Below are 42,435 nucleotides of genomic sequence, written 5' to 3' on the forward strand. Positions count from 1 at the left end.
TATGGGCCGGAAGCGCAGCAGGCAGGCCTGGAAGATGGCCTCCCGGGGCGCCAGGCCCTGGTTGCGTTCGGCGTCCAGGGCGAAGTCGATCATCATGATGGCGTTCTTCTTGACGATGCCGATCAGCAGCACGATGCCGATGATGCCGACGATGCCCAGCTCGGTACGCGCCAGCAGCAGGGCCAGCAGCGCCCCCACCCCAGCGGACGGCAGGGTGGACAGGATGGTCACCGGGTGGATGTAGCTCTCGTAGAGCACGCCCAGCACGATGTACATGGTCACCACCGCCGCCAGGATCAGCAGCAGGGTGTTGGTCAGGGAAGCCTGGAAGGCCAGGGCCGCGCCGCGGAAGCGGGTCTCGATGCTGGCCGGCAGGCCCAGGTCGGCCTCCACGGCATGGATCGCCTCCACCGCGTCGCCCAGGGCCACGCCCGCGGCGAGGTTGAAGGACACCGTGACCGCCGGAAACTGGCCGATGTGATTGACCGCCAGCATGGCCGGCCGCTCCACCACCCGGGCCACCGCCGACAGGGGCACCTGCACCCCGCCGGTGCCCGGCACATACAGATTGGCCATGGCCGCCGGACCGCTGCGGAACTGGGGCTGCACCTCCAGCACCACCCGGTACTGGGTGGCCTGGGTGAAGATGGTGGAGATCAGGCGCTGGCCATAGGCGTTGTAGAGGGCGTTGTCGATGGCCGCGACGCTCACCCCCAGGCGGCTGGCGGTATTGCGGTCGATCTCCACCCAGGCCTGCAGGCCCTTGTCCTGCAGGTCGCTGGCCACGTCGGCCAGTTCCGGGCGGGCCTGGAGGCGCTCCACCAGGCGCGGCACCCATTCGGCCAGGGCCTCGCCATCGGGCGACTGCAGGGAGAACTGGTACTGGGTGCGGGCCACCCGGTCTTCGATGGACAGGTCCTGCACCGGCTGCATGTAGAGGGTGATGCCGGCCACCTTCTGCAGCTCGGGGCCAAGGCGGCGGATCACCTCGCTGGCGCTGGCGTCGCGCTCGGCCAGGGGCTTCAGGCTGATCATCATGCGCCCGCTGTTGAGGGTGGCGTTGGTGCCATCCACGCCGATGAAGGACGACAGGCTGGCCACCGCCGGGTCTTTCAGCACCACCTCGGCCACCGCCTGCTGGCGCTCGGACATGGCCGGGAAGGAGATGGACTGGCCGGCCTCGGTCACCCCCTGGATGGCGCCCGTGTCCTGCACCGGGAAGAAGCCCTTGGGCACCAGGATGTAGAGCAACACGGTAAGGGCCAGGGTGCCCGCCGCCACCAGCAGGGTCAGGCCCTGGCGCTGCAGCACCCACTCCAGCATCACCCCGTAGCGGGCGATGACCCGGTCGAAGAAGTCGCCGGTCACCCGGTAGAAGCGGCTCTGCTCGGCCTCGGGTACGTGCTTGAGCAGGCGCGCGCACATCATCGGGGTCAGGGTCAGGGACACAAAGGCCGAGATCAGGATGGCGATGGCCAGGGTGATGGCGAACTCGCGGAACAGCCGCCCCACCACGTCACCCATGAACAGCAGCGGGATCAGCACCGCGATCAGGGACACGGTGAGGGAGATGATGGTGAAGCCGATCTGCTTCGCCCCCTTCAGCGCCGCCTGCATGGGCGATTCGCCCTCCTCCACGTAGCGGGCGATGTTCTCGATCATCACGATGGCGTCGTCCACCACGAAGCCGGTGGAGATGGTGAGGGCCATCAGGGTGAGGTTGTTGAGGCTGAAGCCCGCCAGATACATGATCCCGAAGGTGCCCACCAGGGATAGGGGCACCGCCACGCTGGGGATCAGGGTGGCCGGCACGCTGCGCAGGAACAGGAAAATCACCATCACCACCAGGGCCACGGCTAGCATCAGCTCCACCTGCACGTCGTGCACCGAGGCGCGGATGGTGGTGGTGCGATCCGAGAGCACCCGGACGTCCACCGAGGCCGGCAGGCTGGCGGTCATCTGGGGCAGCAGGGCCGTCACCCGGTCGGCCACCTCGATCACGTTGGCGCCGGGCTGACGCTGCACGTTGATGATCACCGCCGCCTCCCGGTCGGCCCAGGCGGCGAGCCGGATGTTCTCGGCGTCATCCACCAGGGTGGCCAGGTCGGACAGGCGCACCGGGCTGCCGTTGCGATAGGCCACGATGAGGCCGCGGTATTCGTCGGCGGAACGCAGCTGGTCGTTGGCGTCGAGGGTGGAGGCGCGCTGGGGGCCGTCGAAGCTGCCCTTCGCCTGGGTCACGTTGGCATTGGCGATGGCCGTGCGCAGGTCTTCCAGGCCCAGCCCGTAGGCGGCCGCGGCGGTGGGGTTGACCTGCACCCGCACCGCCGGGCGGCGCCCGCCGGCAATGCTCACCAGCCCCACCCCCGCCACCTGGGAGATCTTCATGGCCAGGCGGCTCTCCACCAGGTCGTGGATGCGGGTGATGGGGAGGCTGGGGGACGAGATGGCCAGGGTCAGGATGGGCGCATCGGCCGGATTCACCTTGCTGTAAGTGGGTGGTGCCGGCAGATCGGACGGGAGCAGGCTGGAGGCGGCATTGATGGCCGCCTGGACCTGCTGCTCGGCCACGTCCAGCCCCATCGCCAGGCTGAAGCGCAGGGTGACCACCGACGCCCCGCCAGAGCTGGTGGACGACATCTCGTCCAGCCCCGGCATCTGCCCGAACTGGCGCTCCAGCGGCGCGGTGACGGCCGAGGTCATCACGTCCGGGCTGGCGCCGGGGTAGAGGGTTTTAACCTGGATGGTGGGGTAATCCACCTCGGGCAGGGCTGAGATGGGCAGCAGGCGGTAGGCCACGAAGCCCACCAGCAGGATGGCCACCATCAGCAGCGAGGTGGCCACCGGTCGCAGGATGAACAGGCGGGACGGGTTCATGCCGCCTCCCCGATGGCATGCCGATGCCCGCGGGCACTTTCAGCGAAGGCTGCGGCCACGGTCAGCGCCCCGGCCGGCCGGAGCCATTGCGCCGGCTCTCCCGGCCGGGGGCATCCACGGCCTTCGGGTCGATGGCCTCCACCTTAGCCCCGTCCTTGAGCTTGTCGAGCCCGTCCACCACAACCCGGTCGCCCGCTGCCAGGCCCTCCTCCACCGCCGCCTTGCCGGCGTCGGCGGGGCCCAGGCGCACCGGCACAGCGGCCACCTTGCCGTCGGCCGCCAGACGGTAGACGAACGCCCCCTTGCTGCCCTGCTGCACCGCCGCCGTGGGCACGGTGACCACGCCGCTGAGGGTGTCCAGCAGCAGGCGCACATTGACGAACTGGTTGGGAAACAGGCTGCCGTCCTTGTTGGCAAAGTCGGCCTTGAGCTTCACCGTGCCGGTGGTCGAATCGATCTGGGCATCCACCGCCAGCAGGCTGCCTTCGGCCAGGCGGGTCTTCATCTCCCGGTCCCAGGCCTCCACCTTCAGCCCGCGCCCTTCACGCACCCGCTTCATGATCGCCGGCAGGCGCTCCTCGGGCACCGGGAAGACGGCGGTGATCGGGCTCACCTGGGCAATCGTCACCAGCCCGGCCGCATCGGAGGCCTTGACGATGTTGCCCGGGTCCACCGCCCGCAGGCCGACCCGGCCACTGATCGGCGCCTTGATAGTGGTGTAGGAGAGCTGCAGCTCGGCGCTGCGCAGGTTGCCTTCGTCGGTCTGCACGGTGCCCTGGTACTGGCGCACCAGTGCCTCCTGGGTGTCCACCTGCTGCTTCGCGATGGAATCCTGGGCCAGCAGGCCGCGGTAGCGCTCCAGGTCGATGCGGGCGTTTTTGAGCAGGGCCTGGTCGCGGGCGAGCTGACCACGGGCCTGCTCCAGGGCCGCGCGGAAGGGCTCGGGGTCAATCAGCGCCAGCACTTCGCCGGCCTTCACCGGCTGGCCCTCGACAAACTTCACCGCCAGCAGCGGGCCGTCCACCCGGCTGCGCACCGTGACCAGGTTGCGCGGCACCACGCTGCCCAGGGCCGGCACGGTGACGCGGATGTCCCCGGTGACGATGGTGGCGACGGTAACCGGCACCGGGCGCTCGCCCCGCGGGCCGCCGCCCCGTGGGCCGGCAGTCGCAGTGCTGCTTCCCTCCGTCGGCGCCCCGCCCCGGTAGGCATACCAGGTGCCGCCGCCCGCCAGCACGGCAAGGCCGACAATCCAGGGCAGATAGGAACGTTTGGGGCGTTGCGATGGCGCAGCGGAAGACGGGCTGGACATGAATGGACTTTCAGGGAGGCACCGGCACCCTGGCCGGATCAGAAGGACTGGAATGCTACACGATGGACCGAAGCGACTGCCCATTGACCCGCAGGCCCGAAAAACGATCCCCGCCCACAAAAAATGCTGCCCAGACAAAATTCCACCGACAAACGCCAAAGAAACACTTTTTAAAGTTCTTCAGCACCCACAATATGTGTGAGTTGAATCATAGTCAGCGAGTGCCGCAGTGCACTTATAACGGAGACATTCCCATGACATTCCCCCCGGGCGCCGCCCTGCCGAGCGCCGAGGATCTGCTGTCCATAATCCGCGTACAGACGGAGATCGCCCGCCTGGGGCTGGATCTGGACGCAGTGATGGGACTGGCGGCCACAGCCTGCATGGAGCTCACCGCCGCCGACGGGGCTGCCGTAGAGATCATCGAGGGCCCACTGATGGTGTATCGGGCGGCCGCCGGCACCGCGCTGCCGCAGATCGGCCTGGGCATCGACGCCGAGCGCAGCCTGTCGGGGCTATGCGTACGCAGTGGAACCACCCTCTCCTGCGACGCAGAGACTGACCCCCGGGTGGACCTGGAAGCCTGCCGCAAGGTCGGCCTGCGCGCCATGGCGGTGGTGCCCCTGTGCCACGACAAGGAGATCGTGGGCGTGCTGAAGGTCATGTCCCGGCAAGCTGCGGCCTTCGGCAACCGCCAGATCGAGATCCTCAAACTGATGGCCGATCTCCTCGCCGCAAGCATGTATTTTGCTGCACGCTGTGGCAACGACGCCCTCTTCCACCGGGCCACCCACGACATGTTGACCGGCCTGGCCAATCGCGCCCTGTTCCTGGACCGCCTGCGCAATGCCCTGCTGCAGGCCGACCGGGAGAAGAACCAGACCGGCGTGCTGATGGTGGACATGGATGAGCTGAAGCGCATCAACGATAAGCACGGCCACCGTATCGGCGACATCGCCATCCGGGAGTTCGCCCTGCGCCTGGCCAGCGGCGCACGCCGCTCGGACACCGTGGCGCGCCTGGGGGGTGACGAGTTCGGCGTGGTGCTGAGCCCGACCGCCAGCACCGACGGCCTGCACGCCAGCACCTCCCGGCTGGTGCAGCAGGTTCGCGGCCCGCTAATGGTGGACGGCTGCCAGATCGACCTCGGCGCCAGCTTCGGCGCCGCCCTTTACCCCGACGACGGATCCGATATCGAAACCCTGCTCGATAAAGCCGATCAGGCCATGTACGCCGTCAAACGCGAGCGCAAGGGCGCAAACGGCCACGGTGGCGATTGGCAGGCAGCCAGCGGAATCTGAAGCAGAGCCCCGCGGGGGTCGGATTCATCCTGCTTTTCTCAGCTTGACGCGTCGTCTGACGGTCGATTCGGCCTCTCCTTTATGGGCGACTTGCAGGGGCGACTTGTAGGAGCGACTTCAGTCGCCCATCCTCGGTTAATTCATCGGCATGCCTTCGATCAAAGTCCGCGGGCGACTGAAGTCGCCCCCACGGAAGCGCGCCCTCGCGGCCAGCGTCAGGCGGCGGACTGGCTGGCGCGGGTGATTGTCTTGTCGCGGGCGCTGCGCTTGTGCCGCCAGCGCAGCCAGCCGGTCAGCAGCAGTACGGTCGGCAACAGGCCGCCGATGCAGGCCAGGATGCGGCCGGTTAGGCCGAAGGCTTCGCCGTTGTGGAGGGGATGCATCCAGTCCATGAAGCTGTCGCCACCGCTGTTGCGGCGCGTATCCCGCACGGCGAGGACGGCACCGGTGCCCGGATCGATCCACACCTGGTTGCGGGCAAATCGCCGGCCGGGTTCGCCGGGCCGGTAGAAGCGCACGGAGACGGGCAGGCCCGCCTGGCCCGGGGTTTCGATCCAGCGCAACTCGGCCCCCGGGAACTGCGTCCGGGCCGTGGCCACGGCGTCGGCCAGGGACAGGCCGGGTGCGCCTTCCTCGAGCAGGCCGGCGGGGCCACGAAAGGCCGGCGATAGCGGAGACAGGCGCTCCACCACGCCACGTGCCGTATCCGGCAGCGCCAGCACGGTGCCGGTAAGGGCCAGGGTCGCCAGCACCACCAGGCCATACGCGCCGGACAGCACATGCAGGTCATACACCTTGCGGACCACGCCACCCCGCAGCACCGGCCGCAGGGCTGCGGCCAGGCGTGCCCGGCTCGGCCACCACAGGGTCAGGCCGCTGACCAGGGAGGCCAGCAGGAGCAGGCCGGTGTAGCCCACGATGTCCTTGCCGGTCTGCCCCAGCAGCAGGGTGTAGTGCAGGTCGTACAGCCAGGTGGTGAGGTACTCGCCCCAGTAGCGATGGCTGGTTTCCGCCAGGGTGTGAGGGTCGAGGCTGAGCATCAACGGGGCAAAGCCACGCCCGGCCGTCTCCGGTGGGTTGTAGTAGCGCGCCAGCACCGGCCGGTCGGGGGCGAGGGGCATCTCGATGCGCCAGGGCCCCGTACGGTCCGGGTGCAGGGCCTGGATGCGCTGCAGGACCGCGTCCGGTGACGGTGCTGCAGCTGGCGCCTCGACGCGGATCGGCGGATTGAGCAAGCCATCCACCTCCAGGTAGAAGACCAGCACGCTGCCGGTCAAGCCCAGCAGCGCAAACAGCCCCCCCAGCCCGAGGCCAAGGTAGAGGTGAACACTCAGCCAGAGGCGGCGGGTGGCGGCACGCATCAACGATTCTTACTCACCCGCGCTCAGAACTTCACGGCCACGCTGCCATACACGCTGCGAGGGGTGCCCGGCGCATGCAGGGACTGGGCGCCGTCCCACCACACATACTCGCTGTAGCGGTCGAACAGGTTGCGCACCTGCAACTCCACGCTCACCGCCGGCGTCACCCGGTAGGCGGCGGACAGGTTGGCGTGGGCATAGCCGCCGAACTTGCCGGTGGCGTTGGTGCGCTCCAGGTAGTAGCTGGTCTGCCCGTTGATCCAGGCGGACAGGCGCAGGGCGTCGCTGGCCTGGTAGTCGGCACCGGCGTTGTACAGCAGGTGCGGCACGTGGTCGATCTCCTTGCCCATGCTGGCTGCCGACGAGGCATCGGCCTGCAGGATCTTCGAGCGCTGGATGGCGGTGGACATCCACAGCCCGAGCTGGCGGGTGGGCCGGGCGTTGAGCTGCAGGTCGATGCCCTGGCGGCGGGTCTGGCCGATGTTCTCGGCGTCGTTGGCCGGGTCGTTGAGCTTGCGGCGGGCCTCGTTGGAGGCCGTCTGACGCCAGGCCGAGAGGCGTCCGTCGAGCCAGCTCAGGGGGCGGAACTTGACGCCCGCCTCCCAGCCCTCATTGATGGAGGGAGACAGGTCGGCCGTCTGGTTCACCTTGTAGGAGGCCGTGCCCACGCCCACCTGGAAGCTGCGCCCCCAGTTGCCATACACCGAAAGCGCCTCCGACACCGCATACACGGCCGAGAACTTGGGCTGCTTGATGGTGCCGTAGTCGTTCACGTCATAGACGCGGCCGTTGAGCTGGTTGGTGTAGCTGCCGGTCACCCGATCGGCACGGAAGGCCGGGGTCAGGGTCAGGCCGGCAAGGGGCTTGATGACGGCCTGCACGAAGGCGCCGGTGGTGTCGAAATCGAACTGCTGGTTGCGGGTCTGAGCCTGGCGCACCTGGGAAAGGGTGTTGAAACGCTGGCTGCGGTTGTCCTGGCGCTCCATGTCCACCCCGCCCATCACTGACACATCGCCGATCACGGTCTTGCCGGCCCGCCAGGTCAGGGTGGTGGCGGCGCCGGTGTGGGTCTCGGCCACCAGGCGCTCCTGCTGGGAGGCGCCGGCCGAGAACTTCACGAAGCGCCGGTCATCCAGGTTGTTGAGGTACACCTGCCCGGTCCAGAACAGGCGCTCGCTCAGCTCGGATTCGCCCTGCAGGGCAAACTGGCTGACCTGGCGGCGGTCCTCGTCGGTGGCGTTATGGGCCGGAGACTGATCCGGGTTGGCGCGGGCCTGGGCGCGGGTCAGGTAGCCCGCCTCATCTGCCGTGGCCGTGTGATGACGGGCGATCAGGCCGAAACGGCTGGTGCCGCCGGCGGGCGTGAAGAACCACTTGCCGGAGAAGCTGCCGCTCTCGGCGTTGGCGTGGTCCCGGTAGCCGTCGGTGCGGTTGAGGGAGACGGCGTAGTTCTGGGCCAGGCCGTCCTTCTCAAAGCCCGCAGCGGCCTGAAGTTCGCGGGTGGCGAAGCTGCCGACGGTGGCCCGCCCAAGCAGGTAGTTGCCACCGCTCTTGGTGCTGATGTTGGCATTGCCGGCGATGTTGTGCAGGCCGTAGCGCGGATCGTTGGTGCCCCGCACCACTTCGATGGATTCGATGTCCAGGCGCGGTGCCAGATCAATGTAGGGCATGTTGCCGTCGTTGCTGTTGGACGGCACGCCGTCGATCAGCAGCTTGACCGCATTGATCTCGCCTTCGCCGTTGAAGGCGCGCATGGAGAACTTGCCGGAGGTGGTGCCTTGTCCGAACTGAGTCAGCATGACCCCGGGCACCTGGCCGAAGAGCTCCCAGTTGTTGTTCACCACCTGGCTCTCGATGCGCTCGGTGGGCAGGATGTCCACCGAGGTCAGCACCCGGCGCGCCTCCAGCGGCCCGCCGGCGCTACCGCTGACGACGACCTGGCCAAGGGTCAGGGCGGTATCGGTGGCCGACACCGCCAACTGAGCGTGGGCGTGACCACAAAAGGCCGCAAGAACGGCGGCAAAGACGGGACGGGGAGCAAAGCGGAGGGGAGACATGGCAATCCTTGCAGGTCGGCGATGGGGCCGAACTTTAGCAAGGGAACACGCCCGAAATACTTGATCCATGCTGGCTGGCAGCCTGGTGCGACACCATGTCGCAGGCCCGGGGTTTGTTCCGGTGACGGACACGCCATGGCGCTCCAGGTTGACGGCCGGACTGAAACTGTTCTAACAGTCAAGGCTCTGAATTCCCTGTCGCTACAGCATGTCCCTACTCTCCGAAGCCTTCCTCAAAGCCGGCCACACACTGGCGAATGTCCGACGCGACTTCCCTGAATGGCACCTCGGGCGGCCGGACTATGCCCTGTGGGCCCTGGACGTGGACACGCAGGCAGTCAGCCAGGCAGTGGCTTTCGCCGCCCATCACCTGGACGGCCTCCTGCTCGACGGCTACCGCCGGCAACCCCACATCACCCTGGCCCTGGGTGGCTTTCCGACCGCTACGCCGACCCACGCCGACGACTACGGCCCGGCAGCCTTCGACGCTCACCTGCGGGCACTGCGGAGCCTCGGGCTTGCTCCTTTCGAGATCGACATCGGCGGCCTGGCGAGCTTCACGTCCGCTCCCTTCCTGAGTGTCGGCGACCCCGATGGCGGCATTCAGCGCCTGCATCAGGCCCTGGGCGGTGAGCGCCCCGAAGGCCGCTACATTCCCCACGTCACCGTCGGCCTCTTTTCAGGTGCATGGCCCACTGCCGAGGTACTGCCACGCCTCGAAGCGCTGGCGGACCTGCCTCCAATTCGCTGCCGCATTGAACGCGTAAGCCTCATGCGCTACGCAGCCACCGAGATTGGTGGTCCCCTTGCACGCCTTGCCGACCACGACCTGAGCAGCGGCCGCCTGGTGTGGCGGGAGACGCCACCTTTCCCCTCCGCAGCAGGTTCAGACATTCCCCCGCCGGGCAGAAAGGAATTCATCCGCCCCTTGTAAGAAAGAGGCGTCCCGGCCCGACAAAGGAGCAGATACCCCTGCAGCACGCAAGCCTGCAGTCCCTGCCACCCACCCGGAGCCTCCCATGAAAACCCTGACCCGCCTGCTCGCCACCGCCACCCTGACCCTTGCCGCCAGCGCCGCCAGCGCCCTCGACATCCAGCCCTACACCCCGCAGGCCCTGGCCGCTGCCCAGCAAGCCGGCAAACCGGTGGCCCTGCACTTCCATGCCGACTGGTGCCCCACCTGCCGCGCCCAGGAGAAGGTTTTCAACAGCTTCAAGGCCGAACCCGGCCTCGACCTGCCCTTGCTGGTGGTGGACTACGACAAGGAACGGGCCCTCAAGCAAAGCCTCAAGGTGCGCACCCAGTCCACGGTGATCATCTACCGGGGCACCCGGGAAACCGCCCGGGTCGCTGGCGAGACGGACGAAGCCCGCCTGCGCGCCGCCCTCAAAAGCGCCCTTTGAGCGCCGCCACCATGGGTGATCCTCTGACGACGTCCCTGTCTCTCTCCCACCTGGGCCTCAGCCTGCTGGCCGGCAGCCTCACCACCCTGTCGCCCTGCGTGTTTCCCATCCTGCCCCTGGTGGTCGGTGGCGCAGTGCAGACCAACCGCCTGGCGCCCGTGGCAATGGGTGTCGGCATGGCCGCCTCCTTCGCCCTGATCGGCCTGCTGCTCGGGGCCGCCGGCCCGGCCCTGGGTATCGACGGCGACAGCGTGCGCACCTTCGGCGGCATCATGCTGGTGGCCTTTGCGGCGGTAATGCTGATTCCGGCCCTGAGCCGGCGCTTCACCGAGCTGATGCTGCCCATCGCGTCGTCCGCCAACAACGCCTCCAGCCGCCTGGACAGCGGCTCACTGACCGGCGCGTTCCTGCTGGGTGGCCTGCTCGGCCTGGTCTGGAGCCCCTGCTCCGGCCCCCTGCTGGCCTCGGCCCTGACCCTGGTGGCCAGCGACGGCGGTGCTGGCCGCGGCGCCCTGATTCTCGGCCTGTTCGGCACTGGCGCCGCGATCCCGCTGGTGGCCGTCGCCTACGCCTCGCGCAGCGGCTTCAACAAGGCCCGCGGCTGGGTGATGGCGCGGGTCGAAACGGTGAAGAAGGCCTTCGGCATCCTTATCGGCCTCACGGGCATCGCCATCCTCAGCGGCGCCGACAAGTGGCTGGAGGCGCGGGTGGTCAGCGTGCTGCCCGACAGCTGGGTCAATTTGACGACGCTGTTCTGAACCCTCAGCCCGCCACCGGCCTGACCTTCCCTGCAGCCCGCTTGGCCCGGCTGCGGGCCTCGTCCACATCCGCCCCATTGGCCACTGCCACGCCCATGCGGCGCTTGGCAAAAGCTTCCGGTTTGCCGAAGAGTCGGAGGTCGGTGCCCGGCACCGCCAGGGCCTCGGCCACACCTTCGAAGGCGATGCCGGCGGCTTCCATGCCCCCGTAGATCACCGCAGAAGCGCCCGGCTCGCGCAGGCTCACGTCCACCGGCAGGCCGAGGATGGCGCGGGCGTGCAGTTCAAACTCGGAGAAGCGCTGGGAGCACAGGGTGACCAGACCGGTATCGTGGGGCCGCGGGCTGACCTCCGAGAACCACACCCTGTCGCCCTTCACGAACAGCTCCACGCCGAACAGCCCGCGCCCACCCAGGTTGGCAGTGACGGCGCCGGCGATCTCCCGCGAGCGCGCCAGGGCCGCCGGGCTCATGGCCTGGGGCTGCCAGGATTCCACGTAGTCGCCCGACACCTGCACATGGCCGATGGGGTCGCAGAAATAGGTCTGCACCGTGCCGCCGGCATCGCAGGCGCGCACGGTGAGCTGGGTGATCTCGTAGTCGAAATCGATGAAGCCCTCGACGATCACCCGACCCTGGTTCACCCGCCCGCCGGCGGCGGCATAGTCCCAGGCGGTCTGCACGTCGTCCGGCCCCTTGAGCAAAGACTGGCCCTTGCCCGACGAGGACATCACCGGCTTGACGATGCACGGGTAACCAATGGCCGGCTGGCCGTCGCTGCCGTCGATGGCAGCCTGCAGCTCGGCCAGGGAATCGGCAAAGCGGTAAGGCGAGGTGGGCAGGCCCAGCTCCTCGGCGGCCAGGCGGCGGATGCCCTCCCGGTTCATGGTGAGCTGGGCGGCCCGGGCGGTGGGGATCACCTCGGCCAGGCCCTCGGCCTCGATCTGCACCAGCATGTCGGTGGCGATGGCCTCGATCTCCGGCACGATGAGGTGGGGCTTCTCCTGCTCGACCAGGGCGCGCAGGGCAGCGCCGTCGGTCATCGGGATCACGTGGGCCCGGTGGGCCACCTGGTGGCCGGGGGCGTTGGGGTAGCGATCCACGGCAATCGTCTCGACACCCAGGCGCTGCAGCGCGATCAGGACTTCCTTGCCCAGCTCGCCGGAGCCAAGAAGCATCACGCGCAGGGCGCTGGGTGAAAGGGGGGTACCGAATTTCATGGGATCGCTCCGGGAGGGGGTGGGAACGGGATTATACGGACCCTGCAGGGCCCGGTTATGCGTCGCCCCATGTGAGGTCGGATTCAATCGCCCCCCCAGTACGCCGCGCAGTCATGCACCCCGTCAAGTCGCGACCTCAGGCTTCACGGACGCGCCGGATGCACTGCCCGGCGTCCCTCCGGCATTACAATGCGCCCCCTGCCGACCGGGAACGCCGCCATGCCCATCCACCTGCTGCCCGACCACCTGATCAACCAGATCGCCGCTGGCGAGGTGGTGGAGCGCCCTGCCTCGGTGCTCAAGGAAGTGCTGGAAAACGCCATGGACGCGGGCTCCACCGCGGTCGAAGTGCAGCTGGAGCAAGGCGGCGTGAGGCGCATCCGGGTGGCCGACGACGGCTGCGGCATCCCCAAGGATGAGCTGCCCCTGGCCCTGGAGCGCCACGCCACCAGCAAGATCGCCAGCCTCGACGACCTGGAACGGGTCGGCACCATGGGCTTCCGCGGCGAGGCCCTGGCCGCCATCGCCGCCGTCTCGCGCATGAGCATCACCAGCCGCGCCGACGGTGCCCCCCACGCCTGGCGCATCGATGCCGACCCGCGGGAGCTGGCCCCCGCCGCCCTCAACCACGGCAGCGTGGTGGACGTGGCCGACCTGTATTTCAACACCCCGGCCCGGCGCAAATTTCTGAAGAGCGAGGGCACCGAGTTTGCCCATTGCGATGATGTCTTCCGGCGCGTGGCCCTGGCCCGCCCGGACGTGGCCCTGCAGCTCAGCCACAACGGGCGCGTCAGCCATCGCCTGCCCTCGGGCACCCGCGAAGCCCGCGTGCGCGCCCTGCTCGGTGACGACTTCCTGGCCTCGGCCCGTTCGGTGGAAGCCGAGTCCGGCCTGCTCCGGGTGCATGGTTTCGCCTCCCTGCCGGCCTACTCGCGCAGCAACCGGGATGCCCAGTTCTTCTATGTGAACGGCCGCTTTGTGCGCGACAAGCTGGTCACCCACGCCATCCGCGAGGCCTACGCCGACATCCTCCACGGCAGCCGTCACCCGGCCTACGTGCTGTTCCTGGAGCTCGACCCTTTTGGCGTGGATGTGAATGTGCACCCGGCCAAGATCGAGGTGCGCTTCCGGGACTCCCGCGCGGTGCATCAGTTCGTCTATCACGCCCTGCAGCGCACCCTCGCCGCCTCCGGGGCCGGCGCCGGTGTTGCCGCCGGGGGGCCATCGCCTGGTGGCACCGACGACGCGGCCCCGGCGCCCGCCACCAGCGCCTCGCCCTACCCCCACGCGCCCCAGCCCTACCAGTCGCGGCTGGCCATGGAGCCGGTCACCCGGGCCTATTATGATTTCGCCGCCTCGGCCCGCCCCGAGCCCGTCGCCGGCGAGTCCATGCCGGGGCGCAGCGATGGTTTTGTGCCAACCGCCTTCGCACCCCGCCCTGCCCCGCCCGGCCCGCAGCCCGGCAACGCCCCGGCCATGCCCGCGGGGGATCTGGCGCCGCCCCTGGGCTATGCCCTGGCCCAGCTGCATGGCGTCTACATCCTGGCCCAGAACGAAGGCGGGCTGATCCTGGTGGACATGCACGCCGCCCACGAACGCATCCTCTACGAACGCCTCAAGACACTGCTCGACGGCACCCCCGGCGTGCAGCGCCTACTCATCCCCGCTGTCTTTGGTGTGGGCCAGAAGGACATGCTCACCGCCGAGGAGCACGGCGAGCTGCTCGAACGCATGGGCTTCGAAATCGGCCCGGCCGGCCCCCAGGAACTGGCCGTGCGCAGCGTGCCGGCGCTCCTGTCCACGGCCCCGGTGAGCGAACTGGTGCGCGCCCTGCTGGCCGAGCTGCGTGACTTCCCCAGCACCGAGGTCATCACCGCCCGCCGCAACGAGCTGCTCGCCACCATGGCCTGCCACGGCGCCGTGCGTGCCAACCGCAGCCTGACCCTGCCCGAGATGAACGCCCTGCTGCGGGAGATGGAGGCCACCGACCGGGCCGACCAGTGCAACCACGGCCGCCCCACCTGGACGGCGCTGAGCATGGCCGACCTGGACCGCCTGTTCCTGCGCGGTCGGTGAGTCAGCCCGGGCAACCGGCGCCAGGTCCATCGGACGGCGAGGGGTCGTCCGGCCCCACCGCCGGTCGGGGGTAGTTGCCGCCAACCGGCTTCCGCGGAGACAATAGCGGGTTGATCCGCGCAATACGTCATCCGTGAAACTCGAACGCATCCTCCAGAATCAGGGCTTCGGCAGCCGTCGCCAGTGCCGTCAGCTCATCGAACTCGGCGAAGTCCGCATCGGCGGTGAAATCGTCGACAACCCGGGCGCCGAAATCGCCACTGCCGGCCTCGTCTTTGAAGTCGAGGGTGAAGCCTGGACCTACCGGGACAAGACCTACCTCGCCCTGTACAAGCCATCCGGCTACGAATGCTCCCACGAGCCCAAGCACCACCGGGGCGTATACAGCCTGCTGCCCCACCAGCTCGTCGCCCGCAACGTGCAGAGCGTCGGGCGGCTCGATGTGGACACCACCGGCCTGCTGCTGTTCTCCGACGACGGGGCTTTCATCCACAACCTGTCCTCGCCCAAAAAGCACATCCCCAAGATCTACCGCGCCGAACTGGCCGAGGACGGCAGTGACCTCCTCATCGAGCGCCTGCTGGCCGGCGTCGACCTGATCGACGAGCCCCTGCCGGTACCGGCCCTCACCGCCCGCCTGCTGGGCCCGCGCACCCTGGAGATGAGTGTCGATCTGGGCAAGTACCACGTGGTCAAGCGCATGATCGCCGCCGCCGGCAACCACGTGGAGCAGTTGCACCGCAGCGGCTTCGGCGGCCTCAGCCTCGGCGAAGGCTGCCTTGCCGGGCTGGCCGAAGGCGAATGGGTCTACCTCGAAGCGGCCGACCTCCAACAACTGCACCCTGCCGCCTGAAAGGGCCGACCATGACCGATACGCCCCGCCGCCGTCCGCCCGCCCCCACCCGGGCCGGCACCCTGAGCCTCAAGCCCCGCACCGCGGCCCCTGCCAACCTGGCACCTGCCGACGCTGCACCGGCCGCCAAATCCGACAGCCGCGACTGGCGCAAGCCGGCCAGCGGCACCGGCCGCAGCCGGGGCAAGGCCTCCTTCCCCGAGCAAGCCAACACCGAACCCGTCCGCCGCAGCGCCGACGCCGGCGACGAGCGCCCCCGTGGCGACCGTCCGCCGCGTCAGGACGGCGACCGCCCCGCCCGCCCGTATGCTGATCGCCCACCCCGCCAGGACGGCGAGCGCCCGGCGCGCCCTTACGGTGACCGCCCGCCCCGCGCCGCCGGCGACCGTCCCCGCGATGACCGCCCCCGTGGCGACCGTCCGCCCCGCCAGGATGGCGACCGGCCCGCCCGCCCCTACGGTGACCGCCCACCCCGCCAGGACGGCGACCGCCCGGCGCGCCCTTACGGTGATCGCCCACCCCGTGCCGCCGGCGACCGCCCTGCCGGCGACCGTCCCCGCGGGGACCGTCCGCCGCGCCAGGAGGGTGAGCGCCCCGCACGTCCGGATGGCGAGCGCCCGCCCCGCCACGAACGCAAGGCCTGGACTGGCGAACCGCGCCCGGCGCCCGCCCCGTCTCCCCTGCGTGACGACGGCTCCATCCGCCTCTCCAAGCGCATGACCGAGCTGGGCCTGTGCTCCCGCCGGGAGGCCGACGAATACATCGAGAAGGGCTGGGTTCGCGTGGATGGCCGGGTCGTCAGCGAACTGGGCTCCCGGGTCAAGCCAGGGCAGCAGGTTGAACTCGACCGGCGCGGCCAGACCAACCAGGACCGCCGCGTCACCATCCTGCTCAACAAGCCGGTGGGCTATGTGTCCGGCCAGGCCGAAGACGGCTACCAGCCGGCCAGCGTGCTCATCACCGCCGACAACCGCTGGGCCGAAGACCCATCCGAAACCCGCTACCTGCGTACCCACCAGAACGGCCTGGCACCGGCCGGGCGGCTCGACATCGACTCCATCGGCCTGCTCGTGTTCACCCAGGACGGGCGCGTTGCCCGGGCCCTGATCGGTGACGACTCCACCATCGAGAAGGAATACCACGTGCGCGTCGAAGGCACGGTGGACGCTGCGGGGCTGAAGCTGCTCAACCACGGCCTGTCCCTCGACGGCGTGGCCCTGCGCCCGGCCAAGGTCAGCTGGCTCAACGAAGACCAGCTGCGCTTCGTGCTGCGGGAAGGCAAGAAGCGCCAGATCCGGCGCATGTGCGAACAGGTCGGGCTGAAGGTCGTTGGTCTCAAGCGGGTGCGCATCGGTCGCGTCATGCTCGGCCATCTGCCGCCGGGCCAATGGCGCTACCTGGGCCCCAACGAGGTCTTCTGAACCCTGAGTTACCCGGTGCCATGCCCATGAACGTCCTGTCCGCCCTGCGCCGCTTCCTCATCCTCAGCCTAGCCGGCCTGCTCCTTGGGCCGGCGGCCGGTGCAGCCACCCTCGAAGCGGTCTACGAAGGCAGCCTGGTACCGGAAACCTTCGATGCACCCTTCCCGATCACCGTTGAGGTGCGCGATCTGCAGGGTGTCATCGTCGGCCAGATCAAGACCGGATCGCCCCACGCCGGATCTGCGCCGATCGCAGCGGGGGATTACGAAGCCGGGCGCTGCACCCTGCGCGCGCCCATCAACGTCGGCACCGTATTGCGGCTGTCGGGCACCTGCCACCCGCGGGTCTTCGAAGGCCGCTACACCCTCAGCTCGAACCGCAAGGAAGGCAGCTCGACGGGCACCTTCCGGCTGATGCGCAAAGCCGAGATGACCAGGCCGGGCGAAGACAGCGCCAGCCGTCGCGCCATGCTGCCGACCACCACCCTGACCGAGTGCATCAAGACCAATACCCGCTGCCTTGTAGGCTGCCCCAAGGGCGACTACAACACCGAATTCCTGTGTGCCAATCGCTGCCGGCAGCGCCACCTGGCCTGCAAGGGAAAAGCCTCGGCACCACCGCCGGTGCCGGTCCGCAGCGCGCAGCCAGAGGCTGAGGAGCGGTAGACGCCGCCTTGGCGCATCACCAAGGCGGCCGGGCTGACGGTATAATGCCCGGTTTTCCCGCACCAGCCAGGGCCCCGATCATGGAAGCAGAACGCCTCAACGCCATCTCCAACAAGCTCGCCGACCTCAAGGCGCGGGAGCTCGAACTTCGGAGGTATCTTTGACTACGATACCAAGGCAGAAAAGCTGATCGAAGTCAGCAAGCAGCTCGAAGACCCGAACATCTGGAATGACGCCGCCCAGGCCCAGGAGCTTGGCAAGGAAAAGAAGACCCTTGAAGGCGTGGTCGTGAACCTGCAGGAAATCGAACAAGGCCTCGCCGACGGCAAGGATCTCTTCGAACTCGCCTCCATGGAAGACGACGAGGACACCATGCAGGCCGTGGAGGCCGACGTGGCCAGCCTCGAAGCCCGCGTCGGCGAGCTTGAGTTCCGCCGCATGTTCAACAACCCGATGGACGGCAACGCCTGCTTCATCGAAATCCAGTCCGGCGCCGGCGGCACCGAGGCCCAGGACTGGGCCGGCATGCTCGAGCGCATGTACCTGCGCTACTGCGAACGCAAGGGCTTCAGCGTCGAACTGCTGGAAGAATCCGAAGGTGAAGTGGCCGGCATCAAGAGCGCCACCATCAAGGTCGGCGGCGAGTACGCCTACGGCTTCCTGCGCACCGAGACCGGCATCCACCGCCTCGTCCGCAAGAGCCCCTTCGACTCCAACGCCCGGCGCCACACCAGCTTCTGCTCGGTCTTCGTGTTTCCCGAGGTGGACGACTCCATCGAGATCGACATCAATCCCGCCGACGTTCGCACCGACACCTACCGGGCTTCCGGCGCGGGCGGTCAGCACATCAACAAGACCGACTCCGCGGTGCGTCTCACCCACATCCCCACCGGCATCGTCGTGCAGTGCCAGAACGACCGTTCCCAGCACCGCAACAAGGACGAAGCCTGGTCGATGCTGCGCGCCCGCCTGTATGAAGCCGAACTGCGCAAGCGCCAGTCCGAGCAGCAGAAGCTCGAGGACGCCAAGAGCGACATCGGCTGGGGCCACCAGATCCGCTCCTACGTGCTCGACCAGAGCCGCATCAAGGATCTGCGTACCAGCTATGAAGTCGGCAACACCCAGGGCGTGCTCGACGGCGACCTGGACGGCTTCATCCAGGCCAGCCTGAAGCAGGGCGTCTGAGCCCGTCTGCCGCCAAGGGGGAAGGTCCGATGAGACTGACTGAACTCAGCATCAGCCATTACAAGAGCGTTGAGAGCGTCGACCTGCAGGACATTTCCCCCATCACTGTGCTGGTGGGCTGCAACGGTGCCGGCAAGAGCAATGTCGTCGATGTGCTGCGCTTCCTCCGTGATGCGGTCACCCAGGGACTTGATCACGCGGTGAGTACCCGGGGCGGCATTGGTCTGATCCGTCAGTACTCACCGAGCAAGCCGTATCGGATCACCCTCCAATTCCGCTTTCATGACGAAGAACTCGCGGCGCCGGTCAGCTATGAACTTGCATTGACCAGCCTTAGGGACGGGGATTTTCGTGTCGAGCGCGAAGCAGGGCAGTGGGCAGAGTCCTCCAATATTCGGCTTGCCAGCAAGCTAGGGCTCGTCCTTACGGAAGCCCGGAAAATGGCGTTCACTCGAAATTCAGAGGGCGGCATCAAGGTTACCTGTGATGGGAAAGAGCTTCCGCTCCAAGGCCACAAAAGCCCCGCGATCGACAGTCTGCTCATCGGCCAACACTTCTTCACCAACGAAACGCCATTCTCAGTTTTTTTCGGTGGTTCATCGCTGACTGACTTCATCAGCAACATCCGCTTCTCCTCCATCTACCCCAACACCCTACGCCAGCCCGCACATCCCGATACCGATCTAGTGCTAAAGGAAAACGGCGCCAACTGGTCGTCCATCCTGCGCCATTTGCGCAAGACGGTTGGTGGACGCCAGGCCCTCGACCAGATCAAGGAGATGATGCAGGTCGTGATGCCCCAGCTTGAGGACATCTCGACACAAGCTGTTGGTGGCTTCATTCACCCCCGCTTCAAGGTCAGAGAGGCGAGCGGCAAGGTCCATTACTTCGACCCGTCCCAGATCTCCGATGGCACCCTGCGCATTCTCGGCATCCTCCTGGCGCTCTACAACACACCGCATCCAAGCCTGATGGTCATTGAAGAGCCGGAGCAGACGGTCAATCCCGCACTCCTCGCACTGCTCGTCGATGCCTTCCGCGAATCGTCGGAGCGGACCCAGCTATTCATCACCAGCCACAGCCCCCACCTGGTGGATCTCTTCCCGGCCGAAGCCATCCGCGTCGTTGACATGCACGATGGACAGACCCGTGTCAGCCCTATCCGGGCCAGCCAGCGGGCAGCCATCAAAGAACACCTGCTGAGCATTGAGCAGATCATGTCGGCCGATGGCCTGCTGCCGGAGGACGCCTAGTGCGTCGGCTGCTCACAATCGTCGAAGGACACGGGGATGTCCGCGCTGTCCCTCAGCTGGTCCGGCGCATCCTGGAGCGTCATGGCATCTACGACGTTCAACTGCTCCCCACTCAGCGTCGCGGCGAATACCCTTCGGTCACAAAGCTTTTTGACACCTACTTTTTGGCCGCCATCAAGGAAAATGCCGCCATCCTGTGGGTCATGGATTTCGATGCCAAGGAATATGACTGCCCCTATCGGGAGGCCCGAAGCCTGATTACCCGTGCAAATGCGCTGCGCCCGGATTGGCCGCTAAAGATTGCCTTCCTCGTCAAGGAATACGAAACCCTTTTCATTCACGACAAGGATGCAACGCGTGCCGTTTTTCCAGACATCAAGGACATTCCGTTTCCAGTAAAACCCGAAGACATCCGCGGTGCCAAGGAGTGGCTGAGTGCCCAGCGCCCCTCCGGCATGGCCTACAAGGAAACCGTGCACCAGGAAAAAATCACAGCCCGCCTCGACCTTGATCTGCTGCGGGAAAAGTCGCCTGATTTTGCACACCTGGAACGTGCCGTGCTGGCACTGATTGATACTCCTGTACCTGCCTGACATGCCAAGAGCCCATTACGTCTCCAAGGCACTCCAATGAAGCGCCTCTTCGCCGGCCTGCTGGCCGGCATCCTGCTCCTGCTGGTGGCGGCGGCCCTGCTGGCCTTCCGGGCCATCCAGGACGAGCCGCTGGTCACCGGCGATGCTCCGGTCTCCGCCGAAGACCTGAGCCGCGCCAAGGATCTGATCCGGCGCAATGATCCTCGCCGCCTGAAGCGCGACGAACTTCGGGAAACCCGGGTGGCCGCCCGTGACCTGGAGACCCTGGTCAATCTGGCCGTGCGCCGCGGACGTGCCACCGTGAATCTCGAGGACGGCGCCGCCGAACTGCGCTACAGCGCTGCCGTTCCCCCCACGCCGCTGGGACGCTACCTCAACCTGCGCACTCGGGTCGTGGTTGCTGACGACGGTCTGGAATTCCAGAAGGTCAGGGTCGGGTCGATCCCGATCCCTGGCAGCGTCTTCCGTGCCGCCCTGCTTTACGCCTCGCACCATTCAACGCTGGCCCCGGACCTGGAACTGCTGCAGAAGACCATCGACCAGGTGGCCATCACCCCCGGGGAGCTGCGCCTGCGCTACACCTGGCAGCCTGAACTCCTCGACTCGGCCCGCGCCCGTGCCCTCTCCCCGGATGACCGGGAGCGCCTGGCCGCCGCCCACAAACGCCTGGTGGCGCACATGGACAGCGTCGGCCACGGTCGCCGCCAGGCCCCCCTGGCCGAGGTGCTCGGCCCCCTGCTCCAGGACGCCGGCAGCATCGACAAGAACCTCAGCCGCAACTATCGGGACGCCCTGCTGGTCATCGCCTTCCAGCTCTCCGAACGCAATATCGCCCAGCTGATCCCCGAAGCCCGCCAGTGGCCCCGACCCCGCGCGCTGACCCTGACCCTGCGCGGCCGCGAGGATCTGGCCCAGCATTTCAGCGTTTCCGCCGCCCTGGCCGCCTGGGCCGGCGAACCCCTGGCCAGCGCCATCGGCCTGGGCAAGGAGGTGGATGATGCCCGCGGTGGCAGCGGCTTCTCGTTTGCCGATCTGGCCGCCGACCGGGCGGGCACCCGCCTGGGCGAGCTGGCCGTCGGCAACCCCCAGCGCCTGGCCGCCGCCGTCAGCGGTGGACTGGGTGACGCAGCCCTGCTGCCGCCCATCACCGGCCTGCCCGAATCCATGATGAGCGGCGAGTTCCAGCGTCGCTTCGGCGGTGTCGGCGCCCCTGCCTATCAGCGCATGAGCGACGAGATCGACCGGCGCATCGCGGCCCTCGCCCTGTTCCGCTGAGCGCCCGCGCCCATGTCCGAAGTCCGTCTGGAAGAGCTCCTGGCCCCCGGCGTCGCTGCCGACGAGGTACCCGAGCTCGCTCCCCTGCTCAAGGCCCGGCCGCTGCTGTCGGCCTTCAGCACCCTGTTCCATGGCAGCGAGGCCGAAGTGCTGATGCGCCTGCTGGTGCTGCGCGAGATCGGCCGCGAGACTGATTCGCCGCGCTGGGGCCCGGAGCAGCTGCGTCAGCGCTTCGCCTTCCTCGACCCGGTCAAGCTCGAAACCGTATTGCGCCGGCTGCGTGGCAACAGCCTGCTGGAGATCGGTGACGACAACCTCTACGCCCTGTCCGATCTGGGCCGCAACGCGGTCGCCGCCATCGGCATGCTGGTCAGCTTCAGCGCCGAGGACGACCTGGAGCTGGGTTTCCTCACCGCCCAGCTGGCGGGCCTGCAGGCCGTGGGCAGCATCACCCCGGAGGCCCTGGGCCACCTGCTCGGCAAACTCAACGACCTGGCCTGGCATTTCGAGGATGCCATCGCCTCGGGCTCCGAGTTCCGCATCGCCGACGCCCGCCGGCGCCTCTCCGCCAACACCCGCTGGATCGAGCGCGGCACCGAGGTGATGGGTGAGCTGCTGGCCGACCCGGAGGTGCCCTTCGACCTGGCCCGCGTCGCCCAGCGCATCGGCCTGGCCCAGTCACGCCTGGCCCGGGTGGATGCGGCCTTCCAGCGCGCCCTCAACAAGATCGAGGCCCAGCGGGTCACCCTCGGCGGCTCGGGCATCTCGTCGAGCGACGTGGCCGGCTGGCTGCGCCGCCTGGATGGGCGGGCCCTGGCGGAGCTGGCCACCGGCGCCCTCGCGCCGGCACCGGAGCTCACCCTGCTGGCCGGCGGCCACGAACTCCTCGACCGGGCCGAGCTGGCCCTCTCCGACGAAGCCCGCCAGATTGAGGCCGACACCGCCCTGCCCCCGGCCGAGGCGGCGCCCAGCAATCGCCAGCCCGAGCAGGAAGACCTGCGCCTGCTGCAGCACTTCAGCCAGCGCCTGGCCCGCCTCACCGAACCCGGCAGCCCCCCGGCGCCCCTGGCCAGCCTGGTGGCCGGCGGCGGCTTCCCGGCGGCGTCCTACCGCCTGTCCCTGCTCGCCCTGCTGGCCGACGGTGGTGGCGAAGGTGGCGCCACCCCGGCCGACGGCCCCATCGGCGACTTCATGCGCCTACCCCTCGACGTGCTCTTCGAAGCCGGCACCGTCAAGCTTGGCGAGGACGAGATCGCCGCCATGTCCACCGGCCTGGTGGGCGCCAAGGGCAGCCTGCCCGCCGCCGAAGCCCTGCCCGTCATCGACGCCCTCGACGACACCCTTACCGACCCCGCCTGATGGAACAACAGATCCGGACCCTCACCGCCCGCCTGCTGGCCAACCGCAGCCTGCCCCGCAGCGATGCACTGGTGCGCCGCGCCCTGGTGGACGAAACCTTCCGCGTGGACCTGGACGCCCGCCTCGGCGCCGTCGGCCTGCAGCTCATCGACAACCCCTACGCCGAGCACGTGGCCGTGGCCCTGGCCGAGGACATGCACGAACCGGTGTTCGGCGCCAGCCGCGAATACGCCGCCAGCAATGCCGGCCTGACCCGCGACCAGCTGGCCCTGCTGGTGGTGATCTGGGCCCTGATCATCCTGCCCAAGCGCGAACGCCAGGTGAATCGCCAGCGCCTCGCCGACGACGGCCAGGACGACATGTTCGGCAAGGAAGGCCCCCTGGAACACGGCGAAGGCGTCTCTGGCGCCCTGTCGGAAGCCTCCCTGCTGGCCGACTTCGCCCCCGTGCTGGGCCACAAGACCTATGTGCAGGGCAAGCTCCTGTCACGCCTGGCCCAGCTCGGCTTCATCGAGCGCAAGGGCGGCATGATCCACGAAGGCCCGCTCCTCGACGTGCTCCTCGACTATCGCCTGCTGGCCGACCGCATCATCTACGGCACCCTCGGCGAAGTGCTGGCCCAGGCCGGCCATCCGCCCCCCACCGGTGATGCCTTCACGCCCCCCGAAGACGCCGCCGAGGACGACTGAGCATGTTCCACATCAAGCAACTCGAACTGGTCCACTGGGACTACTGGCGCCGCTTCAACCTGCCCCTGGACGCCCAGATCATCACCATCGTCGGCCCCAACGGCTCCGGCAAGACCACCCTGCTCGACGCCCTGCGCACCCTGTTCGGCCTGCGCTGCTCGGGCAAGCGCGACTTCCGCCGCTACGTGCGCCGGGCCAACCGCAGCTTCGCGTGGATCCGCGCGGTGGTGGCCAACCGCCCCAGCAGCACCGGCAAGCGCCCCTTCTTCCCCTGCCTGAAGGACGAAGTCACCCTGGCCTGCCGCATCCGCCGCGCCGGTGGCGATTGGACCCGCGACTACGCCATCGCCGACGGCGACGTACCCATCGAAGCACTGGAAGCCAACGAGGACAAGGCCGTCGAATGGGTCGGCTATCGGGACTACCAGAGCCGCCTGGCCTGGGGCGGCCTCACCCCCGCCATCGCCAAGGTACTGGCCCTCGAGCAGGGCGACACCGACAAACTCTGCGAGTACTCCCCCAAGGCCCTGCTGGAGCTGGTCTTCGATGTGTTCGGCGACAAGGAGGTGCTGGACAACTACGCCGCCGCCCGGGAAGAACAGAACAACGCCGAGAAGGAGCTGGCCGCCCTCGGCCTCGACCTGGACCGCCTGCGCGCCCAGGCCGAAACCAAACGTCTGGAGGCCGACCGCTTCCTGGAATGGAAGCAGCTCGACGACGAAGCCCGCGCCCTGGCCGCCGAGATCGTGCCGCGCCTGGAAGTCGCCGAACTTCTCCGCGACATTTCCCTGGCCCGGGACGACATCGCCCGCGGACGCAGTGAACGCCAGAAGGGCGAAGACGAACTGAACACCCTGCGCGCCCGCAGCAGCGGCGTGGAAGCCGAGAAGGCCGCCGCCGAAAACGAACGCAAGGCCGCCCGCAGCCGCGACCTGGAAGCCGAGAAGCGCCACCTGGCCGCCCACGACGAAGTCCGCGATGCGGAAAAGCTGCTCGCCGAGCGCAGCGCCCTGCGCGCCCGCCTGGCCCGTGAGGCCGGCGACGCTGCGGTGGACCTGGAAGCCGACTACGCCAGGGCCGATGCCCGCCTCCTCCACCTGCAGCGCCAGGAGCGCGAGGCCATCGCCGCCTTTGAAGACAAGACCGCCCAGCTGCGTGCCACCCGCGAACACCGGGGCCCGCCCGCCGACGCCGAGGTCAGCCGCTTCCGCAGCCGCCTCAAGGAAGCCGGCATCGCCCACCGGGCCCTCGCCGAGATCGTCGAAGTCACCGACCCCGACTGGCAGGGCGCCGTCGAGGCCGTGCTGCGGCCCTATCGCCACGTGATCCTGCTGGAACGGGAACAGGACCGCCACGCCGCCTGGGGCCTGGGCGAGCAGGAGCGCTTCCGCCACTTCATCGTGCCCGAACTGGAGCCCGCCCCACCCGCCACCCGCGGCGCCCTGGCCGAGGTCATCCGCTTTGCCGACGCCATCCCGCGCTGGCTGGCCGACCTGCTCAACCGCATCCAGCGGGTGGACGACGCCGACACCGCCCGCCGCCTGCCCCGGGAAACCGAGTGGATCACCCGTGACGGCTACCACCGGGAACGCCGCGGCGCCCGCCACCTGGGCAAACCCACCGACTTCCACTTCGGCGAACTGGCCCGCGCCTCGCGCCTGAAGCAGCTCGATGCCGACATGCACAGCATCGACGCCCGCCTGCGGGAGATCCGCCCCCAGCTCGACGCCGCCAAGGAAGAAGCCGATGCCCTGCGCGCCCGCCTCCACGGCATCGAGGCCGCCCAGCTGCTGGCCGCCCGGGCCGAGGCCTTCGAGGCCGCCGAGCACGCCCTGCCCGCCGCCCGCGCCCGCCTGACCCAGGCCATTGCCGACCGGGCCGAAGCCAAGGGCGACGTGGACCGCATCGAACAATCCCTGCGCGGCATCGACATCGAGATCGACCGCCGGCGCCGGGAGATGGCCGGCCTGACAGCCCGGGTCAATCAACTGACGGCCGAAGCCGCCCCCCGCCGCCACGACCAGGCCACCCGCATCCAGCGCCTGCGTCGCCTGCGCCGGGGCATGCCCGCCGACTGGCGTGACCCCGCCGCCAATGCCCTGCTCACCGACAAATACGACGGCGCCCGTGGCGCCCGTGCCGAACTCGAACGCCTGCGCCAGCGCCTGGCCAACGGCGACTGGGTGACCGACGACACCGTGCTCACCCTCGCCGGCCGCCTCAAGGCCGACGTGCACGACCGGGAAAGCCAGTACGCCGAACGGGAACGCCACTGCACCGCCGCCCGCCGCATCACCGGCGAAGCCCGCGCCGCCTACATCGCCAAGCTGCGCGCCACCGTGCGCCAGTACGGCAAGAACCTGCGCGCCCTCGGCGATCTGGCCAATGTGGATGTGGACTGCCCGGTGCCGGCCCTCGACAACGACGACCGGGCCCTCGCCTCCGCCGGCCTCGAAGTGCGCTTCGACTTCGACCGCAAGGGCGCCGTGGGCCTCAACGACGGCGAGGCCTCGGGGGGCCAGCAGGTCATGAAATCCCTGATCCTGCTGATTGCCCTGCTGATGGACGAGGCCCGCCCCGGCGGCTTCGTCTTCATCGACGAGCCCTTCGCCCACCTGGACATCGCCAACATCGACCGGGTCGGCACCTTCCTGCGCGCCACCCGCGCCCAGTACCTCATCACCACCCCGGTCACCCACAACGCCAACGTCTTCGCCCCGGCCCAGCTCACCCTGGTCACCCGCAAGAAGAAACCCGGCGACGACTGGGCCCCGCCCATCGGCTTGATCCAGCGCGCCCTATAGCCGCGGGGCCGGGCAGCTTGAGCCCAGCCCGGCCCGACACGACTTGACACAAACCGCCTTCAGATTCACTGTCCACTGACGTTATTGGGTCAATCCAGCCACGGCCCGCTTCTCCATAATGCGCCTCACCCCGGCGTCTGCGCCTGTCGCCTCTCCCCTCGTCGTGCTGCTCAGCGGTGCCGAAACCCTTTCGCGCACCCGCGACCTGCGCGCGATCTTCCGCATCACCGCCGAAACCGCCATGCGCTTCGTGGATGGCAGCTATGGCCTGCTGTTCGCCGTGCGCTTCACCCCCCCGGATCTCACCGTCGGCCTGCTCGGCTGCTGCGTTTCCGACGGCACCGACACTTACTGGGACGACGTCTGCGACGGCCAGTCCTGGCTGCCTGTCGACCCCCTGCTGGCCGACTGCCTGCACACCGACTTCGGCCACGCGATCATGCACGAGGGCGACACGTGGCGCCTGGCCTTCGCCGTCGGCGCCCTCGGCCAGGCCCGCTGGGTCCTCGAGATCCACAGCCCCACCAAACCCCGGACCGCCGACTGCCAGGCCCTTACCCTCTTCCTGCGCTGCTTCGAAAACCAGCACCAGGCCTGGGAATATGCCAACCTCGACACCCTCACCCGGCTCCTCAACCGCAAAACCTTTGACGACGACTTTGAACGCCTCATCGCCGCTGCCGAGCTAGCCGAGCAGGCCCGCCAGGAACCCGCCGAACGCCGCACCCTCAGCCCCAACATCACCCAGCCCTGCTGGCTCGGGGTGGTGGATATCGACCACTTCAAGAAGATCAACGACAACTACGGCCACCTCTTCGGTGACGAAGTGCTGCTGCGCGTGGCCGACCTGATGCGCCAGAGCTTCCGCAACCACGACAAGCTGTTCCGCTTCGGTGGCGAGGAGTTCGTGGTCATGCTGCGCAACGTGGGTGAAGACAACGTGCAGACCATCTTCGACCGCTTCCGCGTGGCGGTGGAAGACCATGACTTTCCCCGGGTCGGGCAGGTGCGCTGCTCGGTCGGCTATTCGCGCATCGACCCGCGCCTGTCCCCGGCCGAACTGCTGGGCCGCGCCGACGAGGCGCTGTACTACTCCAAGGAACATGGCCGCAATCAGGTCAATGGCTTCGACGAGCTGATCATGAGCGGCAAACTGCGCATCAACACCCCGGCCGGCCAGGCCCAGATCCAGTCCGACATCGACGAGATCTTCCTCTGATCACCGCCACCGCGGCCGGCGGGCCGCGACGGGCGCCCCGGAGTGTGTCAAAATTGGGAGCTTTGCGGCGTCTTGAGCCTGCCGCCACCCCGATTCCGTTGATTGAAGAGCCCATCATGTCCGACCAGACCTCCTCGCCCGCCCAGGACGAAAACCACCTGATCGCCGAACGCCGGCAAAAGCTCGCCGAATGGCGCGCCACCGGCAAGGCGTATCCGAACGATTTCTCCCGGGAAAACACCGCCGGCAAACTCGATGAAGTCTACGGCGAGAAAACCGCCGAAGAGCTGGAAGCACTGCCGGTCGAGGTCAAGGTCGCCGGCCGCATCATGCTCAAGCGCGTGATGGGCAAGGCCAGCTTCATCACCATCCAGGATCTCTCCGGCCGCATCCAGCTCTACGTCACCCGCGATGCGCTGGGCGAAGAAGGCTACGCCGACTTCAAGCACTGGGACATCGGCGACATCGTCGGCACCATCGGCACCCTGTTCCGCACCAAGACCGGCGAGCTCTCCATCAAGAGCAACGAGCTGCGCCTGCTCACCAAGAGCCTGCGCCCCCTGCCCGACAAGTTCCACGGCCTCACCGACACCGAGACCAAGTACCGCCAGCGCTACGTGGACCTCATCATGAGCGAGGAGTCGCGCCACACCTTCGTGGCCCGCAGCCGCCTGGTGCAGTCGATCCGCAACTACATGACCGGCCACAACTTCCTCGAAGTCGAAACGCCGATGATGCACCCCATCCCCGGCGGCGCCTCGGCCAAGCCCTTCGTCACCCACCACAACGCCCTCGACATGCAGCAGTTCCTGCGCATCGCGCCGGAGCTCTACCTCAAGCGCCTCGTGGTCGGCGGCTTCGAGAAGGTCTTCGAGGTCAATCGCAACTTCCGCAACGAAGGCCTGTCGCCCCGTCACAACCCTGAATTCACCATGATGGAGTTCTACGAGGCCTACGCGAACTACCGCAGCCTCATGGACTTCACCGAAGGCCTGCTGCGCCACGCCGCCCGCGAGGCACTGGGTACCGAAGTCTTCGAATACCAGGGCCGCACCCTCGACCTCTCCCGCCCCTTCCACCGCCTGACCATCATCGAAGCCATCCGCAAGCACCACCCCGGCTTTACCGATGCCCAGCTGGCCGACGCCGACTGGCTCAAGCAGAAGATCAAGGACTTCGGCGAGAAGGTGAAGCCGGGCGGCCTCGGCAGCCTGCAGTTGCAGCTCTTCGAAGCCTGCGCCGAAGCCGAGACCTGGGAGCCGACCTTCATCATCGACTACCCAGTCGAAGTCAGCCCGCTGGCCCGCGCCTCCGACAGCAACCCCGAGATCACCGAGCGCTTCGAGCTCTTCATCGTCGGCCGCGAGATCGCCAACGGCTTCTCCGAGCTCAACGACCCCGAAGACCAGGCCGCCCGCTTCCAGGCCCAGGCCCAGGCCAAGGACGCCGGTGACGAGGAAGCCATGTACTATGACGCCGACTACATCCGGGCGCTCGAGTACGGTCTGCCTCCCACCGGCGGCTGCGGCATCGGCATCGACCGCCTGGTCATGCTGCTCACCGACAGCCCCGCCATCCGCGACGTGATCCTGTTCCCGCAGATGCGCCCGGAAGCGACCGACTGAGCCCGCGGGGCCGCCCCGTGCGGCCCCGGCCTGCAGCACCGTTCACGCCCCGAGCCGACCCCGACGCACCCATGACAGACCTGAAGCCCTACGACCTCCCGGAGCTGGAAGCCCTGGCCGAACAGATCAAGGCCGAGATCGCCAAACGGGAGCAGGAAGAAGCCGACCGGGCCCGCGCCGCTGCCGAAGCGGCCGCGGAAGCCGAACGCCGCGCTGTCGCCGAAGCTGAAGCCGCCCGCAAGGCGGCCGAGGCAGAGGCCGCACGCAAGACCGCCGAAGCCGCGGCCCGCGCCGAGGCAAAAGCCGAAGCCAAGGCCGCAGAAGCCGCCCGGAAGGAAGCCGTCGCCCGCGAAGCCGCTGCCCAGGCCGCCGCAAAGGCAGCCGAGCCCGCCGCCCCGGCCCCTGCCGCCCCCGGCCACATCCGCTACATGCACCCCTCCAACCGCGCCCTCACCTGGGACGGAAAAGGCCCCACCCCCGACTGGGTCCTGGCCTGGATGACCACCGGCGGCACCCTCTACGCCCTCGAAACCACCGCCGAAAAACTCGCACCGCGGCCGATTCCGGCGAGTTTTCTGAAGCACTGAACGCGCGCGGGGATCCTCACCGTCCAGATCGCCAGGGGACTCCTATGAGCACCGATATCCGCTGGAAACAGCGCTTCGACAACTTCGGCAAGGCGTTTCTCGAACTTCGTGAGGCGGTCGATCTGGCCGCGGCACGCCCCCTCTCCAAACTGGAAAAACAGGGTGCCATCCAGGGCTTTGAATGCACCCACGAACTGGCCTGGAATGTCCTGAAGGACTACCTGGAATATCAGGGCATCGTGGGCCTGATCGGCTCCCGCGACACCACCCGCGCAGCCTTCCAGCGCGGACTGATTGATGATGGCGAAGCCTGGATGGAGATGATCAAGTCCAGAAATCTCACCTCCCACGCCTACGACCGAGCCACAGCGGACGGCATCTACACAGCCATCCTTGAGCGGTTCTTTGATCAGTTCCAGAAACTGCAGCAGGAATTCACCCGCCGGCAGCAGGAGTCCTGATGGAATTCGGACTCCCGGAACGCACCTGCACCACCGTCCGCCAGATCCTCGCCAGCTACCCGCAGATCGAAAAAGCCGTGCTCTACGGCTCGCGGGCCAAGGGCAATTACAAGGCCGGCTCCGACATCGACCTGACCCTGTTCGGTGCGGCGCTGGACCACCAGTCGCTGATGTCCATCGCCTCGGCCCTGGAAGAATCCGACATCCCCTACACCGTTGATCTGTCGCTGTTTGAACAGATCGAAACCCCCGCATTGCGCGAGCATATTCAACGGGTGGGGCAGGTGTTTTACCAGAGATGAATGGCACCGGGTGCTGGATTGGCCAGACAGTATCTTGATCTGGCACCTCCCCCACACATCACCCCGCCGCCACCGCGCTCCCCAGCTTCACCACCCGCCCCGTCGCCAGCGCCTTCTTCAGTATCTTCCACATATCCAGGTCGAAGGCCGGGCGGCCGGATTCGAGCAGGGCGTGGACCTCGTCCTCGCCCCGGGCCGTACCCAGTCAGCACCAGTTGTCGATCACGTGCAGGGCCTCGCCCTCGCGCAGGCCGACGGGGCCGGCGTAAGGCCAGCGTTCAACCTTGAGCTTGTGCAGGGCCATCATCAGGCGGGCGCCGTGCAGGCCGCGGGATTCGGCGCCGATGCAGGCCCCCTTGCAACGCTTGATCTGGTAGCCGAAGCAGGGCTGGCCGCTGCGTACCTTCTCCAGGCCCAGGGACGCCTGGCACAGGGCGTGTTCGTCGGCCAGGGTGCGCAGGGCCTTGGTGGCGGCGGTCTTGCTGGTGAAGAAGCCGAACAGATTGTCCTGGCGCCCCGGGTCCAGGTCGGGCCCGCGCACCAGCGCCGGCATCCAGCCGCCCTGCCCGTCTTCCACCAGTTGCCAGGCGCACAGGCCGGTGCTGCGGCGCAGGCGGCGGTTATGGATGGGCTGACGCTCCTTGACCAGTTTCGCTTCGAGCAACAGCGCGCCCACCTCGCCGGGGGTCTCGATCCACTCGATGCGGCGCAGCTGCTGGGACAGGCTCATCTCCTTGGCGTTACTGTGGTCGGCGCTGAAATGGGACAGCACCCGGGTGCGGATGTCCTTGCTCTTGCCCACGTACAGGGGCAGGTCGTTCTCGCCGTAGAACAGGTACACGCCGGGCGTGCCGGGCAATTCGTCGAGGATGGACGGGTCGATGTGGGGCGGGAGCGCCGCGTGGCCGGTGAGCCGGGCAATGGCAGCATCGATGCGCTCCGGCTCGAACTGCCGGTGGATGAGCTGCCAGAACTGCCAGACCAGCTGGGCATCGGCCAGGGCCCGGTGACGCTCACCCACCACTAGGCCATGGCGCTCGATCAGGGCGTCCAGCCCATGGCGCGCGTGCTCGGGAAACAGCTCCCGCGACAGCCGCACTGTGCATAGCACCGGCGGCCGCAGGGGCAGGCCGACCCGATCGAAGGCATTGCGCAGGAAGCCGTAGTCGAAGCGGGCGTTGTGGGCGATGAACAGACGCCCGTCGAGCCGGTTGTAGATGTTCTCGGCGCAATCGGCAAAGCGCGGTGCGTCTTCCACCATCTCGTTGGTGATGCCGGTGAGGCGCTGGATGAACTCCGGGATGCGCCCTTCCGGCCGCAGCAGCTGCGACCACTCCCGCACGCCGTCCTCATCCACCTCGACGATGCCCACCTCGGTGATGCCATCCACGGTGGCCACGCCACCATTGGTCTCGATATCGACGAAGGCCAGGCCCCGCCAGCGTCCATTGCTGAATTTCAAGATATGCCTTCCTTGTTCGCTGCCTGGCTCCGACCGGCCCGGCCGGAGAACGTTCAGGCCCGCCCCGCCTCTTCCAGCGAAGAGGTCACGGCAGCGGCTGCGGCGCGATTATTGACCGACAGCTTGCGCAGCGCTTGCTGAATGTGATGTTTCACCGTCGCCGGGCGGATGCCGAGGTCGCCGGCGATCTGCGCATTGGTCTTGCCACCGCGCACCCCCTCCAGCACCTGGCGCTGGCGCGCGGACAAACCGCTGGCCACTCCCGCAAGCGGCGCCGTCTGGCGTTGGCGGAGCAGCGCCATGTAAAGATGGGGCAGCAGCAGCTCGGCCAGGTAGTGCTCCCGCGGCCCGGGCATGCCCGGCATGCCCAGAAACACGAACAGGCAGGGCGACAGGGCCGACACCCCACCGACCCCATGCACCAGGGCCTCGCCCCCCGCCGGAGTCGGCCAGGGGTGGACGCACGGGCGCTGACCCTGACGCTGCCAGTGACAGCGCAGCGCAACGCGAACCCCGTCGGACTGCGCACGCAGTGCGGCCTCGGCCTCGGGTGCCAACACGGCCCGGGAGAAAATCTCGATGGGCACCTCCCCGGCCGACCCGCCTTCAAACAGGCACACCAGGGTCTCATGGGGCAGGAAGCTCTGCAGCGCGCCCTGGGCCCACAGGTAGAACTCGCTCGGCCGACGTACCCGAACAGCCCCTTCCAGGGTCAGGCGCAGGCGCTCCAGGTCGTAGGGATCGAAGGACAGGGCGTCCATGGCGGCCGCTATCTCGCCAGGCCGACGACGGGGGGTGCGCCATCCTGCGGGCGCATCTGCCAGTCACAGTAGCGGGCCGCGTCGGCATGTTCCGCAGCGATGACCACCCACGGCGGCAGGGCCGCCCGGCGCCGCGCCTGCCGGGTGGAACGGCTGCGCACCGCCACGATCTGCCCGTCCACCCGATCCACCTGCCAATCGGCCGCGCCGGTCATCGGGTCAAGGTACAGGCGGCGCAGGTGCCGGCGCACAAAGGGCTGGCGCGGGTCGAGGAGCAGATCTTCGAGGTGCTGGGGATAGGCCGCCGCACCCGCAGGCGACAGGGCCCGATAGCTGGCCAGGGCCCGGGCAAACTCGCCGCCGATGAACAGCAGCTCGGCCTCACGCTCCCGCTGGGCGGCGGTGGACCACACCATACCGAAACCCGCCAGACCAAGGCCCAGGGCCGCCACGGCAAACAGCATCAGCAGATAGGTGGCGCCTCCCTGGCGCGACGCGGCCGTCATAGCTCGGCAAAGGGCTGGCCGTCGCGGCTGCGGCCGGGGGCGCTGCTGTGCAGGTCCCACAGGCCGTCGCCGCTGCCATCGGGCGGGGCGACGAGGGTCCACGCGTCCCGCCGCTCGATGATCGGGTCCACCGGCAGGGCACGCAGGTAGCGCCCGCTCACCAGCTCGTCCAGATCGCGGGGGTAACGCCCGGTGTCGCCGTGGAACTTGTCGATGGCGTCGCGGGTGACGGCCAGGGTCTGCACCAGCGCCGCCTCCCGGGCCCGCTCCAGGTGGCCGAAGTAGCGCGGCGCGGCGATGGACAGCAGGGTGGCGACAATGGCCATCACCACCAGCAGCTCCACCAGCGTGAAGCCCCGGCCCTCCCCTGCGCAGCGCCTCGCCATGGTGCTCACCACGCCCGGTAAGGCAACCCGTTGAGCCCAACACCGGGCGCACGGGAATACACATCGAAGACATCCGCCCCCGGGGCCGGCGCGTCCGCCGGGCTGGCGTAGCTGCGCAGTCCCCAGGTGGCCGCCGCGTCCACTGACGGATCGGTGCTGAAAGGGTCGCGGGGCAGGCGGCGCAGCACGTGGATGCGCCCCTTGCCCGGCGCGCGGGCATCCGGCACCCCGTCCACCAGTGCCTGCAGGGTGGGCGGATAGCCGTTGCCATCCGCCGGCCGGGCGATCCGCCCCTCGTCGCTGTAGCGCTTGTAGGTGTCGATGCCCTCGCGGAGCTGGCGCAGGGCCAGGCGCAGCTCGCTCTCCTTTGCCCGCTGGTTCGTCAGCTGCATGACGGGCACGGCCATGGCCGCCAGCACGACCACCACCGCCACCGTCACCACCATCTCGATCAGGGTGAAACCGCGGGCCGGCATGGGTCAGGGCGCGATACGCACGGCAAGGGGTTCGCCCACCGGCAGGGGCTGCACCTGGCCGCCGCTGCGCAGCTGGGCCGACAGGACCCCGAAGCGGGCCAGGCCGGTGGCACCGGGGCGAGCCCGGAAGCGGACCTCCAGGCGCGGCGCCGTACCCGCCGGCAGCTGCAGGGCCAGGGCGTCGCCGCCCTCACCGGGCTGATCCAGGGATTCAACCAGGGTCGTGTCGTAGGCCAGCAGCACGGGGCCGCCTTCGGTGGCCGGGCCGGCCAGCGTGAGGGCCAGCGCGAAGGACTCGCCCGCCCGCACCTGCTCCGGCGCCTCCAGCGCCAGCGCCGGCAGGCCCGGGTCCGCCACCACGGCAGCGGCCGGCGCCGGCATTGCAGCACCCGCCTGAGCCCCGCGCGGCGCAGCGGCCGCCACCCCGCCCGGCCCGAGCAGCAGGGGCGCGGCGCCCACCGCCGTCTCGGTGCCCGCCGCCCGGGTGGCTCCTGCCAGGGCCGGCTGGGCCAGGTTGCGCACCACCCGCGGGGTGATCAGCAGCACGATCTCGGTCTTGTTGCCCACGTCGCGCTGGCTGCTGAACAGCCGCCCCAGGCCCGGCACCTCGCCAAGGCCGGGCAGGCGGTAGGCCGAGCTGCGCTCCTCGTCGCTGATCAGCCCGGCGAGCACCTGGGTCTCCCCGTCCTTCAGGCGCAGGGAGGTGGCGGCGCTGCGCGTGCCCACCTGATAGGCCAGGGAGCTGGACGGCCCGAGCACCTCCTTGACGATGCTGCTCACCTCCAGGTTCACCTTGATGGCCACCTCGTCATCCAGATGCACCGAGGGCTCCACCTCCAGCTTGAGGCCCACGTCCAGGTAGTTCACCGACGCCGACACCCCCACGTTGGCTGTGGAAGTGGTGGTAAACACGGGCAGCTTCTCGCCGATGTGGATGCGTGCCTTGTCCCGGTTCTTCACCCGGATGCGCGGGTTGGCCAGGATGTTGGAGTTCCCGTCCTGATCGCGCAGGTTGAGGAGCAGGCCCTGGTTGGCCACGTAGGGCACCATGGCGCCGGTATTGCGCAGGTTGATGTTGCCCGCCAGCAGCTGCCCGCCCAGGTTCTGGGTGATGGTGGTGCCGGTGGTGGTGGTCACCGCGCTGGTGGTGGACGGCTGCAGCAGGCCGTAGCCGATCTGTTCCGGAAAGCGCAGGCCCAGCTCCAGCAGGCGGTTGCGGCTCACCTCCATCACCTCCACCTCCAGCATCACCTCCGGCTCGGCCAGGTCCAGGCCGGCGATCAGGCGCTCGGCCAGGCGCACCGCGTCGGGGGTGTCCTTCATCACCAGCAGGTTGAGCTTGTCCTCCACAAACACGTCCTTGGTCTTGACCATCTGCTTGATCATGGCCATGGCCTGCTTGGGGTCGGCGTTGGCCAGGTAGAAGCTGCGGGTCACCAGCTCCTGGTAGTCCTTCTGCTTGGCCGGGGTGTTGGGGTAGATCAGCACCGAGCGCTCGTTGAGGAGCTTGCGCTCAAGCTGCTGGGTCACCATCAGCAGCTTGAGCACATCATCGACGCTGCTCCGGCGCACGAAGATCGACACCTTGGTGTCGGGCCGCACGTCCTTGTCGAGCACGAAGTTAAGGCCCGACTCCCGGGACAGCACCTCCAGCACCCCACGCAGGGGCGCGTCCCGAAACTCCACGGTCACGGGTTTTGCCAGGGGGCCGGCCAGGGCTGCCGGCAGCGGGTCGCGGGCGGCGGCCCGCTCGTCCAGCCGGCGCATCACGTCCCGGGCAAGGGGGTGGGCGGGGTCGGCCGCCAGCACGGCCCGGGCTGCGCTGTCGGCGGCCACCGCGTCGCCCTTGTCCAGGTGGCGCTGGGCCTCCCGGGCGCTGTTGTCGCGGGCCTGGCGGGCGGCGATGGCCTCGTAGCCGGCCGCCACCCGGGGGTGCAGGGGGTCGAACTGGCGGGCCAGCCCGAGGGCCGCCTCGGCCTGCTCGAAACGCCCCGCCGCCCGGGCCTGATCGGCCAGGGCCAGCTGGCGCGCCACCAGCATGTCGCGCTGGCGCAGGTAGTAGCTGCGCAGCTCCAGGTTGCGCGGGTCGGCGGTCACCTTGTCGCGCAGCTCACGCAAGGCCAGCTCGGGGCTACGGGTGGCAAAGGCCTGGCGACTCTCCTCCAAGGCAGGGTTGGCGGCGCAGGCCAGCAGGCCCCACACCAGCACCAGGAGGCAGGGAAGGCGAAGAGTTCGCAAGGCAGGCATCACGGTCATGGCAGGGCCCCGCTGACGAGGCTTTGAGTCTGGTTGAGCGGCAGGTAAACAAGATCGACACGGGCGCGGCCGACGGCACTCACCCGGTAGCGGCCCTCCAGCACGTCGCCCACCCGCACGATGTGCAGCCGCTCGCCCTCGGCCAGCAGCGCCGCCGGCGGGCCACCGTCCTCGTATATGCCGCCGTGGCGGAAAGGCAGCGGCGGCGCCGTCGGGCGGGCCACCGGCGGCGGGGGTGGAGGCGGCGGCTGAAAGCTGCGCACGGGGAACAGATCGGTGGCGGATTCATCGCCCCGCGTTCGCGCCGGGCGGGCCAGGGCGGCCAGGTCCGGGCGCGAACCGGCGGGCTCACGGCGCTGGGCCTTTCCGGCCCCACGCGTTGTTGGTGGTGTATCCGCGTCGTCCAGGCCGGATGCCCACCACGCCGCCAACAGCGACAAGGCCAGCGCGCCCAGCAACAGTGGCTGCCGCTTCATGGCCGGCGCCTGACGAAGATCACGAAGCGCACCCGCGCCTCCAGGGCCGGCACCCCGATGGCGGCGCGCTGCAGGCTCAGGTGCTCCACGGCCACCTCGGGCATTTCGGCCAATACATCGGTGATCCATCCCCGCAGCGCCCCGTAGGTCCCTCGGGCCGGCAGCTCGAGGGTGATCCGCTCCAGCGGCGAGGCGGTATCGGCGGCCGTGCGGTAGTCGGCCTTGTCCACCTCCACGCCCCGGGCCAGGGCATGGCCGTGCAGGCGAAGCAACAGGTCGGGCAAGGCCGCCGCGCCCGGAAAGCCGGCGTGGAAGGCCTCCAGCCGGCCCCGCTCGGACATCGCCACCGGGGCTGGCTGGCGCAGGCGCCGGCTCAGGGCACGACTTTCCTGCTGCAGGCTGTCAGCCTCCGCGTCCAGGCTGCGGTTGCCGCTGAGGTCGAAGCTCACGGCGAACAGGGCCAGGGCGACGCCGGCCACACCCGCCGCCCCCGCCCGCCGAAAGCTGCGCCCGGCCGACTCCCGGATCCGCTCGGCAGTGCTCATGGCCGTGCCTCCCAGCGGGCGGTGAGCTGAAAGCTGACCACAGGCTCGCCCTCGCCGGCACGCAGGGCGTAGCCGGCCAGACGTGGCTGGCGCAGCCGGGGGCCGGCCTCGAGACGGCTGACAAAGGCGAACACCTCGGACAGGGTGCGGGCCTCGCCGGCCAGGCGCAGGCTGCCGGTGGCGGCGTCCTGCTCCAGTTCAAGCAGGGCCACGCCCGGGTCGTCGGCCGCCCGCTCCAGCTCGGCGAGCAGGCCGGCCCAGTCCCGGGCGAGCAGGCCGGCCACCGCCAAGGCCGGGCGGATCTCCCCGTCGGCGAGGGGCCGCGGCGGCGCCCCGCCCCCGCCCCGGGCATCCACGGCGCGGCGGGCCCGGGCCAGCAGACGGGTCTCATCGGCGAGTCGGGCATCCAGGGTCTGGTATTCCAGCAGCACGCCGGCCGCGGCACTGAGCCCGAAGGCCAGCAGCACCCAGCCCAGCAGGCTGGGCCAGCGCCGGCGGGCGACCCGATCCAGCGCCAGGGGCGGCGGCGGACACGGCCTCACTCCCCGCCCTCCAGGTGCACACCACGCCAGCCGGCGGGCAGCGTGTCGATGGTTGCAGCGCTGTCGGTGGCACCGCACAGGTACAGGGTGTTGCCGGAGGTGTTGCCGCTTGTGGCCGCGGCGGGCGGCAGCGTGGCCAGCAGGGTGACCAGGCAGGCAACGGCCGCCGCCGCGTCGGCACGGGCGACCGGCTGGCTGCGCACGGCCCGCCACTGGCCACCCTGCCACAGGCCCAGGGTCACCCGTCCGGCCTCCAGCCGGGCCAGGGCCCCGTCGCCGCGCAAGCGGGGGCGCAGGCGGTTGTAGCTGCGCGGAAAGGCCGGCTCCAGGGCCACCAGTCGCAGGCCCCGGCTACCCACAAAGCCCTTCAGCGCAGCCTCCAGTGCGGCCGGCAGGGCCACGCCCAGGCTGGGCAGGCAGATGGCGTCCCGGTCGGCCTGCACCACCCACGGGCCGGCACCGAACACGGCATGGAAGCGGTGCTCGACGAAGGCCGCGCGCTCCCCGGCCTTGAGCCCCGCCGGCCAGTCCAGGCGCAGGTAGCGGACGTGGCGGTCGGCCACACATACGGCCAGGCGGGTTCGCCGCGGCAGGGCCGGCAGCGCCGCCAGGCTGGCGTCCCAATCGCCACTGCAGGGCAGGCTCAACGCGGGCTCGCCGCGCCGGCTCAGGCAGAGCGTCGCGGGGCCGATGGCGAGCTGCACCGTCTCAGGCCACAAAGGTGACACGGTTCAGCTCCTGGAGGGTGGTGAGGCCGTCACGGACCAGGGCCAGCCCGGCCTCCCGCAGGCTGATGAAGCCGCGCTGCCGAGCCGTCTCCTTGAGCACCCGCAGGGGTGCCCGCCCGGTGATCAGGTCGCGCAGCTCGTCGTCCAGCAGCAGCACCTCGGCGATCGCCCGGCGCCCCCGGTAGCCCGAGCCCCGGCACTGGCCGCAGCCACTGCCGGCGCGGAAGCGGAAGTCGGCCAGCGGCCCCGCCATCCCGGAGGCGGCCAGGGTGGCGGCATCCGGCACACTGTCGGTACTGCAGGCCGGGCAGTTGATGCGCAGCAGGCGCTGGGCCACCACCCCGTTGAGGGCCGCCACCAGGTTGTAGGGATCGACCCCCATGTGCATGAAGCGGCCGATCACGTCGAAGACGTTGTTGGCGTGCACCGTGGTGAACACCAGGTGGCCGGTGAGGGCCGCCTGGATGGCGATCTCGGCGGTCTCCGGGTCGCGGATCTCGCCGACCATGATCTTGTCCGGGTCGTGGCGCAGGATGGAGCGCAGGCCGCGGGCAAAATCCAGCCCCTTCTTCTCATTCACCGGGATCTGCAGCACGCCGGCCAGCTGGTACTCCACCGGGTCTTCGATGGTGATCACCTTGTCCTGGCCGGTGTGGGTCTCGGACAGCAGCGCGTACAGGCTGGTGGTCTTTCCCGAGCCGGTGGGGCCGGTGACCAGCAGCATGCCGTAGGGCTCGGCGGCCATGTGCCTGAGGCGGGCGCGGGTGGTGGCGTCGAAGCCCAGGGTGTCGAGGGACAGGCCGGCCAGCTCGCGGGTCAGATGCTCCTTGTCGAGGATGCGCAGCACCGCGTCTTCACCGTGGATGCTGGGCATGATGGACACCCGGAAGTCGATGGCCCGCCCCCCGGCCTGCACCTTGAAGCGCCCGTCCTGGGGCACGCGCCGTTCGGCGATGTCCAGCTCGGCCAGCACCTTGAGGCGCGACACGGCCTGCTCGGCCAGGGCCGTGCCGGGCACGCTGCCCATCCGGTTGAGCACCCCGTCCACCCGGTACTTGATGACCAGCCCACCGGGCTGGGACTCCAGGTGGATGTCGCTGGCCCCCTGGCGGATGGCATCGTAGAGAGTGGAGTTGACCAGCTTCACCACCGGGCTGGCGTCGCCGGCGATGCGGCGCAGGGACAGATCCTCCCCCTCATCGCCCTCCGCCGCCGCCTCGGCGCTGCCCAGCACATCGGCCACCACCCGATGGGCCGACTCGTGCCGGGCCAGGCAGGCGGCCACATCGTCACGCAGGGCCTGACGCAGGCTGAAGGCCTCGGCCAGACTGCCCCCCAGGCCGTCCACCAGGTCGGTGTCGGCTGGGTCGGCCAGGGCGATCACCAGCTGCCCGCGGGCGTCCCGGCCGGCAAAGGCGTCCCGGCGCAGGGCCATGTCGAAGGACAGCACCGCAAAATCGGGCACCAGGGCCAGCAGCTCGGCGTGGGCGATGGGCGGCATGCCCGCGGGTATGGCGCTCACTGGATGCTCTCCGCCACCTGGAAGATGGGCAGGTAGAGCATGATCAGGATCAGCCCCACCGCCACGGCGATCACCAGCATCAGCAGGGGGCCGGCCAGGCGGGTCAGCACGTCGAGCCAGCGGGCGCTCTCCTCCTCGTGGAACTCGGCCGCCCGCTCCAGCATTTCCCCCAGATTGCCGGCCCGCTCCCCCACCGCCACCATGCGCAGGGCCACCGGCGTGGCCAGGCCGTTGGCCTGCAGGGTGGCGGCCAGACCCTGGCCCTCACGCACCTGATTGATGCTGGCCTGCAGCCCCGGGCGCAGCACCGGCGAGAGCAGCCCCTCCACCATGCCCATGGCCGTCACCGCCGGAATGCCACCCCGCAGCAGCATGCCCAAAGTGCGGTAGAAGCGCGCCAACTCGAAAACCCGCAGGCGCTCCCCCACCCGGGGCAGGCGCCAGGCCAGGCGCAGCGCCGCCGCACGGGTGGCGGGGCGACGCAGGATGGCCACCACCATCGTGATCAGGGCCAGCACCCCGCCCCCCACCAGGGGCGCATGGGCCTGCATCAACTGGCCCCATTGCAGCAGCAACTGGGACATCCACGGCAGCTCGCCCCCCACCGTCTCGAAGACCTGGGCAAAGCGCGGCACCACGAAGAGCAGCAGAAAGAGCATCACCGCCCCGCCGACAAGCAGCAGCAGCGCCGGGTAGACGGCCGCCGACACCAGCTTGCCGCGCACCAGGGCGAGCTGCCGCTGGTAGTCGATATAGCGAACCAGGGCCTGGGCCAGATCGCTGGTGCGCTCGGCAGCGCGGATGGTGGCCACATAAAGATCCGGGAAGGCCTGGGGCCGGGCCGCCAGGGCCAGGGACAGGGTGCGCCCCTCCCGCAGACTCTCCCCGAGGCCCAGCAAAACCTCCCGCACGCCGGCCCGGGTCTCCTTCTCCGCCAGGGCGGCCAGGGCCTCGGCCAGGGGAATGCCCGCCGCCAGCAGGGCCAACAATTCCTGGTTGAACAACTGCAGCGGAAACCGCCCCCCCGCAGCCTTGCCATCCACGGGGGTCACGGACATCACCGCCAGCCCCTGGGCCACGGCCAGACGCCGGGCAGCCGCCGCATCAGGCGCGGCCAGCTCAAGCTCATGGATGGCGGCGGCCCCCGCCAGGGCCCGGATGCGGAAACGCATGACCTACCAGTTGACGATGTCGGCAGCCTCGCCCGTCCCGCCGGGCTGGCCGTCGCGGCCGAAGGAGTAGAGATCGAACTCCCCATGCTCACCCGGCTGCACATACTGGTAAGGCTTGCCCCAGGGATCATTGGGCAAGGCCTTCTTCAAATACGGGCCGGCCCAGCGCGACGCCTCCGCCGGCGCAGTCATCAAGGCCTGCAGGCCTTCCTCGGTGCTCGGGTAACGCCCCAGGTCGATGCGGTACTGGTCCAGCGCCTTCTCCAGGCCATCGATCTGCGCCCGCACCGCCTTCACCTCCGACCGGCCTATGTGGGCGAAGAACTTGGGGCCGACATAGCCCGCCAGCAGGCCGATGATGCTCATCACCACCAGCAGTTCAAGAAGGGTGAAACCGCCGATGCGACAGCGCGCACGGGGAATGGAGGAAACACGGACAGTCGGCATGGTCGGCGCAGACTAGGGGAGCTTCGTGACAGGAGCGTCACGGCTTGAAGTCATTGCGGTTTCAAGGCGGGGACGGCAAGGCGACGGTAATCGGGCTCACAGAGCGGGCGGGATGCCACGCGAACCATTGATCACCCGCATTTGTCCGGGCTACGGCTACCGGCGCACCCGCAAGACACCCAGGCAGACCACCTGATTCGAAGTCGCGCAGGACGTGATGGGTGCGCGGCGAAGGCTACGCTACGCCCCCGCAGGAGACAGGCTGCAACGTGCATGCCGAGGTGAACACCCCGATGTTGGCCGAAGGGACCGTAGGGGTGACTTCAGTCGCCCGCGGACTTTGATCAGCGGCATGCCTCTGTTTAACGCGCGGATGGGCGACTGAAGAGGGTGTTGTAAATCCCTTTTCACCCCCGCATTTCACGCCAAACCAGGCTACGCCGGGGTCAATCGGACGCGTAGCGCCGCTGGGCGCCTGCCGGTGAGCCGCCCACGCCATTG

38 protein-coding genes are annotated in these 42,435 nt (G+C 68.9%); 20 read left to right on the forward strand and 18 right to left on the reverse strand.

The features are described from left to right. Positions 1-2,877, reverse strand: a 2,877-nt coding sequence (locus ACIQ09_RS09100) for an efflux RND transporter permease subunit (protein ID WP_398308400.1), incomplete at its 3' end; no start/stop codon positions are given. Positions 2,878-2,938: 61 nt separating this feature from the next. Further along, positions 2,939-4,189 (reverse strand): MdtA/MuxA family multidrug efflux RND transporter periplasmic adaptor subunit, encoded by a 1,251-nt coding sequence (locus tag ACIQ09_RS09105; RefSeq protein ID WP_398308402.1) that lies wholly within the window; start codon positions 4,187-4,189, stop codon positions 2,939-2,941. 254 nt (positions 4,190-4,443) lie between these two features. Between ACIQ09_RS09105 and ACIQ09_RS09110 the strand changes: the two genes are divergently transcribed. Next, entirely contained in the window at positions 4,444-5,490 is a 1,047-nt protein-coding gene (locus tag ACIQ09_RS09110) for a diguanylate cyclase domain-containing protein (protein ID WP_398308404.1), read from the forward strand. A gap of 215 nt (positions 5,491-5,705) precedes the next feature. On the opposite strand, the gene ACIQ09_RS09115 is transcribed toward ACIQ09_RS09110, so the two are convergent. Continuing rightward, positions 5,706-6,851, reverse strand: a complete 1,146-nt coding sequence (locus tag ACIQ09_RS09115) for a PepSY-associated TM helix domain-containing protein (RefSeq protein ID WP_398308406.1) — start codon at positions 6,849-6,851, stop codon at positions 5,706-5,708. A 23-nt stretch (positions 6,852-6,874) separates the two neighbouring features. Beyond that, complete coding sequence (locus ACIQ09_RS09120) at positions 6,875-8,908, reverse strand: TonB-dependent receptor (protein WP_398308408.1); 2,034 nt, start codon at positions 8,906-8,908, stop codon at positions 6,875-6,877. A 208-nt stretch (positions 8,909-9,116) separates the two neighbouring features. Here ACIQ09_RS09120 and ACIQ09_RS09125 point away from each other — a divergent pair, with 208 nt between their 5' ends. The 3 genes from ACIQ09_RS09125 to ACIQ09_RS09135 all read left to right on the forward strand — a co-directional run bounded on the left by ACIQ09_RS09125 (position 9,117) and on the right by ACIQ09_RS09135 (position 11,069). Further along, the gene (locus ACIQ09_RS09125; RefSeq protein ID WP_398308410.1) at positions 9,117-9,842 is read left to right on the forward strand and encodes a 2'-5' RNA ligase family protein; all 726 of its coding nucleotides are present in this window, start codon (positions 9,117-9,119) and stop codon (positions 9,840-9,842) included. Positions 9,843-9,927: 85 nt separating this feature from the next. After that, the gene (locus tag ACIQ09_RS09130) at positions 9,928-10,311 is read left to right on the forward strand and encodes a thioredoxin family protein (protein WP_296404652.1); all 384 of its coding nucleotides are present in this window, start codon (positions 9,928-9,930) and stop codon (positions 10,309-10,311) included. An 11-nt stretch (positions 10,312-10,322) separates the two neighbouring features. Beyond that, positions 10,323-11,069, forward strand: coding sequence for a cytochrome c biogenesis CcdA family protein (locus ACIQ09_RS09135; protein ID WP_296404653.1), 747 nt, complete (start codon positions 10,323-10,325; stop codon positions 11,067-11,069). 4 nt (positions 11,070-11,073) lie between these two features. On the opposite strand, the gene purT is transcribed toward ACIQ09_RS09135, so the two are convergent. After that, positions 11,074-12,288: a formate-dependent phosphoribosylglycinamide formyltransferase gene (purT, locus tag ACIQ09_RS09140; RefSeq protein ID WP_398308413.1), complete on the reverse strand. Its 1,215-nt coding sequence runs from the start codon at positions 12,286-12,288 to the stop codon at positions 11,074-11,076. 219 nt (positions 12,289-12,507) lie between these two features. Here purT and mutL point away from each other — a divergent pair, with 219 nt between their 5' ends. The 16 genes from mutL to ACIQ09_RS09220 all read left to right on the forward strand — a co-directional run bounded on the left by mutL (position 12,508) and on the right by ACIQ09_RS09220 (position 30,655). Beyond that, positions 12,508-14,364 carry a DNA mismatch repair endonuclease MutL gene (gene mutL / locus ACIQ09_RS09145; protein WP_398308415.1) on the forward strand — a complete coding sequence of 619 codons (1,857 nt, stop codon included), beginning with the start codon at positions 12,508-12,510 and terminating at the stop codon, positions 14,362-14,364. Positions 14,365-14,497: 133 nt separating this feature from the next. Continuing rightward, entirely contained in the window at positions 14,498-15,217 is a 720-nt protein-coding gene (locus ACIQ09_RS09150; RefSeq protein ID WP_398308417.1) for a pseudouridine synthase, read from the forward strand. An 11-nt stretch (positions 15,218-15,228) separates the two neighbouring features. Continuing rightward, positions 15,229-16,638 (forward strand): pseudouridine synthase, encoded by a 1,410-nt coding sequence (locus ACIQ09_RS09155; protein ID WP_398308419.1) that lies wholly within the window; start codon positions 15,229-15,231, stop codon positions 16,636-16,638. A gap of 26 nt (positions 16,639-16,664) precedes the next feature. Next, positions 16,665-17,303, forward strand: coding sequence for a hypothetical protein (locus ACIQ09_RS09160; RefSeq protein ID WP_398308421.1), 639 nt, complete (start codon positions 16,665-16,667; stop codon positions 17,301-17,303). Between the two features lie 80 nt (positions 17,304-17,383). Next, positions 17,384-18,488 (forward strand): peptide chain release factor 2 gene (gene prfB / locus ACIQ09_RS09165; protein ID WP_398308423.1). Its coding sequence is split into 2 segments (ribosomal slippage): positions 17,384-17,464 and positions 17,466-18,488, totalling 1,104 coding nucleotides; the frame shifts between segments, so codons are not numbered across the junction. A 29-nt stretch (positions 18,489-18,517) separates the two neighbouring features. Then, a complete protein-coding gene (locus tag ACIQ09_RS09170) occupies positions 18,518-19,741 on the forward strand; it encodes an AAA family ATPase (RefSeq protein ID WP_398308426.1) in 1,224 nt (407 codons plus the stop codon). Then, on the forward strand, positions 19,741-20,334 hold the full coding sequence (locus tag ACIQ09_RS09175; RefSeq protein ID WP_398308428.1) for a DUF4276 family protein: 594 nt from the start codon (positions 19,741-19,743) through the stop codon (positions 20,332-20,334). The genes ACIQ09_RS09170 and ACIQ09_RS09175 overlap by 1 nt, the downstream gene beginning before the upstream one ends. A gap of 36 nt (positions 20,335-20,370) precedes the next feature. After that, entirely contained in the window at positions 20,371-21,609 is a 1,239-nt protein-coding gene (locus tag ACIQ09_RS09180) for a hypothetical protein (protein ID WP_398308430.1), read from the forward strand. A 12-nt stretch (positions 21,610-21,621) separates the two neighbouring features. After that, entirely contained in the window at positions 21,622-22,968 is a 1,347-nt protein-coding gene (locus ACIQ09_RS09185; RefSeq protein ID WP_398308432.1) for a hypothetical protein, read from the forward strand. Further along, the gene (locus ACIQ09_RS09190) at positions 22,968-23,657 is read left to right on the forward strand and encodes a hypothetical protein (protein WP_398308434.1); all 690 of its coding nucleotides are present in this window, start codon (positions 22,968-22,970) and stop codon (positions 23,655-23,657) included. The genes ACIQ09_RS09185 and ACIQ09_RS09190 overlap by 1 nt, the downstream gene beginning before the upstream one ends. A gap of 2 nt (positions 23,658-23,659) precedes the next feature. Then, on the forward strand, positions 23,660-26,461 hold the full coding sequence (locus tag ACIQ09_RS09195; RefSeq protein ID WP_398308436.1) for an AAA family ATPase: 2,802 nt from the start codon (positions 23,660-23,662) through the stop codon (positions 26,459-26,461). Positions 26,462-26,579: 118 nt separating this feature from the next. Beyond that, positions 26,580-27,680, forward strand: a complete 1,101-nt coding sequence (locus tag ACIQ09_RS09200) for a GGDEF domain-containing protein (RefSeq protein ID WP_398308438.1) — start codon at positions 26,580-26,582, stop codon at positions 27,678-27,680. Positions 27,681-27,796: 116 nt separating this feature from the next. Next, positions 27,797-29,305 carry a lysine--tRNA ligase gene (gene lysS, locus ACIQ09_RS09205; protein ID WP_398308440.1) on the forward strand — a complete coding sequence of 503 codons (1,509 nt, stop codon included), beginning with the start codon at positions 27,797-27,799 and terminating at the stop codon, positions 29,303-29,305. 71 nt (positions 29,306-29,376) lie between these two features. Further along, positions 29,377-29,892 carry an H-NS family nucleoid-associated regulatory protein gene (locus ACIQ09_RS09210; protein WP_398308442.1) on the forward strand — a complete coding sequence of 172 codons (516 nt, stop codon included), beginning with the start codon at positions 29,377-29,379 and terminating at the stop codon, positions 29,890-29,892. 44 nt (positions 29,893-29,936) lie between these two features. Next, positions 29,937-30,353: a nucleotidyltransferase substrate binding protein gene (locus tag ACIQ09_RS09215; protein WP_398308444.1), complete on the forward strand. Its 417-nt coding sequence runs from the start codon at positions 29,937-29,939 to the stop codon at positions 30,351-30,353. Continuing rightward, positions 30,353-30,655, forward strand: a complete 303-nt coding sequence (locus ACIQ09_RS09220; protein WP_398308446.1) for a nucleotidyltransferase domain-containing protein — start codon at positions 30,353-30,355, stop codon at positions 30,653-30,655. The genes ACIQ09_RS09215 and ACIQ09_RS09220 overlap by 1 nt, the downstream gene beginning before the upstream one ends. 205 nt (positions 30,656-30,860) lie before the next feature. On the opposite strand, the gene ACIQ09_RS09225 is transcribed toward ACIQ09_RS09220, so the two are convergent. Genes ACIQ09_RS09225 through gspG form a run of 13 tightly spaced genes read right to left on the reverse strand, consistent with a single transcriptional unit; the run spans position 30,861 to position 41,934 of the window. After that, a complete protein-coding gene (locus tag ACIQ09_RS09225) occupies positions 30,861-32,117 on the reverse strand; it encodes an exonuclease domain-containing protein (RefSeq protein ID WP_398308448.1) in 1,257 nt (418 codons plus the stop codon). 53 nt (positions 32,118-32,170) lie between these two features. Beyond that, positions 32,171-32,878 (reverse strand): LuxR C-terminal-related transcriptional regulator, encoded by a 708-nt coding sequence (locus ACIQ09_RS09230; RefSeq protein WP_398308450.1) that lies wholly within the window; start codon positions 32,876-32,878, stop codon positions 32,171-32,173. Between the two features lie 8 nt (positions 32,879-32,886). Then, positions 32,887-33,384, reverse strand: a complete 498-nt coding sequence (locus tag ACIQ09_RS09235; protein WP_398308452.1) for a type II secretion system protein — start codon at positions 33,382-33,384, stop codon at positions 32,887-32,889. Then, on the reverse strand, positions 33,381-33,770 hold the full coding sequence (locus tag ACIQ09_RS09240) for a type IV pilin protein (RefSeq protein ID WP_398308454.1): 390 nt from the start codon (positions 33,768-33,770) through the stop codon (positions 33,381-33,383). Before ACIQ09_RS09240 ends, ACIQ09_RS09235 begins: the two co-directional genes overlap by 4 nt. Before the next feature lie 5 nt (positions 33,771-33,775). Further along, positions 33,776-34,246: a type II secretion system protein gene (locus ACIQ09_RS09245; RefSeq protein WP_398308456.1), complete on the reverse strand. Its 471-nt coding sequence runs from the start codon at positions 34,244-34,246 to the stop codon at positions 33,776-33,778. A 3-nt stretch (positions 34,247-34,249) separates the two neighbouring features. Further along, positions 34,250-36,502, reverse strand: a complete 2,253-nt coding sequence (locus ACIQ09_RS09250) for a secretin N-terminal domain-containing protein (protein ID WP_398308458.1) — start codon at positions 36,500-36,502, stop codon at positions 34,250-34,252. After that, the gene (locus tag ACIQ09_RS09255) at positions 36,499-36,978 is read right to left on the reverse strand and encodes a hypothetical protein (RefSeq protein WP_398308460.1); all 480 of its coding nucleotides are present in this window, start codon (positions 36,976-36,978) and stop codon (positions 36,499-36,501) included. Before ACIQ09_RS09255 ends, ACIQ09_RS09250 begins: the two co-directional genes overlap by 4 nt. Continuing rightward, positions 36,975-37,523, reverse strand: a complete 549-nt coding sequence (locus tag ACIQ09_RS09260) for a GspMb/PilO family protein (RefSeq protein WP_398308462.1) — start codon at positions 37,521-37,523, stop codon at positions 36,975-36,977. Before ACIQ09_RS09260 ends, ACIQ09_RS09255 begins: the two co-directional genes overlap by 4 nt. Beyond that, a complete protein-coding gene (locus ACIQ09_RS09265) occupies positions 37,520-38,065 on the reverse strand; it encodes a PilN domain-containing protein (RefSeq protein ID WP_398308464.1) in 546 nt (181 codons plus the stop codon). Before ACIQ09_RS09265 ends, ACIQ09_RS09260 begins: the two co-directional genes overlap by 4 nt. Further along, entirely contained in the window at positions 38,062-38,793 is a 732-nt protein-coding gene (locus ACIQ09_RS09270) for a hypothetical protein (protein ID WP_398308466.1), read from the reverse strand. Before ACIQ09_RS09270 ends, ACIQ09_RS09265 begins: the two co-directional genes overlap by 4 nt. Continuing rightward, positions 38,774-40,315, reverse strand: a complete 1,542-nt coding sequence (locus tag ACIQ09_RS09275) for a GspE/PulE family protein (protein WP_398308468.1) — start codon at positions 40,313-40,315, stop codon at positions 38,774-38,776. The genes ACIQ09_RS09270 and ACIQ09_RS09275 overlap by 20 nt, the downstream gene beginning before the upstream one ends. Beyond that, the gene (locus tag ACIQ09_RS09280; RefSeq protein ID WP_398308470.1) at positions 40,312-41,487 is read right to left on the reverse strand and encodes a type II secretion system F family protein; all 1,176 of its coding nucleotides are present in this window, start codon (positions 41,485-41,487) and stop codon (positions 40,312-40,314) included. Before ACIQ09_RS09280 ends, ACIQ09_RS09275 begins: the two co-directional genes overlap by 4 nt. 3 nt (positions 41,488-41,490) lie before the next feature. Beyond that, positions 41,491-41,934 carry a type II secretion system major pseudopilin GspG gene (gene gspG, locus ACIQ09_RS09285; RefSeq protein ID WP_398308472.1) on the reverse strand — a complete coding sequence of 148 codons (444 nt, stop codon included), beginning with the start codon at positions 41,932-41,934 and terminating at the stop codon, positions 41,491-41,493. Between the last annotated feature and the right edge of the window lie 501 nt (positions 41,935-42,435).

The organism is Zoogloea sp., from assembly GCF_044344315.1.
GTDB lineage: Bacteria > Pseudomonadota > Gammaproteobacteria > Burkholderiales > Rhodocyclaceae > Zoogloea.

Excerpts from the sequence above, each read along its gene's own strand:
- ACIQ09_RS09105 (WP_398308402.1), bottom strand. The coding sequence starts at position 4,189 with ATGTCCAGCCCGTCTTCCGCTGCGCCATCGCAACGCCCCAAACGTTCC.
- ACIQ09_RS09110 (WP_398308404.1), top strand. The coding sequence starts at position 4,444 with ATGACATTCCCCCCGGGCGCCGCCCTGCCGAGCGCCGAGGATCTGCTG.
- ACIQ09_RS09115 (WP_398308406.1), bottom strand. The coding sequence starts at position 6,851 with ATGCGTGCCGCCACCCGCCGCCTCTGGCTGAGTGTTCACCTCTACCTT.
- ACIQ09_RS09120 (WP_398308408.1), bottom strand. The coding sequence starts at position 8,908 with ATGTCTCCCCTCCGCTTTGCTCCCCGTCCCGTCTTTGCCGCCGTTCTT.
- ACIQ09_RS09125 (WP_398308410.1), top strand. The coding sequence starts at position 9,117 with ATGTCCCTACTCTCCGAAGCCTTCCTCAAAGCCGGCCACACACTGGCG.
- ACIQ09_RS09130 (WP_296404652.1), top strand. The coding sequence starts at position 9,928 with ATGAAAACCCTGACCCGCCTGCTCGCCACCGCCACCCTGACCCTTGCC.
- ACIQ09_RS09135 (WP_296404653.1), top strand. The coding sequence starts at position 10,323 with ATGGGTGATCCTCTGACGACGTCCCTGTCTCTCTCCCACCTGGGCCTC.
- purT (WP_398308413.1), bottom strand. The coding sequence starts at position 12,288 with ATGAAATTCGGTACCCCCCTTTCACCCAGCGCCCTGCGCGTGATGCTT.
- mutL (WP_398308415.1), top strand. The coding sequence starts at position 12,508 with ATGCCCATCCACCTGCTGCCCGACCACCTGATCAACCAGATCGCCGCT.
- ACIQ09_RS09155 (WP_398308419.1), top strand. The coding sequence starts at position 15,229 with ATGACCGATACGCCCCGCCGCCGTCCGCCCGCCCCCACCCGGGCCGGC.
- ACIQ09_RS09160 (WP_398308421.1), top strand. The coding sequence starts at position 16,665 with ATGAACGTCCTGTCCGCCCTGCGCCGCTTCCTCATCCTCAGCCTAGCC.
- ACIQ09_RS09170 (WP_398308426.1), top strand. The coding sequence starts at position 18,518 with ATGAGACTGACTGAACTCAGCATCAGCCATTACAAGAGCGTTGAGAGC.
- ACIQ09_RS09180 (WP_398308430.1), top strand. The coding sequence starts at position 20,371 with ATGAAGCGCCTCTTCGCCGGCCTGCTGGCCGGCATCCTGCTCCTGCTG.
- ACIQ09_RS09185 (WP_398308432.1), top strand. The coding sequence starts at position 21,622 with ATGTCCGAAGTCCGTCTGGAAGAGCTCCTGGCCCCCGGCGTCGCTGCC.
- ACIQ09_RS09190 (WP_398308434.1), top strand. The coding sequence starts at position 22,968 with ATGGAACAACAGATCCGGACCCTCACCGCCCGCCTGCTGGCCAACCGC.
- ACIQ09_RS09195 (WP_398308436.1), top strand. The coding sequence starts at position 23,660 with ATGTTCCACATCAAGCAACTCGAACTGGTCCACTGGGACTACTGGCGC.
- ACIQ09_RS09200 (WP_398308438.1), top strand. The coding sequence starts at position 26,580 with ATGCGCCTCACCCCGGCGTCTGCGCCTGTCGCCTCTCCCCTCGTCGTG.
- lysS (WP_398308440.1), top strand. The coding sequence starts at position 27,797 with ATGTCCGACCAGACCTCCTCGCCCGCCCAGGACGAAAACCACCTGATC.
- ACIQ09_RS09210 (WP_398308442.1), top strand. The coding sequence starts at position 29,377 with ATGACAGACCTGAAGCCCTACGACCTCCCGGAGCTGGAAGCCCTGGCC.
- ACIQ09_RS09215 (WP_398308444.1), top strand. The coding sequence starts at position 29,937 with ATGAGCACCGATATCCGCTGGAAACAGCGCTTCGACAACTTCGGCAAG.
- ACIQ09_RS09220 (WP_398308446.1), top strand. The coding sequence starts at position 30,353 with ATGGAATTCGGACTCCCGGAACGCACCTGCACCACCGTCCGCCAGATC.
- ACIQ09_RS09230 (WP_398308450.1), bottom strand. The coding sequence starts at position 32,878 with ATGGACGCCCTGTCCTTCGATCCCTACGACCTGGAGCGCCTGCGCCTG.
- ACIQ09_RS09235 (WP_398308452.1), bottom strand. The coding sequence starts at position 33,384 with ATGACGGCCGCGTCGCGCCAGGGAGGCGCCACCTATCTGCTGATGCTG.
- ACIQ09_RS09240 (WP_398308454.1), bottom strand. The coding sequence starts at position 33,770 with ATGGCGAGGCGCTGCGCAGGGGAGGGCCGGGGCTTCACGCTGGTGGAG.
- ACIQ09_RS09245 (WP_398308456.1), bottom strand. The coding sequence starts at position 34,246 with ATGCCGGCCCGCGGTTTCACCCTGATCGAGATGGTGGTGACGGTGGCG.
- ACIQ09_RS09250 (WP_398308458.1), bottom strand. The coding sequence starts at position 36,502 with ATGACCGTGATGCCTGCCTTGCGAACTCTTCGCCTTCCCTGCCTCCTG.
- ACIQ09_RS09255 (WP_398308460.1), bottom strand. The coding sequence starts at position 36,978 with ATGAAGCGGCAGCCACTGTTGCTGGGCGCGCTGGCCTTGTCGCTGTTG.
- ACIQ09_RS09260 (WP_398308462.1), bottom strand. The coding sequence starts at position 37,523 with ATGAGCACTGCCGAGCGGATCCGGGAGTCGGCCGGGCGCAGCTTTCGG.
- ACIQ09_RS09280 (WP_398308470.1), bottom strand. The coding sequence starts at position 41,487 with ATGCGTTTCCGCATCCGGGCCCTGGCGGGGGCCGCCGCCATCCATGAG.
- gspG (WP_398308472.1), bottom strand. The coding sequence starts at position 41,934 with ATGCCGACTGTCCGTGTTTCCTCCATTCCCCGTGCGCGCTGTCGCATC.